Source organism: Mesorhizobium sp. M0029, assembly GCF_040323735.1.
Lineage (GTDB): Bacteria > Pseudomonadota > Alphaproteobacteria > Rhizobiales > Rhizobiaceae > Mesorhizobium.
The window spans coordinates 222,964-279,599 of sequence record NZ_JAMYVF010000006.1 but is presented as its reverse complement, the minus strand read 5'-3'; the positions used below and the strand labels follow the sequence as shown (position 1 = coordinate 279,599).

Here is a 56,636-nt window from a genome sequence, read left to right as displayed (position 1 = left end):
GCCTGGCCGGCGGGCGCAACCCGGATGCCTCAGTGGAAGTCCTGCGACAGGTGCTTTATGACGGCGCCGACAGCAATTTCCTGTCGGGCTTCGCCGCCTATCTGTTCACGCACAATGTCCAGGTGGCGATCCTGGCCTTCGCGCTGGGCTTTGCCTTCGCGGTGCCGAGCGTGCTCTTGATCCTGATGAATGGCTGCCTGCTTGGCGCGATGTTCCAGATCTACGTCGCCAAGGGGCTCGGCCTGGAGTTGGGCGGATGGCTGTCCATCCATGGCACCACCGAGATCTTCGCGATCGCCTTGGCGGGCGCCGCCGGCATGCGCATCGGCACGCGCATCGCCTTCCCCGGCGAACTGACGCGGATGACGGCTGCTGCCTATGCCGGGCGCGTGGCCGCCACCACCATGGTCGGGGTGACGATCATGCTTTTGTTCGCCGGCCTGCTCGAAGGCATCGGCAGGCAGGTGATCACCAGCGACGTGACACGCTATGCCATTGGCGGCGTCATGCTGACGCTGTGGCTTTGCTATTTCTATGTGTTCAGGGTGGTGCGGCATGGCAACCGCTAGGCGTGCTGCCGTCTCGACAATACGGCCGCTGGTCACGCCGGAAGGCGTCGATCTCCGGATCAAGCTCGCCGATGCCGGCACCCGCGCCGCCGCCTTCCTGCTCGACTTTGTCATCATCATCGTCACGGCGATCGTGATCTCGATCGTTGCACTGTTCGGGCTGGCCGGTCTCAAAGGCGAAGGCGCGCAGCCGCTGTTCATCGTCTGGATCATCCTGATCTTCTTCCTGCGCAACGCCTATTTCATCGTCTTCGAAGCCGGCCGCCGCGCCGCCACACCCGGCAAACGGATGCTCGGCATCCGGGTGGCATCGCGCAGCGGCGCCGGCCTGTCGGTCGATCAGGTCATTGCCCGCAACCTGATGCGCGAGATCGAGATCTTCCTGCCGCTATCGATCATCCTGGGCCGCGGCGAGATGGGGCTCGCCGACACGCTGACGACGATCTTCGGACTGGTGTGGACGCTGCTGTTTGCGCTCTTCCCGCTGTTCAACCGCGACCGCATGCGCATCGGCGACCTTTTGGCCGGAACGTGGGTTGTCGAGGCGCCGAAACTGGCGCTGGTCGAAGACCTGTCGCAACGCCAGGATACCACCACCCGCGCCTTCCGCTTCACCCAGGCGCAGCTCGATGCCTATGGCATCGCCGAACTGCACAAGCTGGAAGAGGTGCTGCGCCGCGACGACTATTTCGCCCTGAAAGCCGTGGCCGAGACGATCGGGCGCAAAATCGGCATGACAATCGAGCCGGTCGATTCCAGGGCCTTCCTCACCGCCTATTATGGCGAGCTGCGGGCACAGCTCGAACGCAAGCTTTTGCTGGGAACACGCAAGGCGGATAAGTACCAGCGGTAGATCGGAGTTCGGGATGCCGGCTCAAGTTAGCGAAGCGGAAAAAGCCAGAATAGAACGCGCCATTCAGGCGGCAGTCTCCGGATCCTGGAAGGAATTTGCAGAACTCACCGACGAACCGTTTCCAAACGATGCATCGATGAGGGAGCAATTCGGAGATACTTCTTCCCGACTTCAGCAAGCCGACGGAAATTGGGAAATGACCTCAGGCATAGGTATCGTGCCTGACGGCAGCGCGCGCCTGATCACAGTCTTGATCAAGGCGCCGCCCACCGTGGATATTGTCCTGACGCTGCACAGCACGAGCGATCGGGATGACAGCACGATCAGCATCTGGACGTTCTTTCAGCAGGTGAATTGGGGCGATTAGGCATCGCCTACCCCACCCACTTCTCATAGTCGGACACCAAAAGGTGCACCGGCGCGACATCCTCGTCGATGTTGGAGAAGCGGCCGATCGGCTCGCGGAAGACGTTGTCGGTGAGATCGTCATTGACGGTCGAGACCTCGCCGATCAGCACATCCTTGCCCTCGGCCCAGAAGGCGTGCCAGACGCCGGGCAGCAGCGTCACGCTCTGGCCCGGGTCGAGCTTCAGGAGCCCGCCTGCCGGCAGCCTGTGGATGGTGCCGTCGACCGGCACCGTCACTTCGGCCTTCGGATCGATGCCGCCGTCGCGATCGTGCATGAACAGTTCAAGCACGAGCTTACCGCCGCCGCGGTTGATGATGTCCTCGGCCTTGATGTTGTGGCGGTGCATCGGTGACAGCTGATCCTTGCGCGAGATCATGATCTTCTCGGCATAAAGCATGCCCATGCCCTTCTTCATGTCGGCATAGACGCCGTTGCGAACGGTGAACAGGAACAGGCCGAGTTCGTCGAATTTTTCCTGGCCGTAATCGGTGATGTCCCAACCGAGCCGCGAGGTGAAAATGGCGGCGGAGTCGGCCTTGCGCGCCTTCATCTCTTCCGGGCTCCAGTAGGCGAAGGGCGGCATGATGTAGCCGAACGAGCGGATGAAGGCGTCTGCATCGCGGATGATGTCGTTGACGGTGGAGCGTTTCATGATCGTGATCCCTTCGCGTCGCGTTCCCTGGAGTTATCTGAAGCGCATAGCCGAACAGCGCTGCGGTGTCGACGCAAACTGCGTGCTGGCCCCATGACATCCGTGCGGATCGGGGCCATAAGTCAGCCAGATTTCCCAGGGTGATATTTCATGCAAGGCATAGACGACCTCGACACGCCGGCGATCCTCATCGACGCAGCCCGCGCCGAAGCCAACATCACACGAGCGCAGGCGCATGCCGACCGCCACGGGCTGAAACTCAGGCCGCACATCAAGACGCACAAACTGCCTTATTGGGCGAAGAAGCAGATGGCGGCCGGCGCGGTCGGCATCACCTGCCAGAAGATCGGCGAGGCCGAAGTGATGGCCGATGCCGGGCTGACCGATATTTTCCTGCCCTACAACATCCTTGGCCGCGCCAAACTGGAGCGCCTCAAGGCGCTGCATGGCCGCGTGACACTGTCAGTGACGGCCGACAGCCGCGAAACACTGGAGGGGCTCGCCGCCACCTTCACCGATGCAGGGCACCCCCTGCCCGTCCTGGTCGAATGCGATACCGGCATGGGCCGTTGTGGTGTGCAAAGCGCCGCCGAGGCGCTGGCACTGGCGAAGTTGATCGACCAAGCCAAGGGGCTCACCTTCGGCGGGCTGATGACCTACCCCGCGGCCGGCCGCGCCGCCGAGGCTGAATCCTGGCTGGCCGGCGCCAAACAAACGCTCGCGGCCTCGGGTCTCGCCTGTGATCGCATCTCCAGCGGCGGCACGCCTGACATGTGGCGCTCGGGCGAGGACAGCGTGGTGACCGAATACCGCCCCGGCACCTACATCTACCTCGACCGGTATCAGGTCGCCAAAGGCGTCGGCACGCTCGACGATTGTGCGCTGACGGTGCTCGCCACCGTGGTCAGCCATCCGACGCCGGCCCGCGCCATCCTCGACAGCGGCAGCAAGGCGCTGTCCAGCGACACGCTGGGGCTCGCCGATTTTGGCGAGCTGCTCGGCATGCCCGGCGCCCGCGTCACCAGCTTGAGCGAGGAACATGGCACGGTCACGCTTGCGAATGGCGCGAGCCTGCGCATCGGCGAACGCGTTCGCGTGGTGCCTGATCATTGCTGCGTCGTGACCAACCTGTTCGACCAGGTGCATCTGATCGACGGTGACAAGGTGCTGGAAACGCTGAAGGTGGAAGCGCGTGGGCGGATGGGGTGAGGCTTTTCGTTTTGGAGGCTCGCCCTATTTCGACATTGACGAATTGTAATTTATAACTTACTAGTCCCCATGGCAATCCTGAAGCAGACAGCCACCTTTCGGAGGTGGCACCAAAAGCTGAAAGACGGAAGAGCCAAGGCGGCAATTGCCGTTCGGATGCAACGTTTGATTGTAGGAAATCCCGGCGACGTGGCCCCAGTGGGTGAAGGCATCAGTGAATTGCGCATTCACTATGGGCCCGGCTATCGCGTTTATTTCACAAGCGCGGTGAAACGGTCATCCTGCTCCTGTGCGGCGGGGATAAAAGTTCACAAGAAACCGACATACGGACAGCAAAGCGCCTGGCGTAGAATGGAGTGACGACAATGGTTGAAAAAATCTATGATTTCGATCCCGCCGAAATGCTCGATTCCGATACGGCAATCGAGGCGTTTCTGGCAGAGGCAATGGAAACCGGAGACGCCAAATTCGTCGCGTCCGCCCTCGGTGTCGTTGCCCGCGCCAAGGGGATGAGCAACATTGCCAGAAAGACCGGCTTGGCTCGCGAGCATCTTTATACCTCGCTCAGCGAAAACGGTAATCCTACGCTGGAAACCACACTGGCGGTCATGAAAGCATTCGGCTTTCATTTGGCCCCAAAGCACGATGCAACTCAGGTCTAATCTACGCCAGCGCGCGTCGAGCGCGAGGTTGTTCGGGCCAACTGAAATCAGGACTGATAAACCGGACCCAGCGCCGCCTTCAGCGGATCCAGCGCGTCGCCATACAGCTTCCAGCGCTCGACCGAGGATGAATAGATCGGCTGGCGCACCTGCCAGCGGCTCGGCGTCCGCACGGTGCGCTCGGTCTCGTTGAAACGCAGGCAGGCATCGTCCCACTCAACGCCGAGGAATCCGATCAATCCACGGGCGCGATTTTCGAAATCGGCGACCGTTTCTTCGTAGGGCATGTCGTGGATATTCAGCGGGATGACCTTGGTCCAATGGCGCATCAGGCGGTCATACTGCCGGTAATACTGCCCAAGCTTGGTCAGATCAGCATTATAGCCGTGCGCCTCGGAAAAATTATGCATGAAACAGGACGCGCAATTGTCCATCGGGTCACGCCGGCAATGGATGATGCGGGCATTCGGCAAGATCAGGCTGATGAAGGCCAGCAGCTCGAAATTATGCGGCATCTTGTCGACGACAAGCCGCGCCTTGGTGTTGCGTCTGTTGAGATCGTCGAGATATTTCGATCCAAGCTCCTTGGCCTTGGCCGCAGTGAGCGCCGCCATGCCCTTGGTGAAAATGGCTGGGTCGAGCTTGTCGAACCCAAGTTCGCCGGCAAGTGAACGAATGGTCGACAACTCCCCGGCGCCATGGATATCGCGATGACTGGCGCATATCTGCTCGGTCAGCGTCGTTCCCGACCGTGGCATGCCGACGATGAAGACCGGGCGTCTGGATGGATTTCCCAAATTGGCTCGCGCCTCGAAGAAGCCGGCGTCGAAAGTGTCGATGAAGCTGTCGTAAAGCTGGGTGTGCCGGTCGATGTCGAAATCATTGCCGGAAATCGCCTTGGCCCTCGCGAAATGGCGGATTGCCGGGCGATACTCGCGCTGATCGTTGAGCATCTTGCCGGCGGCATGGTGCAGCACCACCCGCTCGCGATCGGTGGTCGTCGGCAATTCCAGACGAGCCCGTATTAGAGGCAGCGTCGGATCATCCTTGACCGCCCGGCGCGCCAGCGCCATTCCGGCCAGCGCTTCGACATGGCCCGGGTCGATGGCAAGGGCCTTGCTGAAGCATTCGACCGCCTCGGCCGGCCGGCCAATGTCGGTGAGCAAATCGCCCATACCGGCAAGTGCCATCACCGACTGGCCGTCGATAGCCAGCGCCTGACGATAGAACCCTTCGGCAATGTCGCCCTCGAGCTGGCTGCGGTAGGAGCGGCCGAGATTGCACAGCGCTTCGATGAGCCCTCCGTCGAGCTCGATCGCCTTTCTCAGATGTCTGCGCGCCTTGTCGACGTTGCCGGTGACATTGTAGGCATTGCCGAGATTGTTGCGGAAGATGGCGTTGTCCGGTTCGAGCTTGACCGCCCTTTCCATATAGGCAATGGCGGCGTCATGATGCTCGGCCTCGATGGCGAGCGTGCCCATCAGGTTCAGCGCCATGGCATTTTTGGGCTGCGTGCGAAGCACCGTCTGGTAGCAGAACTCGGCCTCGCGAAAACGCTTGCGCCGTTGCAGGTCGATGCCGCGCTGCAATGTCTTTTCCGCCGGCTCACCGGCGGTCGGCAGCGAGGCTGGGATCATTGCCGGCAGGCCCAGGGGTTGCCGGCGTGGCAAGAGCGGCATCCGTCAAATCCCGGTCGCGGCCTGCGACGAACCAATCAGAACTTCAGGGTAACGCCAAGCTGGAGATTGTGGGAGTACAATTTGGCGTTCTCGTATGTGCCGCCGCCATCATTGTCGTCTAGATCCACGCTTGTCACGGCCTTAAAGCGGTAACCGAAATCGAGGTCGACATTCTGCGTTACCGCGTAGGTAACACCGGCGCCCACCTGGCCGGCGAAACCCCAGCCGCCAGGCCCGTATCCAAAGGCGTGGCCATCAAAGTGAGTATCGGCGGTAACATAGGCCGCGCCGACACCGCCGCCGACATAGAGTTTGGCATCACCAAAATGCGCAACATCGGCCCAGACGTTGGCGAGAAGATAGGTGGCCGACAGATTGCCGGAAGCCGGATAGTTGCCGACGCCCGTGTAGCTGTATTCGCTTGCCTTGTAGCGCGCGTAGGACAGTTCGCCTTCGACACGAAACACATCGTTGATGCGCCGACCGACAGCGCCGCCGATTACGAACCCGGTATCAAGATCGACTGAATAGCCAGTACCATTGTAGTCCGTTTTCACATGGTTCGGGAAACTGGCGCCGCCGAAGAGCGTGACGTACCAGAGATCCTCCGCCCTCGGAACGTCGACAATCGCGTCGGCGGCGTAGGCCGAACTCCAACCAAGCACCAATGCCGTTGTCGACACACCAGCGAGTAGAAGCAGTTTCATCGTCGATTCCCTCGTGGCCTTCCAGCTACTTGCTCGCCTGGGTTGGAGCTGTCAATAAGCAGACGCAGTCAGGGCACTCTTTCAGCAATCCTCGTTGCTATACAGCAACATAGCAGCATATTCTAATTTAGACGGAGACAGGCAAAGGCTGCTGTTCGGTTGTCATTCGAGTGGCCGGAAAAGAGAACCGCCTAGTCGCGTTGCTCTGCCTGCCGCGCCGCGATGCGCCGCATGGCGATCACTCGCCGACGGCGGATCTCGGTGCGCATCGCCGTCAGGTGCAGCGCGAAGAACAGCACGGTGAAGCCGAGCGCCATCACCAGCAGCGGCCATAGCAGGCTGGGATCGATCGTCGGCCCGCCGAGCCGGAACACCGAGGCCGGCTGGTGCAGCGTGTTCCACCAGTCGACCGAGAATTTGATGATCGGGATGTTGATGAAGCCGACCAGCGTGATGATGGCGGCAGCCCAGGCGGCGCGGCTGGCGTCATCCAGCGCGCGCGTCAGCGCGATGATGCCGAGATACATAAGAAAGAGGATGAAGACCGAGGTCAGACGCGCGTCCCAGACCCACCAGGTGCCCCACATCGGCTTGCCCCAGATGGAGCCGGTGACCAGCGCAAGCGCGGTGAAGGTGGCGCCGATCGGGGCTGCCGATTTCAGGGCGACATCGGCCAAGGGATGGCGCCAGACCAGCGTGCCGAGCGCGGCGACCGCCATCACCGTGTAGCACATCATGGCGAGCCAGGCGAAAGGCACGTGGATATACATGATGCGCACCGTGATGCCTTGCTGGAAATCCTCAGGCGCGGCAAAGCTCATATAGAGACCGGTGGCTAGCAGGATCGCGGCGATCGACGCCAGCCACGGCACCAGCCTGTCGGCCAGCCCGACAAAGCGCGTCGGGTTGGCGAGGTCGGTCCAGCCGGCGAGGCGTGAGGAGGTGTCGCTCATAAGGTCTAGATAGACCGGCGGCGCGTTCGGGGCAATTGAGCGGTTGTCGCAGTGCTTACCCTCCCCCTTGTGGGGAGGTCGCTGCAAAGCAGCGGGGTGGGGTGGTGGGGCACCACCCCCACCCGGACCCTACGGGTCCGACCTCCCCACAAGGGGGAGGTAAAAAGCTTACGCCGCTTCGATATTCACGGTGCGGCTGAGGCGGCGGACTTCCTCGTCGTTGAGCAGGCCGCCGGCGCGCAGCAGGCTGGCGAAACGGCCATTGCGCAGCGACAGTTCGGCGAAGCCGCCCATCTCGACCACCTTGCCCTTGTCCATGAACACGACCAGGTCGGCGTCGCGGACGGTGGTCAGGCGGTGGGCGATGATGAAGGTGGTGCGGTTGCGCCTCAGTTCGTCGATGGCTTCCTTGACGCGGTCCTCGGTCTCGACATCGAGCGCGCTCGTTGCCTCGTCGAGCACCAGGATCGGTGCGTCCTTGAGCACGGCGCGGGCAATGGCGATGCGCTGACGCTCGCCGCCCGAAAGCTGGCCGCCGCGCTCGCCGACGACGGTGTCGTAACCGGCGCTCTTGGCAAGGATGAAATCCTGCGCGGCAGCCGCGTTGGCGGCGGCGTGAACCTCGTCATAAGTCGCCTCGGCACGACCGACGCGGATGTTGTCCTCGATCGAGCGGTTGAGCAGGCCGGCATCCTGGAAGACGGTGGCGATCGAATGACGCAGCGACTTGCGGGTCACCGTGCGGGTGTCGATGCCGTCGATCAGGATACGGCCATGAGACGGCGAGAAGACGCGCTGCAAGAGGTTGATCAGCGTCGTCTTGCCGGCGCCGGTCGGGCCGACGATGGCAACCGTCTGCCCGGCCTGGACCTCGAAGGAGACGTCGTCGACGCCCTGCCGCGAATTGGCAAACTCGAAGCCGACATTCTCGAAGCGGACATGGCCGGTGACGTTGGTGAGGTCGCGCAAGCCGTCCGGCTCGGCGGAGTCGGCGGCCGAATCCTCGAGGTGATAGAAATCCTCGAGCTTGGCGCGGGCTTCGGAAATCTGGTTGGCGAAAGCCGACATCTGGTCGAGGCGGGCAATCAGCAGCGTGGCAAAGCCGGTGAAGGCGATGACGTCGCCGATCTTGAGCTGGCCATGGGTGACCAGATAGGCGCCAATCAAAAGCACAACCATCATCGAAATGGTCGACGACAGGCGGTGCAGCGCATTGGCCATCGCCCACCAGTCGAGCACCGGGTTCTGCGCGTCGAGCAGGTTCTTGACATAGCGGCGCAGCGTATCGGCCTCGTGGCCGAGACGGTTGTAGCTCTGCAGCACGGCGACATTGCTGACCGAGTCGGTCACATGCGCGAACACCTGATGGTAGTGGCGCTCGACCGCGGCCTGGCCCGCCTTGGTGCGCTTCATCACAAGCCGGCCGATGCCGACATAGAGAACGCCCAGCGCCATCAGCACTAGCGACATGCGAAGATCCATGCTTATAGCGGTCGGAATCAGCAGAGCCAGCGCAACAGCCGTCGACAGATGCTGGCGCATGAATTCAAGCCACAGGCTGAACAGCGTCTCGACGGCGCGCAGCAGCGTGTGCAGCGCGTTGGAGGTGCCGCGCTGGTGGTGCCAGGCGAGCGGCATGGTGATCACGCGCTCGAACGACTGGCACAGCACCTCGCTGCGCCGCTTGTGGGCAAAACGGTCGGCGCCGCGCGCCACCAGCACGAAGGCGACGATGTTAAAGGCGCCGAGACCGGCCCAAAGCGCCAGCGTCGAAAACACCGAACCCTTATCGGAGATGGCGTCGATCACCCGGCCGAACATGATCGGCTCGAGGATGGCGATAATGGCGAGCGCGACATTCGCACCGCAGATAAACGCAACGCGCTTCCTGTCGGCTGCGAGATACCCCAGCGCTCTCCAGTAGATTTGCAGAAGCGACACTTCAGCTACTCCGCCCAAAACATTATTGTGCACCGCACCATTTCTTGACACGTACCGGTTAACGGGTCGCAAAACAATGCCCGTCTACCTCTTCCGTTCCCATTCTGCGAACAAAAGATGACGACGTTGCGAAATCTGCCGTGATCACCTAACGGTTTGAGATAAAAGGTGAAATGTCAGTCTTGCGGCAAAATCGTGGCAGGATCTAGCGCTGCCACATTTTTAGTCACTGCACGCTTGGACCGCCGGTATCCGGGAACGCACGCCGTTCTGCGCCAGGAGCATGCCGAAGTAGAAAACGCGCGCCTCGAAAGGCGCGCGTCAATAATCTGAAGCCTTTGATTTTACGCGGGTATCTTGACGACCACCTCGATCTTGTCGCCGGCTTTCGGCTGAAAACCTGAAGACTTTGTCTTGGTTCCATTCACTTCGAGCGAGATGGATTTGGCCTTTTTGTCGCGGATGACGCGAACCTTGATCTCCGCCCCCAGCATCTTGAGCGTGGCAGAATAGCCGTCCCAATGGCTGGGCAGTTTCGGCCGGAACGTGATCTGCTTGCCCCGCCGCTCGATGCCCAGAATGCCTTCGACCGCAGCACGGTAGAGCCATCCCGCTGAGCCCGTATACCAGGTCCAGCCGCCGCGACCACCCTTGCCCTCACCGGAATAGATGTCGGCTGCGACGACGTACGGCTCGACGCGGTAATGCTCGGCCGATGCATCGTCGAGCGCATGGTTGACCGGGTTCAGCATCGAGAAGCAGCGATAGGCATCGTCGGTGCGGCCCATTTCGGCGAGCGCGATGACGAACCAGGTCGCCGCATGGGTGTACTGGCCGCCGTTCTCGCGCACGCCCGGCGGATAACTCTTGATGTAACCAGGGTCCTTTCTCGTGTTCTGGAAGGCCGGGGTAAACAGTTTGACGATCTTGAGCTTGTCGTCGACCAGCAGGTTCGTCGCCTGCTGCATCGCCGTGGTCGAGCGCGCGGGGTCGCCCTCGCCGGAGAGCACGCTCCACGACTGCGCGATGGAGTCGATCTTGCACTCGTCCGAATTGTGCGAGCCAAGCGGCGAGCCGTCGTCGTAGCTGCCGCGGCGATACCACTGGCCGTCCCAGGCGGTGCTTTCCAGCGCCCGCTTCAGCACATCGGCATGTTTTGTCCAGGCCTGCGCCCGCTTGGTGTCGCCCTGCCCCTTGGCCACGGTGGTAAAGTCGCCCAGCGTCTTCAAAAGGAACCAGCCGAGCCAGACACTCTCCCCCTTGCCGGCTTCGCCGACGCGGTTCATGCCGTCATTCCAGTCGCCGCCGAGGATCAGCGGCAGCCCGGCCGGGCTGCTGCGCTTGACCGCAAGGTCGAGCGCGCGCGCGCAATGGTCGTAGAGCGAAGCGTTCGTCTTGGAGATTTCCGGCGTGAAGAAGGCGTCGTGCTCGCCCTCGCCCAGCACCTGCCCGTCGATGAAAGGCAGCTGCTCCTTCAGGATCCCTGTATCGCCGGTCACCTCGATGTAGCGATTGGTGGCATGCGCCAGCCAGACCACATCGTCGGAGATCATGGTGCGCACGCCGGCGTCGGTGCGCGGCAACCACCAATGCTGGACATCGCCTTCGGGGAACTGCCGGCGCGCCGCATTGAGGATCTGGTCGCGCGCCAGTTTCGGATCATGCGCAAGCAGGGCCAGCGTGTCCTGCAGCTGGTCGCGGAAGCCGAAGGCGCCGCTTGCCTGATAAAAGGCCGAGCGGGCGCGGATGCGGCAGGCCAGGCTCTGATAGGGCAGCCAGTGATTGACCATGGCGTCGAGCGCCTTGTCGGGCGTCTCGACCTGGATGGTGTCGAGGAAGCCGCGCCAGACGCGTTCATTGTCGGCCAGCCGCTGGTCGAAATCCTTGCCCGAATGGGTCTGCACCAACGCGCTCGCCTCGGCTGATGTGGCGGCGTCGCCAAGCAGCCAGACCAGCGTGACGTCGCCGCCGGCGGGGATGTCGATGTCGCTGGCGACAGCTGCGCACGGATCGTCGCCGGCCTCGACGCGGCCCGACAGGCCGGCGCCGCTGACGACGGCGTGCGGGAAGGCGCTGGTGCCATGCCTGCCGATGAACTCGCCGCGATCGGCTGTCACCGAATGCACCGGACCAGTGGCGGCCAGGAAGGCCACCCGGTCGCCGAAATCGAGACCGTAGGGGTTTTGCGCCAGAAGCGCGCCAGTCGCTGGATCCCTGGACGGGATGATGGTCGCAGCAGTGCTCGAGCGATGGCTGCCTAGGACCCATTCGGCATAGGCATAGACGCGCAGCCGCGCCGGCGCCGAGCCTGAGTTCTGGATGCGCAGCCGCGTGATCTTCACTGGATCGACGGGATCGACGACGTGCGTCAGATCCATCGACAGCGGGCCGCGTTTGGACCGGAAGGTGGAGAAGCCCTGGCCGTGCCATGTCTCATAGGTCATCGAGGGATCGCGGACCACGGCAGCCAGCGGCGAGAATGCCTTGCCGCTGGCCTGGTCGTAGATGTAGATGCCCTCGCCCGGCCGGTTGGTGACCGGATCGTTCGACCATGGCGTCAGCTGGTAATCGCGGCTGTTGCGGCTCCAGGTGAAGGCAGCGCCTTCGGCCGAGACATGGAAGCCGAACGAGGCGTTCGAGACGACGTTGATCCAGGGCTGCGGCGTCGAGCGCCGGCCGGCAAGGCGGGTGACATAGTGGCGGCCGTCGCCCTCGAAACCGCCAAAGCCGTTCCATTGGCTGAGGCCGCTGCCGTCGGCGCTGCTGTCGGACGCGGCATGGTATGCAGGCGCCGCCGGCACCGGCAGAGACGGCTCGCGCAGTGACGCGGGGGGCGCCGGCTGCAGGCCATCGCGTGCTTGCAAGGCTGCCGCCTCGGCGCGTTCGATCTGGTCGAAGATGGTGCCGTTGCGCGTGTGCAGAACCACGCGGGCAACCGCCAGCAGCGTCTTGTAGGTCGCCTCGTCCATCAGGTCGCGTCGCACGGCGAAGATGTGCTGGCGCGGCCCGAGTTCCTTGCCGCGCAGGCGGCTGTTTTCGCACAGTGTTTCGACCGCGCGCTGCAGGTCCTGGACATAGGACGATGCCTGCTCGTTGACGACCACGAAGTCGATCATCATGCCGCGGGCGCGCATATACTCCTGGAAGCGCAGCGCCTGGGCGACAATTTCGAGGTCGGCCACGTCGCCGATGCGGACCAGGAAGATCGGGAAATCGCCCGAAATGCTGGTCGGCCACAGGCTGGACTGCTTGCTCAGCCCCGAAGCGATGGATTCGCCGGGCAGGCGCAGGAACGGATCGGGATAGATCAGGAAGCGCGCCAGCTTCTGCACGTTGGCGGCGTCGGTCAGGCTCAGACCAAGATGGCGGGTCTGCACCTGCGAACGCGTCCAGGCAAGCATCGCCTGGCGGGCAAAACTTTCGGGATGGTCGAGCCTGGCGATGGCCTCGTCCAGTTCGGCGCGGTTGGCGCCGACGGCGGTCCAGAAGGTCAGCGATATCTTCTTGTTGGCCGGCACCCGCACCTGGCGGCGCAGGGCCGCTACCGGATCGAGGGTGAAGCCGTGGTGACCGCCAAGCTTGGCGCCGGGATCGAAGGCCGCCGCTTCCGCGATGGTACGGCCACGGCCGATGAAGGCACGGCGGTCGGTTTCGGCCTCGGCATCGCGCGCCGACCCGGACGGATCGGTGACGAAATGCACCATGGTGACGTCAGGCTCGTGCTTGTCGCGCTTGCGCCTGGTGGCAAAGATGGCGCCGTTATTGGCAGCGATCTCGGTCTCGATAAACATTTTCGAGAACGCAGGATGGGCATTGTCGGAGGCTTCGTTGCCCAGCACCAGCTCGGCAAAGGAGGTCACCTCGATATGCCGGTCAGTGGCGCCGTCATTGTAGAGCGTGACGCGCCGTCCCTCGCCATTGCCTTCCGAGATGACGATGCATTCGACCTCCGAACGCAGCGAGCCCACTGTTTTGACGAAGCTCGCCTTGTCGTCGGAAAACAGCGTTTGCACTCTCTCGCCGGTCGCCTGCTTCGGCTCTGCGGTGGCCGACCACCAGTCGCCGCTGCCGGCGTCGCGCAGGAAGATGTAGGAGCCGAGCCGGTCTTCGGTCGGGTCGGGCTGCCAACGGGTGACGGCGAGTTCGCCCCAGCGGCTGTAACCGGAACCGGTGGCCGAGACCATGACGGAGTAGCGGCCATTGGACATGACGCTGGTGGCGCGCAACGCCCTCAGCGGGTCGAGGATAATGCGCGAGTCCGGGCTCTCGACCTCGGTCTCGTCCTTCGAACGCTCGTCGGCTTCGGTCCTGACCGTGGCGGTCGGGATGTCGCGCGGCGCCCTCTCCTGCAGCAGGAGTTCGGCAGACTCGATCACCGGATCGCTGTGGAAGCGGTCGCGTAGCCGGCCCTCGAAGATGGCGTCGGCAACGGCGGCGATCGACATGCCGGAGTGGTGCGCCATGTAGTTCAGGACAACAGCGTGGTCGGTGCCTTCTGGCACGCGCTGCGGCGTGAAGTCGACGGCGTCGTAAAAGCCATGCCGGCCGAGAGCGCCGATGGAGCGCAGCCTGGCCAGATTCTGGACGGATTCGCGCGGTGTGAACTGCGCCGCGAGGATCGTGGCGTAAGGGGCGATCACCGTGTTCTGGCCAAGGCCGCGCTTGAGGCCAAGTCCGGGCACGCCGAAATTGGTATACTGGTAGGTCAGTTCGCGGTCGCGGGCATTGTAGGCCGCTTCCGAAATGCCCCAGGGCACGTTCTTCGAACGCGCGTACTGCATCTGGCGCTTGATGATCAGCTTGCTGGTCTGGTTGAGGATCGACCCCTGCGGCTCCTTCATTACCAAAGGCGGCATCAGATACTCGAACATCGAGCCCGACCAGGACATCAGCGCACCCTGGAAGCCGATCTCGACAATCGGCCTTCCAAGCCGGAACCAATGCTCCGTGGGCAGGTCACCCTTGGCGATGGCGAACAGGCTGGTCAGCCGCGCCTCGGAGGCGAGCAGATCGTAGCAGCTCTCGTCCAGCTGGTGCTCCTCGACCCGGTAGCCGATCGACAGCAGTTTGCGCTCCTGACGCATCAGGAAAGAGAAATCCATCTCGAAGGCATAGCGGCGGCAGCGTTCGCGCAGCGCCAGCAGCTTGGCGCGCAAGGCTTCGACGGCGTTTTCGTCGCTGTGCGAGTCATGCACATGCGCCTCGCAGGTCGCTTCCAGCCGTGCCGCCCAGTCGGCGATAATGTCGCTCCGCTGCGATCCGGCCTCGGTGTGGATGGCGGTGGCGAGCTTGCGGATCTCGCCGGCAAGCACGGCCAGGTTGATCGTGCGGATCGAGGCCATCTCCGGCTGCGCCTTGATGGTCATGACGGCGCGCCGCATGCCGTCGAGGCGGTCGGCCAGACGCTGGCGCAACGGCCGCAGTTGCCGGCGGTCGTCAGGCAATTCCTCGAGGCTCTCGTCGAGGATGCTCACCGTGTCGAGGACGCCTTCGAAATCCCCCTGCAGGTGAACGGACGGGGCTTCCGCCCATTCGGCGCAGGCAGCCGCCACCGCGACCAGATGTCCGGCGAGATTGCCGCTGTCGACGGCCGAGATGTAAAGCGGATAGAGCGGCTTGAGCGTCGTGGTGTCGTACCAGTTGAAGAGGTGGCCGCGGTTGCGCGGCATGCTCTCGATGGTCGTCATCGTGGCGTCGATGCGGGTGATGGCATCGGAGAGCGCAATCCAGCCGAAATCGCGTGCCGACACCACCGACAGCAGGTAGACGCCGATATTGGTCGGCGACGTCCGCGGCGCCACAACCGGCGCCGGGCTTTCCTGGAAATTGTCGGGCGGCAGATTGTGGTGCTCGGCCGTGACGAAGGTTTCGAAATAATGCCAGGTGCGGCGCGCCACGGTGCGTAGCGCGTGGATGTCGGCCTGCGATATGCGCAGGCGGTCCTCGGTCTCGGCCGAGCGGCTGATCCAGCAGGCAACCGCCGGCGAACCGATCCAGAACAGAGCGAAGAAGAAGGCGACGAAGGCACCGGTGGAATCGGCCAGCACGGGGATGGCGAGACCGACGACGCCGATGATCACGGCGCCATACATCATGCTGTAATAGGAGCCGAGATCGTTGTCGCCGCCCTTGTGCGCCTGCGATGCGGTGCGCCATTCCAGCAGGTTCTGGCGGCTGACGAACAGGCGGTAGAGCGTGCGCACGATGGCGTCGCCCATCATCCAGGCATTGTGCGCCATCAACAGCACTTTCAGCGCCACAAGGGCCGTGCCGAAGACGGTGTCGTGGGCCAGCGCGGAGAAATGGCCGCGCGGCGTCTGGTCGCCGCTCTTGGGCAGGATGGCGTTGACGACATCGAAGGTCGGCGCCATGAACAGCGACAGGATCAGCAGCGCCTGCCACTGCGCGGCCTGCGTGAAGGGCAGCAGCGTCCAGCCGGCAATCGCCGCCATCACCCAGAAGATCGGGGTCAGCGAGCGGCGCAGATTGTCGACCATCTTCCAGCGCGACAGCGCCGGCACGCCGGAACGCGGCGAGACGATGAAGCGCAGCAGCTGCCAGTCGCCGCGCGCCCAGCGGTGGTGGCGCGAGGCGTCGACCGAGTAGCGGGTAGGATAGTCCTCGACCAGTTCGACATCGGTGACAAGTGCTGCGCGCGCCAACGCACCTTCGAGCAGATCGTGGCTGAGGACGGTGTTTTCCTCGATGCGGCCCTGCAGCGCCGCCTCGAAAGCGTCGACGTGATAAAGGCCCTTGCCGGTGAAAGAGCCGTCGCTGAAGACGTCCTGGTAGAGATCCGAGACGGCAAAGACGTAAGGATCGAGACCGCTGTTGGACGAAAAGACGCGCTGGAAGAAAGAAGCGTCGTCGCCGCTGGTGAGCGAGGCTGTGATGCGCGGCTGCAGAATGGTGTAGCCGGCGGTAACGACGCGCTTTGTCGCGTCGAAATGCGGGCGGTTGAGCGGATGGGCGAGCTTGCCGACCAGTGACGACACGGCGTCGCGCGTGGTGCGCGTGTCGGCGTCGAGCGTCATGACATAGACGACCTTTTCCGGCAGCGGCACGTCGAGCGGCAGGAAGGTGGTGTCGCTGTCGCCGCGCAAGAGAAGGTTCAGCTCATGCAGCTTGCCGCGCTTGCGCTCCCAGCCCATCCAGGCGCCCTGCGCCTGGTTGTAGAGCCGGCGGCGATGCAGGATATAGAAACGCGGCGCGCCTTCCGAGGGATAACGGGCATTGAGCCTGGCGATCTCGTCGCGCGCATATTGCAGGATCTCGATGTCGGCGGCGTCGATCTCGGTCTTGGAATCCGGCCAGTCGGACAGCAGCGCGAAATGGATTTCTTCGGCCGTGTTGGCGAGGTGATGCACCTCGATGTTGCGGATGTTTTCCTCGACATCATCGCGCGAGCCGATCAGCGACGGCACCACGACCAAGGTGCGTGATGCCGCTGGAATGCCGTGCTTGTAATCATAGCCGACGAGCCGCGTCGGCTTCAGGAACAGTGAAACAACGGTGTTGAAGAAGGCGAGCGCGCCTTCGCTGGCAGGCACCGCAAACAGCGCCAGCATCAGCGTGATGGATTCCACCGACAGGCCGAGATGGGCAAGCGCATTGCCGGAGACAACCAGCAGCAGCACCGTCAGCAGGAAGACCGGCACAACGATGCCGAGCCAGCCCGTGGCGGTGAAGGCGCGCTTGAAGGTCACATGGAAGGGCGGCCGGTAGCCGATCGCCTTTTCCAGATCCGGCCGGCGCGGGCCGACCAGGAAGAAGCCGACATCGGTATGCATGGCCGGATCGGCTGATGCATCCGGCACGCCGGAGGCATCGGTGACCCCGGGAACATGGCTGGCCAGTTCGATGGCCTTTTCGGCGACACGGAATTCGGACAGGTCGGAGCGGCGCGCCAGTTGCTCGATCGACGTGCGGTACTGGTCGCGCGAAAAGAAATCGAGCGCGGCGAAATCGGTGCGCTCGCGCAACAGCGTGTCGATGCGGCTGACGCCCTCGAACCACACCGTCCAGTCGACGTCGTTGATGAGGCGCAGGCCGCGGATGATGTTGCCGGTGGTGACATTGCCGCTGGACAGCGTGCGATGCTCGGAAATGATGATTTCCTCGGCGTCGGAGCCGGTTTTCTCGAGCTCGACCTCCAGCCATTCCAGCGCCCTGCCGGCATTCTGCGAGCCGTCGCGCAGGCGGTAGAGCAACTGGGTGGCGAAGGTGGTGTCCTGCGCATGCGCGCCGTAGCCCGACAGGATCTTCCGGCGGTCTGCATTGTCGTCGGTCGCCAGCACGCGGTCGGCGACCTCGTTGGCGATATGGCGCATCTGCCTGGTGCGGTCGACGCGCACGGCGATGCGGCGCAGATTCTCGATCAAAACGAAGCGCAGCAGCGACGGCAGCGCCCAGAGCTCGCCGATCTTGAGCGGCTCGACCGACTGAAAACCCTCGACGATGGATTTGAACATGGTCGCCGAAACCGAACTGTCGGAATGGGCGACATAGCTCCAGGCCAGGGCCAGCGCGCGCGGCACCGCGGCGCGATCGGCCACTTCCAGGGTCGGCAACTGCCGGTAGAAACGGCGCGGCAGGTCGCGCTTGACCTGAAAAATGGTCTCCTCGACGAGATAATTGTTGTCGAGCAGCCATTGCGCGGCAGGCGTGATGGTTTCGCCCTTGGCCTGGGCGGCATTGGTCGAGCGGTAGACTTCGAGGATTTTCTTGGCGCTGTCGCGGATGCGGGCCTGGAAATCGAACGGCGTCAGGCCGAACAGGTCCTTGATGTCGCCCTTGGCAAGGCTTTCGCCCAGCGCGCGCAGCCGCTCTTCGGGCAGGAAATTGGAGCGTATCGGCTCTTCGGTGATGACCGGGAAGCCGGCGCTGGACTTTTCGATATGGGCAGGATTTGTCTGGATATTCATTGAAAATTCCGCATGGGGGACGCGATGCGGCGCCACCGCCACGGCAATGTCCCTAAAACCGATTCAAATGCAATTGGTTGCATGATTACACTGGCCGAAAGTTTTGCTTCGCACCACGCCAGAGGCGTTATCCCTTCGACATTTCAAGTGGGGCTTTCGACAACTCAAGGACGAGCACCCCTGCCCTCCCGTCCGCCTTGGAACGACGGAAGGATTCGGGCTTTTTCGTGATCCAGACAACAGCTTACGCCAGATTTCTCCGGCGTGCGATCATGTTTGGCAACAGGCGTTAATCGTTGTGCTGGCGGTGCGGCTGGCCCAGCCTGGCTATCCGGATGACGAACACGGTCGTCGGCCGCACCGGTTCAAGCCGCAGTATCGCGGCCTGCGGTCCGAGCAACAGCGTGTCGCGAGGTCCAAGGCGCGACGATGTCGCGCCGGTCACGCCGACCTCACCGTCGAACGGCAGGATCAGGGTCATAGCGCTGGTCGGCCGGATATCGGTCGGAACCGAAACTATCAGACGCTGGACCGAGTGCGTTGCCCGCCCGCGGCGGGTCATGACGTTGAGGTCGGTGATCGGACCGGAGATCAGCGCGGCCGTGGTCGGCACATCGGCCGGGAAGGACAGCGGGGCGGAAGCCGCCGTCACTTCGGCCGGCCGCCGGCCAGCAATGTCGAGGACGATGCCCTCGCCTTCCAGCACGGCCAGCGTGCGGTCGACGCCGGCAAAGCCCGAGAACGGCCCGCTATCCTCGACTCGCGCCATCGAAACGCGCCAGTCGAAATCGTCCAGCCCGGCGCCGTCCGGCGAGACGGCGATCTCGGTGGTCGTGCCGCCGCCATTCTTCCACGGCATGACCCGGTAGTCGGCGGCCCGTAGGATGCGCATCATTTAAGCCAATCAGCCTAAAATACCGGGCAGATTGAGCTGGTGCTCCTTCGCGCACTCGATGGCGATGTCGTAGCCGGCATCGGCGTGGCGCATGACGCCTGTCGCCGGATCGTTCCACAACACGCGCTGCAGGCGCCTTGCGGCGTCCGGCGTGCCGTCGGCGACGATGACCATGCCGGCATGCTGCGAGAAGCCCATGCCGACGCCACCGCCATGATGCAGCGACACCCAGGTTGCGCCCGACGCGGTGTTGAGCAACGCATTGAGCAGCGGCCAGTCGGAGACGGCGTCGGAGCCGTCCTTCATCGCTTCCGTCTCGCGGTTGGGCGAAGCCACCGAGCCGGAATCGAGGTGGTCGCGGCCGATGACGACGGGCGCCTTGAGTTCGCCCCTGGCCACCATCTCGTTGAAGGCGAGCCCCAGCCTGTGGCGGTCGCCGAGGCCGACCCAGCAGATGCGCGCCGGCAGGCCCTGAAAGGCGATGCGCTCACGTGCCATGTCCAGCCAGTTGTGCAGATGGGTGTTGCCGGGGGTGAGTTCGCGCACCTTGGCGTCCGTCTTGTAGATATCCTCGGGATCGCCCGAAAGAGCAGCCCAGCGGAACGGGCCGATGCCACGGCAGAACAGCGGCCTTATATAGGCCGGCACGAAACCCGGGAAAGCAAAGGCGTTCTCGAAGCCTTCGTCCTTGGCGACCTGGCGGATGTTGTTGCCATAGTCGAGCGTCGGCACGCCGGCATTCCAGAACGCGACCATCGCCTCGACATGCTCGCGCATTGAGGCGCGGGCGGCCTTCTCGACAGCCTTGGGATCGGAGACGCGCTTCTCGCGCCACTCAGCCATCGTCCAGCCCTTGGGCAGATAGCCGTTAATCGGGTCATGCGCCGAGGTCTGGTCGGTGACCATGTCGGGGCGGATGCCCCGCTTGAACATTTCCGGCACGATGTCGGCCGCATTGCCGAGCAGGCCGACCGACTTCGCCTCGCCGGCCTTGGTCCAGCGCTCGATCATTTCCATCGCTTCGTCGAGCGTCTCGGCCTTCTCGTCGACATAGCGGGTGCGCAGCCGGAAATCGATCGAGTCCGGATTGCATTCGATGGCGAGGCAGCAGGCGCCGGCCATGACGGCGGCAAGCGGCTGGGCGCCGCCCATGCCGCCGAGGCCGCCGGTCAGGATCCATTTGCCCGTAAGGTTGCCATTGTAGTGCTGGCGGCCGGCCTCGACGAAGGTCTCGTAGGTGCCCTGCACGATGCCTTGCGTGCCGATATAGATCCAGGAGCCGGCCGTCATCTGGCCGTACATCATCAGGCCTTTTTTATCGAGTTCGTTGAATTTGTCCCAGGTCGCCCAATGCGGCACGATGTTGGAGTTGGCGATCAGCACGCGCGGCGCATCGGTGTGCGTCCGGAAGACGCCGACCGGCTTGCCGGACTGGACCAGCAGCGTCTCGTCTTCATTGAGGGTCTTCAACGAGGCGACGATGCTGTCGAAATCGTTCCAGGTGCGCGCGGCCCGGCCGATGCCGCCATAGACGACGAGCTCATTGGGGTTTTCGGCGACATCGGGATCGAGGTTGTTCATCAGCATGCGCAGCGGCGCTTCGGTCGTCCAGTATTTGGCGTTGAGCTTGTCGCCGCGGGGCGCGCGCACTTCGCGGATGTTGTGGCGAGGATTGTTCATCATTGTCCCTTTGGAGTAAGGCGGCGTCTCAGCGCCCGGCCCAGTCAATGGCGGATTGGAGGATTTTCGTCAGTGTGGCGCGCATCGGCGCGGCGAACTCGGCATCATAAGGCACCGGCCAATTGTCCGGTTCGCCCTTGCCCTCGGGCTCGCGCAAATAGCCGCGATCGGCAAGTTCCATCTGCAGCGCATGGTAGCCGGCTTGCGGATTGCCGAAATAGCGGGTGATCCAGCCGCCCTTGAAACGACCGTTGATGACATTGCTTTCACCGCTTTCGGCCATGATCTGGCCGACCAGCGCCTGAAGCATTGGGTCCGCGGTCTGGCCGTCATTGGTGCCGAGATTGAACACCGGCAGCGTGCCATAGAACAGCCGCGGCAGCACCGAACGGATCGAGTGGCAATCGTAAATGACGACCTTCTCATGCAGGCCGCGCAGCCTGACGGCCTGGGCCGCCAGCATTTCATGGTAGGGCACGAAATACGCTATGCGGCGCTGGTCTATCTCCGACGGCGTCGGTTCCGCGCCGGGCAGATACAGCGGATCGCCGTCGAAGGTCTCGGTCGGGCATAGCGTCGTTGTCGTCTGCCCGGGATAGAGCGAGGCGCCGGAGGGATCGCGGTTGACGTCGATGACGGTGCGCGAGATCGACGTGTGCACGACAGTCGCGCCAAGGCCGGCGGCAAAATCGTAGAGATTGTCGATCCACCAGTCGCAATCGCGGCGGCCGAGCCAGGGCGAGACCAGCCGATTGTCGATGCCGGCGAGATCGATACCCGTGTGCGGGATGGACACCAACAGGGGTGCCGTGCCTTCCGTCACTGTCAGCCAGTCGGCCATGTCAGACTCCCGAAATCGAAGGCAGTGTCACCGCGCCGGCAGCCTTGATGGCAGCGCCGCTGCGCACCATGGCGATGGCCTTTTCCATATCGGGATGGAAATGTCGGTCGTTGTCGAGATGCGGCACTTCTGCGCGGACCAGTTTGCGCACGGCTTCAAGGGCCGCGCTCGACGCCAGCGGTGCATGGAAATCGCAGCCCTGCGCGGCGGCCAAGATTTCGATGCCGATGACGGCTGTCGCATTCTCGACCATGCCGATCAGCCGGCGCGCGCCATGTGCGGCCATCGAGACGTGGTCTTCCTGGTTGGCCGAGGTCGGGATGGAATCGACGCTCGCGGGATAGGCCTTCTGCTTGTTTTCGGAAACGAGTGCCGCCGCCGTCACCTGCGGGATCATGAAGCCGGAGTTCAGGCCGGGCTTCGGCGTCAGGAATGCCGGCATGCCGGACAGCGCCGGGTCCACCAGCATGGCGATGCGGCGTTCCGACAGCGAGCCGATCTCGCAGACGGCGAGCGCGATCATGTCGGCGGCGAAAGCCACCGGCTCGGCGTGGAAATTGCCGCCTGAAAGCGCAGTATCGTCCTCGGCGAAGATCAGCGGATTGTCGGTGACGCCATTGGCCTCGGTGCCGAGCGTATCGGCAGCCTGGCGCAGCACGCTGAGTGCAGCACCCATCACCTGCGGCTGGCAGCGCAGGCAGTACGGATCCTGCACGCGCTCATCGCCGACGCGGTGCGATTCACGGATGGCGCTGCCGGACATCAGATTGCGCAGCGCTGCCGCCGTCTCGATCTGGCCCGGGTGTTTTCTGAGGAGATGGATGCGCGGATCGAAGGGTGCATCCGAGCCCTTGGCGGCGTCGGTCGACAGCGCCCCGGCGACCAGCGCCGACTGGTAAAGCACTTCGGCCTCGAAGAGAGCGGCCAACGCGTAGGCGGTGGAGAACTGCGTGCCGTTGAGCAGCGCCAGGCCTTCCTTGGCGCCAAGCGTCACCGGCTCCAGGCCGTGCGAGACGAAAGCGACCTTGGCCGGGAAGCGGCCATGCGGTGTAAAGCATTCGCCGACGCCGATCATCACCGCCGTCATGTGCGACAGCGGCGCGAGATCGCCGGAGGCGCCGACCGAGCCCTGCGCCGGCACGACGGGGATGACGTCGTTGGCCAGCATCGCTTCCAGCAACTCGATGGTTTGCGGCCGCACGCCCGACGCGCCCTGCGCAAGGCTGGCGAGTTTTAGCGCCATCATCAGCCGGACAATCGAAACCGACATCGGCTCGCCGACACCGGCGGCATGCGATAGCACGATGTTGCGCTGCAAGGTCTCAAGATCCTCGGCCGGAATGCGGACGCTGGCCAGTTTGCCGAAGCCGGTGTTGATGCCGTAAACCGGCTCACCCTTGGCGACGATCCGCGCCACTGCCTCGGCGCTGGCCTTGATTTTTGGCCGGCAGGAGGCGTCGAGCTTCGGCACGGCGCCGCGATAGAGAGCGCGCCAGTCGGCCAGCGACGCATTGCCGGGCTTCAGGTTAAGTTCGGTCATTGTCCTCTCCAGATGCGGGCATGGAGCGGGTTGAAGCCCATGCGGTAGACGAGTTCGGCCGGACGCTCGATGTCCCAGATCGCCAGGTCGGCGGATTTCCCTGCTTCAAGCGTGCCGGTCTGGCCGAGCAATCCCAGCGCACGGGCAGCCTCGCGAGTGGTGCCGGCCAGGCACTCCTCGACGGTCAGGCCGAAAAGCGTCGCGGCCATGTTCATGGTCAGAAGCAGCGAGGTCAGCGGCGACGTCCCGGGATTGTTGTCGGTGGCGACCGCCATCTTGACGCCGTGCTGGCGAAACAGGCCGATCGGCGGCTTCCTGGTTTCGCGGATGAAATAGTAGGCGCCGGGTAGGATCGTCGCCACGGTGCCGGCCTTGGCCATCGCTGCGGCACCTGCTTCATCGGTGTATTCGAGATGGTCGGCCGACAGCGCGCCATAGCGGGCGGCGAGTTCGGCGCCATGCAGGTTCGACAGCTGGTCGGCATGGAGCTTTACCGGCAGGCCAAGCGCCTTGGCCTTGTCGAACACGCGGGCAATCTGTTCCGGCGAAAAGGCAATGCCCTCGCAAAAGCCGTCTACGGCGTCAGCCAGGCCCTCGGCGGCGATTGCGGGGAGGATGGTGTTGGCGACGAGATCGACAAAAGCGTCCTTGTCGCCTTTTGCTTCCGGCGGCAGCGCATGCGCGCCGAGGAAGGTGGTGCGGACCGTGACCGGGCGTTGCTTGTCCAGTTGCCGCGCGGCGCGAAGCGACTTCCGTTCATTTCCGAGATCGAGCCCGTAACCCGACTTTACCTCTACCGTGGTGACGCCCTCGGCCATCAGCGCGTCAAGGCGCGGGAGAGTCTGCGCAACCAGTTCGTCTTCGCTCGCGGCACGCAGGGATTTGACCGAGGAGACGATGCCGCCGCCGGCGCGGGCGACTTCTTCATAGCTGGCGCCGGCCAGCCGCATCTCGAACTCGTTGGCGCGGTTGCCGGCATGGACGAGATGGGTGTGGCAGTCGATCAGGCCGGGCGTAATCCAGCGGCCTTCGCAATCGGTAGTCTCGCCGCCCTGAGCCAACGCTGACGGCATCTCGGCTTCCGGACCGGCATAGACGATGACGCCGTCACGGGCGATGATCGCGCCCTTGTCGACAATGCCCAGTCCGGCAACGCCTTCGGCCATGGTCGCCAGGCGCGCATTACGCCAAAGCTGAAGGCCCCCTGCCCGGCTTTTGTCTTGTGCCGCCATCATCTTTTTCCGTTGCTTGGATGGCGATTATGTATATACATATTGAAAAGCGCTGCAAGTGCAATTGTTCAGGGAATGCGGAGAAAAACGTGACGGCGATCTTTGCGGAACAGGCGCTGCTGCCCAATGGCTGGCACGACAAGGTGCGGATCTCGCTGAGCGGCGGTCAGATCACGAAGGTGGAGCCAGGTTCTTCGCCGCGGAGCGGTGACGAACGCCACGCCATCCTGGTGCCCGGCATGCCGAACCTGCACAGCCACGCCTTCCAGCGCGGCATGGCCGGGCTTGCCGAACTGCGCGGTCCCTCCGCCGACAGCTTCTGGAGCTGGCGCGAGGTGATGTACCGCTTCGCGCTGTCGATGACGCCGGACCAGGTCGAGGCGGTCGCCGCCCAGCTTTATGTCGAAATGCTGGAGGCCGGATTCTCGCGCGTCGGCGAATTTCATTATCTCCACCACGATCGCGACGGAAAACCCTATGCCAACCTTGCCGAGATGGCCGAACGTATTGCCGCGGCCGCCGGCGAAACCGGGATCGGCCTGACGCTGCTGCCGGTGTTTTATGCCCATTCGTCGTTGAGCGGCGCTGCGCCCAACGAAGGCCAGCGGCGATTCATCAACGATGTGAATCGATTCGAACGCTTGCTTGAGAAAAGCCGCGAATCGGTTCGTGCGTTGAATCAGGCTGTCGTTGGCGTCGCCCCGCACAGCCTGCGCGCCGCGACGCCGGAGGAACTCAGCGCTGTTGCCGCCATTGCGCCGGACGGACCGATCCACATCCACGTCGCCGAGCAGGTGAAGGAGGTCGAGGATTGCCTGGCGTGGTCGGGTGCGCGACCGGTCGAATGGCTGCTCGCCAATGCCGGGATCGACAAGCGTTGGTGCCTGATCCACGCCACCCACATGACCGAGGATGAGACAACCGGCATGGCCAGAAGCGGCGCCATTGCCGGGCTTTGCCCGATCACCGAGGCCAATCTCGGCGACGGCACCTTTTCAGCACCTCTGTTCATCGAACATGGCGGCCGCTTCGGCGTCGGCTCGGATTCCAACGTGCTGATCGGCCTGCCGGATGAATTGCGCCAGCTCGAATATTCGCAGCGCCTCGCACACCGCGCCCGCAATGTGCTGGCGGTGGCCGGCGGCTCGACCGGGCGGGCTCTGTTCGACGCGGCCCGCGATGGCGGCAGCACTGCACTCGGCGCCGGCCCGTCGCGGATCGCCGCCGGTGCCGCAGCCGATTTCGTCTCACTCGACGAAAACCATCCTTCGCTGGCCGGAAAAAGTGGCGATGCGATCCTCGACGCCTGGATCTTTGCCAATGGCGGCAAGGTCGATTGCGTCTGGGTGCACGGAAAAAAACAAGTCAGCGGCGGCCGGCATGCAGCGCGTGAGACGATCGCCGAGCGCTTTCGCCATGTGATGACGGCGCTTTCGGCATGAGCATATCAGAGACAGCGGCGGTGGAAGGCGGCGGTTCGCTGCACCAGCGCATCCTGTCCGACATCAGCGAGAAAATAATGTCCGGCGCCTGGGCGCCGGGTCACCGCATCCCGTTCGAGCACGAGTTGACGGCCGAATACAATTGCTCGCGCATGACAGTGAACAAGGCGCTGTCGCAACTGGCCAAGGCCGGGCTGATAGAGCGCCGCCGCCGTTCGGGCAGCTTTGTCCGCCAGCCGCAGTCGCAGGCCGCGGTGCTGGAAATCCACGACATCAGGATCGAGGTTGAGTCGCTTGGCCTGGCTTATCGTTACGAGCGCTTGGCGCGGCAGAAAAGGCGCAGCAGCGCCGAGGATCGCGCCTTGCTGGAACTGGACGCAGCCGGACAGGTGCTGGCGCTTGAATGCCGGCATTTCGCCGGCAAGCGGCCATTCGCGCACGAACAGCGGCTGATCAATCTCGCCGCCGTCGCGGAAGCCGCCGAGGAGGAGTTTCTCGACATCGCCCCCGGCCCTTGGCTGATCGGCCGCGTGCCATGGAGCGAGGCAGAGCACCGTATCCGCGCGGTCGCGGCCGACAGACATATTGCCGAAGCGCTCGACATCGCAACCGGCGCGCCCTGCCTGGTGGTCGAGCGCCGAACCTGGAGCGCCGAGCACCCGGTGACGCAGGTGAGGTTCACTTATGCCGCGGAGAGCCACACGCTGGTGGCGCGGTTCAGGCCTTCGCAGGGGTAGCTCCTTTACCCTCCCCCTTGTGGGGAGGGTCGCTGCGAAGCAGCGGGGTGGGGGTCGGCGCCAGCCCCCCGCCCGGACCTTCGGTCCGACCTCCCCACAAGGGGGAGGTAGAAGGCTGCACTTTAAATCGCCGCCGTAACGATAATCTCGACAGTGTATTCCGGCCCTGCAAGCTTGGCCTCACCCGTGGCGCGGGCGGGCGTGTTGCCTTGCGGGACCCACTTGTCCCATTCCTTGTTCATCTCGGCGAAGGTGCCCATATCGGCCAGCCAGATGATCGCCTGCAGGATCTTGGTCTTGTCGGTGCCGGCCTTGGCCAGCAGTTCGTCGATAGATGCGAGGATCGACCTGGTCTGTTCGCCAACGCTGGCGCCGGGCGTTCCGACCTGGCCGGCGAGATAGACGGTGTTGCCGTGGATGACGATCTGGCTCATGCGCGGGCCAACATCGATGCGACGAATGCTCATGGGATGGTTCCTTCGTTTGTCGGTGCGCCTGTTTAGAGTCGCTGCCGCCTCCGGGCAAGGCCAACAGCGCGAAACCTCTTGAGCCTGGGTTGGATCTGGGGCCGCAAATGTCTATCTGCGCCGAGGGATTTCTTTCCGGCGCGGATTGCCGACCTCGTGTGAGAGTGGCAAGACTTCGCGCCAAACCAGATTGCGAGGATGAGAGCCATGGAATATCGCGAAATCAGCGAGGACTATTCGGTCTCGGGCCAGATCCAGCCCGGAGATGCCGCCGCCATCAAGGAAGCCGGTTTCAAGAGCGTGATCTGCAACCGGCCGGATGACGAGCAGCCCGACCAGCCTTCGGCCGACAGCGTCAAGGCGGCGGTCGAAGCCGCGGGGCTGGCCTTCCGCTACATCCCGGTGATCAGCGGCCAGATCACGGCCGAGAATGTCGAGGACCAGGCCGAAGCGCTCGACGCGCTTGAGGGACCGGTGTTTGCTTATTGCCGGTCTGGAGCGCGCTGCACCAATCTCTACGGGCTGATTCAGCAGTCCAAGGGGTGATCATCCTGAGGCGCTGGCGATCCCTCACACCCCCCTCTGTCCTGCCGGACATCTCCCCCGCAAGGGGGGAGATCGGATGTCGCCTTCGCTCTTCGCCAATCGCCGACGTTGCAGGATGAGCGCTGGACAAAGCTGCTGATCTCCTCCTTGCGGGGGAGATGGCCGGCAGGCCAGAGAGGGGTGCTGTCCCGCCGACGTATCAACTGAAACTCTCTCAAACTAGATCGGCAGCGCGCCGGTCTCCTTCAGCGTCTCCAACACGATCGCCGTCTTCACATGCTGCACGGAGTCGTGCGGCAGGAGCACACCGTTGACGAATTCCGACAATGATTTCAGATCGGGCGTCACCACCTTCAAGATATAATCCATCTCGCCGGTCAGCGCGTGCGCCTCCTGCACCTCCGGCAGCCGCGCCAGCAGCTCGCCGAAGCGCCTGGCATTGTCGCGGTTATGGGTGGCGAGCGTCACCGAGATGACGTTGACCAGCGAGAAGCCGAGCTTGTCGCGGTCGAGCACGGCGCGATAGCCCTTGATGTAGCCGTCTTCCTCCAGCCGCTGGCGGCGGCGTGAGCATTGCGATGCCGACAGGTTCACGCGCTCCGAGAGATCGTTGTTGGTGAGCCGCGCGTCGCCCTGCAAGAGAGCCATTATCTTGCGGTCAAATTGATCGATGCGCGCTTCATTCATCGATTCATCTCCAATCATGCATGAATTACGCACGAGATGATCATTTCAAGCGTTTGAATGCAAGCACCGTGCGGTCGCTTCGCACTATCATGCGTCATCTCGTGGTCCGATGCGGCCACCATCCGTTTGGAGGAATGCCATGGGTCCCTTCCCGCACGACGCCCCGCCCGCAAAGATCAGCAAGGAAAACCCCGCCGGCACCGACGGTTTCGAGTTCGTCGAGTTCGCGCATGCGGAGCCGCAGAAGCTAGCCGAACTGTTCACCCGCATGGGCTATGTCGCGGTGGCCAAGCACCGCACGAAGGACATCACCGTCTGGCGCCAGGGCGACATCAACTATGTCGTCAATGCCGAGCCGGGTTCGCATGCGATGAAATTCGTCGACAAGCACGGCCCCTGCGCCGCCTCGATGGCCTGGCGCGTGGTCGATGCAAAGCATGCGTTCGAGCATGCGGTATCGAAAGGCGCCACGCCCTACGACGGCAACGACAAGGCGCTCGACGTGCCGGCCATTGTCGGCATTGGCGGCTCACTGCTCTATTTCATCGAAGCCTATGGCAAGAAGGGCTCGGCCTATGATGCCGAGTTCGAGTGGCTGGGCGAACGCGACCCGCGGCCCCAAGGCGTCGGCTTCTATTTCCTCGACCACCTCACCCACAATGTCTATCGCGGCCAGATGGACAAATGGTGGGACTTTTATCGCGAATTGTTCGGCTTCAAGCAAATCCATTTCTTCGACATCGACGGCAAGATCACCGGCCTCGTCAGCCGCGCCATCACCTCGCCCTGCGGCAAGATCCGTATCCCGCTGAACGAGTCCAAGGACGACACCAGCCAGATCGCCGAGTATCTGAAGAAGTACAATGGCGAAGGCATCCAGCATATCGCTGTCGGCACCGACGACATCTACACCGCCACCGACAAGCTTGCCGACAACGGGCTGAAGTTCATGCCCGGTCCGCCGGAGACCTACTACGACATGTCGTACAACAGGGTGAACGGGCATGAAGAGCCGATCGAGCGGATGAAGAAGCACGGCATCCTGATCGACGGCGAAGGCGTGGTCGACGGCGGCATGACCAAGATCCTGCTGCAGATATTCTCCAAAACCGTGATCGGCCCGATCTTCTTCGAATTCATCCAGAGGAAGGGCGACGAAGGTTTTGGCGAAGGCAATTTCCGCGCGCTGTTCGAGTCGATCGAGCAGGACCAGATCAAGCGCGGCGTGATCAAGGTCGATGGCAAGGCGGCGTGAAAACCGTAAGCTCGTTTGCGGCTCGATCGGCTTTGATCTAAGTTCCGATCACAAGAGGTCGAGCCGTGAACGTCTCCATAACCGAAGCAAAGGCCAAACTATCGGAACTCGTCGGCCGCGCGGAAGCCGGCGAGGAGATAGTCATCACTCGTCACGGCAAGATCGCGGCGCGGCTCGTGGCACCAGTTCGAGAAGACTTGTTGTCGCGCATAGGTGCCCTGAAGGGCAAGATTTGGATTTCTGACGATTTCGACAAACTCGGCCCTGAATGGAACGAGTACACCAGATAAAGGTCAGAGGCCCAGCCGCTCGACCTCTTCCTTCCTCACCTTCAAATCATAATCGAGCAAAAACTCGTCCAGCTGCGGCGGCGCGACCGAGCTGCCCGAGAGCATCGCGTGAACCTGGCCGCGATGGTGGATGTCGTGGAGGAAGACATGGGCGAGAATGTCGCCGATCTTTTCGGGGATCATGCCGTCCTCGCGCCGGTCCGTGATGACCTGACGGTCGAGATCCGCCTCCGACAGCTTCTCGCAAAAGGCGATTAGGCGTCGATCTGCTGCGACCTGGGCGGCAAACAGCGCCTGCGGCACATCGAACGGCACGTAGTCGTCATAAGCGGCCGCACCGACGCCGCCTTCTTCGAGAAAATCGAGATAGAGTTGATCGACCGCGAGGATGTGGTTGAGCGTCGCCTTGATCGACGGGAAGAAGCTTGTGCGCTCGGCTTCGAATTCGCCGGGCTTTAGCTGCAGCACGGCGCGATAGAGCCGGTCGTTCGACCAGAGATTGTTGCCGGCCATGCGGCTGAAATGCTCGAGCAGGGTCACGCGTTCATTCGTCTGATCAGGCCAATGCCAGCCGCCATCACCGCGAAGCCGGCGACAACGATCAGCAGCAGCCGGTTCATGCGCCGCCGCATCGCCTGCGTCTCCTCGTCCCGCGCCACATTGGTGTTGGTGATGGTGCGGAACATCATCGCCTTGCGCGGGTAGCCACTGCGGTTGGTCAGATCGGGCGAGCGCGCCTCGATGCGGTAGCTCAGCCGGATCGCCTGGATGAAGACCACCAGAATGGCCAGCGCCCAGACGCCGGCCAGCAGGTAGAACGCCTCTCCCGTCACTATTGCCCCCTCTTATGCCTGGGACTTCTCGACCTTCTGCTCGATGGCGCCGAAGATCGAGTTTCCGCTTTTATTCTTCATCTCGATACGCACCGTATCGCCAAAGCGCAGGAACGGCGTCTTGGGCTCGCCAGACTCAATGGTCTCGATCATGCGCAGTTCAGCGATGCAGGAATAGCCGGCGCCGCCTGAAGACACCGGTTTGCCCGGCCCGCCATCCAGCTTGTTGGAGACGGTGCCGGAACCGATGATGGTGCCGGCAACCAGCGGCCGTGTCTTTGCGGCATGGGCAATCAGCGCCGGGAAGTCGAAGGTCATGTCGACGCCGGCATTGGCACGGCCGAACGGCTTGCCGTTGACGTCGGCGAGCAGAGGCAGGTTGACCTTGCCGCCATCCCAGGCGTCGCCGAGTTCGTCCGGCGTCACCGCCACCGGCGAAAAAGCCGAGGACGGCTTCGACTGGAAGAAGCCAAACCCCTTGGCGAGCTCGGGGCCGGTGAGCGCGCGCAGCGTCACATCATTGACCAGCATGACCAGCCGGATGGCGGCGCGCGCCTGGTCGAGGCTGGCGCCCATCGGCACATCGTCGACGATGACGGCGACCTCCGCCTCCATGTCGATGCCGAAGGCTTCGTCCGCCGCGCGGATCGGCTCGCGCGGCGCGATAAAGGAATCCGAGCCACCCTGATAGATCAGCGGATCGGTCCAGAAGCTTGCCGGCATCTCGGCGCCGCGGGCTTTGCGCACCAGCTCGACATGGTTCACGTAGGCCGAACCATCGGCCCATTGATAGGCGCGTGGCAGCGGCGAATGGGCATCATGCTCATGGAAGCGTGCCGACGGCACCGCATTGTTCTCCAGCGATTCGGCGATGGTCGCCAGATGCGGCGAAATCCGTTGCCAGTCGTCGAGCGCGGCCTGCAGCGTGCGCGCCAGGAACGAGGCGTCGGTGAAGCGCGTCAGGTCGCGCGAGACGACGACGAGTTTTCCGTCGCGCGTCCCGTCCTTCAATGTGGCAAGCTTCATGCATCCTCCCAATGGTTATTCGTAATATTTGCCGGCGTAGATAATTCTCGCAGCGGCCTTCCAAGGATTTTCATCAGCCAGGAATGCCGGATCGCCACCCTGATTGTCTTCAGTCCAAGCGACAGCCCGCTCGAGAAAGGCGCTGATCGAGCCGTTTTCCCATCCATTCCAACCTGAAGAATAGGGTCCCGCCGGTTTCAATGCTTCTTTGCGGTCCGCATCCTCGCTATCTCGCCTCAGACCGTCGATGAACCCGATGAAAGACTGCAAATCCTGAACATCGTCGAGAAGCAATCGAAGGCTTTCCGAGGACCGCGCCTCGGATGCCCGCAGATCCTCCCAGTGTTGTTCATCCGTCACGTCTTTGCCTCCAGCCCCACAACAAAGCCGTCGCGGGCAATCGTCAAGTCACCTACCCACGATTTCCTGACAGCAACCTCCCAGTCGGCCCCACCGATCTCGGGATCATCGGCCGGAATAAGGTGGTTGAGCACCAGCCTCTTCACCCCGGCATCGGTGGCGATGCGGCCGGCTTCCTCGGCAAATGAGTGGCTGGCGAGCAGATGCTCCTTCAGCCGCGCCCCGTTGCCGGTCCTGGCGACCAGCCTCTCGATGCCCTCGTCCAGCATGGCTTCATGGACGAGGATGTCGGCATTTTTGGCGAAGCCGGCGAGCGGCGGGAAGAAGGCGGTGTCGGATGAGAAGACGACGCTTTTACCGCCTTGCTCGAACCGCAGCGCGAAACAGTCGGTTACCGGTGGATGGTCGACGCGCAGTGCCGAGACCTTCAGGCCGCGTTGTGCGAAAACCTGGCCTTCGCCGAATTCAACGATCGAAACCAGTTCGCGGATGTCCGGCCTGCCTTCGTCGACGATTCGGATCTCGATGTCGAACTCCATCGCCTGGCAGAAGCGCCGCCAGTAATGCCCGGTGCCGGGCGGTCCGAACAACGTCACCGGATTGGCCAGACCGGCGGTCCAGGCGGTGTGGAGCAGCGCCCCCAGTTCCAGCACATGATCGGAATGCAGATGGGTGACGAAGATCAGGTCGAGCGCCTTCAGGCTGACGCCGGCATCGACCAGGCCACGCGTGACACCCAGCCCGCAATCGACGACGATGGTCCGCCCGCCAAGCTCCAGCAGCGACGAACTCGGCCACGGCCCGCCCGACCGCAATGCCGGGCCGCCTTTCGAGCCGAGAAGCACCAGCCGGTCGCTCATCGAGCTGATCTCAAGACCAGTCGCCCTCCGGCGTGCCGTTGAAGCGCTTCTTCAGGTCGGTCCAGCAGTCAATGTAATTGTCCTGCCTTGTTTCAAGCTCGGCGCCGTAGCGGGTCAGCATTTGCGGGAATCGGGTCTCGAACATGAAGGCCATCGTGTTGTCGAGCTTGACCGGTTTCAGCTCGGAGCGCGAGGCCTTTTCGAAGCCAGGTGCGTCGGGGCCGTGGGCCAGCATCAGATTGTGCAGGCTGATGCCGCCGGGCACGAAGCCTTCTTCCTTGGCGTCGTACTGGCCATGGATCAGGCCCATGAACTCGCTCATGATGTTGCGGTGGTACCAGGGCGGCCGGAACGTGTCTTCCGCCACCAGCCAGCGCGGCGGGAAGATGACGAAGTCGATATTGGCGGTGCCCTCCTCGCCGCTCGGCGCCGTCAGCACGGTGAAGATCGACGGATCGGGATGGTCGAACAGGATGGCGCCGACCGGCGAAAACGTCACCAGATCATATTTGTAGGGCGCATAGTTGCCGTGCCAGGCGACGACGTCGAGCGGCGAATGGCCGATCTCGGTGACGTTGAAATTGCCGCACCATTTCACCGTCAGCCGGCACGGCGTCTCCTTCTCCTCGAACCAGGCGCTGGGCGTCTTGAAGTCGCGTGGGTTGGCCAGGCAGTTGGCGCCAATCGGGCCGCGGTCGGGCAGCGTCAGCTTGGCGCCGTAATTCTCGCAGACATAGCCGCGCACTTCCTTGTCGGCGAGCTCGACCTTGAACACCAGACCGCGCGGCAGCACGGCGATCTCGCCGGGCCGAAGCTCGATGACGCCCATCTCGGTGACAAAGCGCAAGGCACCGACCTGGGGGACAATCAGCAACTCGCCGTCGGCGTTGAAGAAATGGTCGTCGACCATCGAGCGGTTGGCGACATAGATATGCGCCGCCATGCCGCTTTGGCCCAGCACGTCGCCGGCGGTGGTGATGGTGCGCATCCCTTGAATGAAATCGGTCGGCTCCTTCGGCATCGGCACCGGGTTCCAGCGGTACTGGCCGAGCGCCAGCTCGTGGTCGCCGACATTGGGAGCGGTCTTCCACAGGGGATAGCTCGCCGCCTTGAAGCGGCCGGTGTGTTTTACGCTCGGCCGGATGCGGTAGAGCCAGGAGCGCTCATTGGTGCCGCGCGGGGCGGTGAAGGGCGAGCCCGAGAGCTGCTCGGCATAAAGTCCGTAAGCCGGCCGCTGCGGGGAATTGCGCCCTTGCGGCAGCGAGCCGGGCAGCGTTTCGGTCTCAAAATCATTGCCGAAGCCCGGCATGTAGGAAAATTCCATCCGATCCTCCCTGATCCCGACCGCCGCGAAGCGCGGCCTGCCGGCGATGTTGACCAAACTGGTTTCATTTGTAACCATCGAAAATGTAACTATCAACGGCTGATGCCGCATCCATGGTGCAGATGGAAATCCTCGAACTCGAAAGCTTCCTGCCCTACCGGCTTTACCGGCTGGCCGACGCTGTCAGCCGAGAATTTTCAAAAATCTACCGCGACCGTCACGGTCTGACGCGGCCGGAATGGCGCACACTCTCTGGGCTCGGACAGCGCGGCACGATGACCGCGACGGCGCTCGGCGAGCAGTCGGCCATGCACAAGACCAAGGTTTCGCGGGCGGTGGCGGAGCTTGAGCGGCGGCGCTGGCTGACGCGCACGCCGGACGAGAATGATCGGCGTGTGGAGCATTTGGCACTGACCAAGGCGGGGCTGGCGGCCTATGGCGAAATGGTGCCGCTGGCGAAGGCGTTTGAACGGGAGTTGCTGGAGAGGCTGAGCACAGAGGAGCGGACAGCGATTGTGAGCGGCGTGGCGGCGCTGGAGGGAGCGTTGGGTGAATAAAGAATCTGCTCCGCCGTGATCCTTCACACCCCCTCTGTCCTGCCGGACATCTCCCCCCGCAAGGGGGAGATCAGATGTCGCGAAGGCTTTCGCCAATCTCCAATGTTGCAGAGGTTGGCGAGCCGTCAAAGCTGCCAATCTCCCTCCTTGCGGGGGAGATGGCCGGCAGGCCAGAGGGGGGTGCTGTCCCGCCGGCTTCTCCAGCTAGAACGTGCCTCTGCGCCTACCAATCCATCACCACCTTACCCGAACTGCCGCTCCTCATCGCATCGAACCCTGTCTGGAAATCATCGATACCGATCCGATGCGTGATGAGCCCGCCGACATCCAGCGGGCCTTGCACCAGGGCGATCATCTTGTACCAGGTCTCGAACATTTCGCGGCCGTAGATGCCCTTCAAGTGCAGCATCTTGAAGATGACCTTGTTCCAGTCGATTTCGAAGCCGGTCGGCGCGATGCCCAGAATGGCGATCTTGCCGCCATTGTTCATGGTGTCGATCATGTCGCGAAAGGCGGGCGCGGCGCCCGACATTTCGAGGCCGACGTCAAAACCCTCGGTCATGCCCAGCGCCGGCATAACGTCGCGCAGTTTTTCCTTCGAGGCATCGACGACATGCTGGACGCCGAGCTTCTTGGCCAGCGCCAGCCGCACCGGGTTGATGTCGGTGATGACGACTTTTCGCGCCCCCACACATTGGGCAACGAGCGCGCCCATGATGCCGATCGGCCCGGCGCCGGTGACCAGAACGTCTTCACCGACCAGGTCGAAGGACAGAGCGGTGTGGACGGCATTGCCCAGGGGATCGAAGATCGCGGCGATCTCGTCGGGCACATCGTCGGGGATCGGCACGACATTGTGCTGCGGGATCGCCAGATATTCGCCGAAGGCGCCGGGGCGGTTGACGCCGACGCCGAGCGTGTTACGGCAGAGATGCCCCCTGCCGGCGCGGCAATTGCGGCAATGGCCGCAGACGATGTGACCTTCGCCGGAGACACGCTGGCCGACCTTGTATTCGGTGACCGCAGCGCCGAAATCGGCCACCGTGCCGACGAATTCATGGCCGGTCACCATCGGCACCGGCACGGTCTTCTGCGCCCACTGGTCCCAATTGTAGATGTGGACGTCGGTGCCGCAGATCGCCGTCTTCTTGACCTTGATCAGCACGTCGTTAGGGCCGATCTCCGGCACCGGCACCTCTTCCATCCAGATGCCCGGTTCGGCCTTGGCCTTCACCAGCGCCTTCATCATGTTCGACATGCTTTTGCCCCTTGAATCCCTTGATCCGGAATCGCTTTTGGCGATCAGGAAATGACGCCCAGTTCCTTGCCGACCGCCGCGAATGCTGCCACGGCGCGGTCGATGTCGGCGGTGGAATGCGCCGCCGACATCTGGGTGCGGATGCGCGCCTGGCCTTTCGGCACCACCGGGAAGGAAAAGCCGATAACATAAATGCCGCGCTTCAGCATACGCGCCGCCATTTCCTGCGCCAGGCTGGCATCGCCCAGCATCACCGGGATGATCGGGTGATCGGCGCCGGCCAACGTGAAGCCGAGCTTGCCCATCTCGGACCGGAAGCGCGCCGCATTGGCATAGAGGCGCTGGCGCAGGGCGTCGCCATTTCGGATCAGCTCGAACACCTTGATGGAAGCGCCGGCAATCGCCGGCATCAGCGTGTTGGAGAAGAGATAAGGCCGCGAACGCTGGCGCAGCCAGTCGACGACCTGGCTTTTGCCGGAGGTGTAGCCGCCGGAGGCGCCGCCGAGCGCCTTGCCGAGCGTGCCGGTGATGATATCCACCCTGCCCTCGACGCCGCAATGCTCGGCCGAGCCGCGGCCGTTCTTGCCGACGAAGCCGACGGCATGGCTGTCGTCGACCATCACCATGGCGCCGTACTTTTCCGCGAGGTCGCAGACGCCTTTCAGATTGGCGATGATGCCGTCCATGGAGAACACGCCGTCGGTGGCGATCAGGCGGAAGCGGCAGTCTTTCGCCTCTTTCAGCCGCGCTTCGAGGTCGGCCATGTCGTTGTTGGCATAGCGGAAACGCTTGGCCTTCGACAGCCGCACGCCGTCGATGATCGAGGCATGGTTCAGCGCATCGGAGATGATCGCATCCTCCTCGCCGAGCAGCGTTTCGAACAGGCCGCCATTGGCGTCGAAGCAGGAGCCATAAAGGATGGTGTCGTCCAGGCCGAGGAAGGATGAAATCGTTGATTCAAGCTGCTTGTGCTCTTCCTGCGTGCCGCAGATGAAGCGCACCGAGGCCATGCCGTAGCCGTAGCGGTCCAGCGCGCCTTTGGCTGCATCGCGCAATTCTGAGCTGTCGGCGAGGCCGAGATAGTTGTTAGCGCAGAAATTCAGCACCTTGTCGCCGCCGACTTCGATCTCAGCCGACTGGGTCGAGGTGATCACCCGCTCGGATTTGTAGAGCCCGGCGGATTTCAGCCCTTGCAGTTCGTTGTCGATATGGGAGAGGAATGCCGCGCTCATGGATCAGGTCCTGTTGAGATTGGCGCGACTGTCGCGCTACGCGCACTAAAAATCCATCGCAAAAGCGACCGTTTCGGTGGCACGGCGGGCTCAACCCTGGCGCGACCCGATCGCATGGCCCGCGTGCTGGAGTAGCAGGCACGCGAATACGGCTATGCCGCGAAAGAACATGATAACCATCTCGGCAGCTTTCGTTTACTGCCGAAGCAACAGTTCCGCCGGCTTCCAGACCTGTTAACCCTTTCAAGCCAATGGTCTTCTCGCCACGAATCGGTGGCAGAATCAGTTCGACCGAGGGGTCACCTAGAATATGTCGCAGCAGCCGGCGCAAACCGTCTCGGGCAAACTCATCCTGCTGATCAAGAGCGGCTATTGGCTGGCGCTGCTGATCATCGCCGCCATGGTGATGGCCTCCTTCATCCTGCTGCAGCAGATGATGGCGGCGCAACAGCACAACCATACTCTGCTCGACATCGTCAGCACCCAGAAGGCGCTGTCGCAGCGCATCGTCTTTTTGACCAGCGCAACCGGCTCCGCCGCGCGTGACAAGCAGCCGGCCCTGGTTGCCGCGCTGAAACAGGCGACCGCCGAGTTCGAGACGAACTACGACCTGCTCCTCAAACAGACGGGAGCCGACCCGCTGTCGCCGGCATTGTCCGACCCAAGGTCGATCGAGAGCGTGCTCTACGGCAAGCCGTTCCACCTCGACTATTTCTCGGTCGGGCTGGTCGCCAATGGCGAAAGGCTGATCTCGTCCTTCGAATCCCAGCTCTCCGGCAATGCCGCCTACAAGGGCGGCGGCGAGCGCGTCAATCTCGATGCTTCCGTCGCCAATGCGACGCTGTCGGGTTATGCCGCGCTCGGCCAACGCATCGCCGCATTCGCCGACGAGCGGTCGGAAAAGCTCCTCGATCTCCACCGCACCTTGTTCTACGCCACCATCGGCGTCATCGTGCTGGTGGCGCTTTTCATCTTCCGGCCGATGTCGAAGGCGATCCTGCGCAAGACCCATGAGCTTGTCGATGCCCGCAACTCGATGGCCTTCATCGCCATACATGACGGGCTGACCGGCCTGCACAACCGCACCTTCCTGACCGATCACTTCGAAACGCTGATCAAGGGCGCGCATCGCCGGCGTGAGAGGCTGGCGGTGATCCAGCTCGACCTCGACCGGTTCAAGCAGATCAACGACACGCTCGGCCACGCCGCAGGCGACTATGTTCTGGTCGTCACCGCGCAGCGCATGCGTGATTCCTGCCGCGCGTCGGATCTGTGCGCGCGCCTTGGCGGCGACGAATTCGTGATGATCCTCAATGGCGCCGGCGGCCCCGAGGACATCAACATGCTGGCCCGTCGCATCCTGGAGGAGATCAACGAGCCGATTACCTTCCAGGGCACGACCATCCTTCCGGGGGCCAGCGCCGGCATTGCCGTCTATCCCATCGACGCCGACAATGCCGAGGATCTGCTCGTCCACGCCGACCTCGCGCTCTATTCCGCCAAGAAGCTCGGCGGCGGCAGCTTCTCGTTCTTCTCCGAGGAACTCAGGCGCGAACTCGACTACCGCAAGCAGCTCGAGCACGACATCAAGGTCGCCATTTCGGAGAACGCCTTCCAGGTCTATTTCCAGCCGCAGGTGTCGCTGAGCAACGGCGCCATCAGCGGCATCGAGGCGCTGGTGCGCTGGAAGCATGCCGAGCGCGGCATGATTGCGCCGGGCGAGTTCATTCCGGTCGCCGAAAAATGCGGCTTCATGCCCGAGATCGGCCGCATAGTCTTTACGAAGGCGATCGAGCAAGCAGCCGAATGGGATCGCGCCGGCATTGCCTTCGGCCGGCTCGCCGTCAACGTGTCCGGCACCGAGCTGCGCGAACCCGACTTCGACCGCTTCCTGTTCGCGACGCTGGAAAAGGCCGGCCTGGCGCCGCAGAAACTGTCGCTTGAAATCGTCGAATCCGTCATTCTCGACGACGAGAAGACGGGCATCGCGGCGAAGCTGCGCCACATCCGCGCTGCTGGCGTCCATCTTGAGCTCGACGATTTCGGCACCGGCTATGCCTCGCTCAGCCACGTCAATCCCAACGAGATCGACCGGCTGAAGATCGACCGCCGCTTCGTCCAGAACATCAACGAGAATGGCGACAACACCAAGATCGTGCGCGCCATCACCGAGCTGGCGCGCGGTCTCGGCATTTCGATCGTCGCCGAGGGCGCGGAAACCGAAGCCGAGCTCGATTCGCTGATGGCAATCGGCTGCGACCAGGTGCAGGGCTATTCCATCGCCTTCCCGATGCCGCAGGACAAAGCGCGCGAATGGCTGCTGGCGCGCAGCCCGAAGAAAGCCAAGCTGAAGGTGCTTCAGGGCAATTTAGCCTAGACTATTGCCCACCGGTGCCGGTCATTTGGCCGGCGCGACATTCGCCCGCAATGCCGCCAGCACCTCGGCGAACTCCGCCAGCCTGTCGTCCGGCAATCCCGCGCGCAGCCGCTTGTCGAAGATGAGAGCCGCCGCCCGCAGCTTCAGGAACATCGTTTCGCCCGCCTGCGTCAGCTCGACCAGATGAACCCGGCGGTTGTCCGGATCGCGGCGGCGCGTCAGCAAGCCTTGCGCCTCCATGGCGTTGAGATGGTGGGTGAGCGTGGCGCCCTGGATGCCGATCATGCCGGCAAGTTCGCGCTGGTTGGCAAGCTCGCTCGACTTGACCGAAAGCAAGGTCAGCCACACCGGCAGCGTGCCGCCGGCCTCGACCAAAGCGGCGTCAAAGGCCTGCGCCACCAGCTTGGAGGTGCGCGCGAGATTCATGCCGATTGGCGGACGGTCAAAGGGAGTCATGCGCCGACAGTAGAACAAGGCGCCGAGCGATGGAACGCGGCATTATACATTGACATCGAACCATTTGATACCTAACTATCATGCGTGTCGATCTACCGAGTTCGTATTATCCCGCATTCGACAGGGATCCGAGGACGGGCGGCGGGCAAGGAGGAAGCGGTCATGCAATATGTCTACATCGTCGTTATCGGCCTTCACGTCATGGCCGGTGTGTTCTGGGCCGGCACCACCATCACGCTTGCCCGCGACCCCGAGATCAGGGCGGAGCGCTTTATTGGACCGCAAATGGGCTCGGCCGGTATGGTGTTCGTGACCGGCGCCCTGCTCTGGTATTTCTTCCACGGCGCCTATTTCGGCTCGATGGAAATGGTGCTGGCGCTAGGCATCCTGGCCGCCTTCGCCGCTGCCGGCGTTCTCAGCGTCGTCGTCCGCAAGACCAGCCGGCAGCTTGCCGGCGCGGACGTCGCAACGGAAGCGGCGCTGCGCACCAAAATGGCCCGCGGCGAGCGCATCGCCGCCTGGCTTCTGGTACTCACCGTACTTTGCATGGCGACGGCCAGGATGATTTGAGCCCTGCCGCGCGTTGCCTCCCGGTTGAAAAGCATTCCGCATCGTGCGTCGCCTGGCTCTCGGCTGGTGGCGTACGCGGCGCGCAGTTCGGACGGATGTGCAAGGTGGCTCTCCGCACAGAGGTTTGGCTGCGCGCCACCCATCACTTTGATCGATCGAGTTGCGCCCGCCGGAAGGGTGAGATCGAGCTTTGGAACAAGCCGTAGGCCGGCTTGTAGGCTCAAACCCGCAAGCCGAACCTGATGCCGTCATAGATGGCGGCATGGATGTTGCGCGAGGCGACTGCATCGCCGATGCGCAACAGCACGAAGCCGCCTTCGGGATTGCGTGAAGGAAAAATATCGCCGCCGCCGACCAGCCGCTCATAGTCGACCGCGCCACCATTCTTCGACAGCGGTTTCAGCTGGAGATAGAGATCGTCGAGCGGCGCCGTGCCGTGCTCGACCACCACCTGGTCGACCCGCCTCTCGCCGCGCCAGCCGTCGGCAAAGTCGGAGGCGAGTTCGGCGACCAGCTGGTTGCCCTCGTGCCGTACCGAGCGCAGCCTGGTGTTGATGGTGATGGTGACGCCCTTCTCCTGGAAGGCGCGCATATAGGGCACGTGGTTCATGCCGCCCATTTCGGGGGCGAAGAAGCGCTCCGGCGAAACCAGCTCCAGCTTCGAACCGGCATTGGCGATCAGCTCCGCCGCGCCCATGCCCTGATGGCCGCCATTGTCGTCGAAGAGCAGCACGTTCTCCGCCGGCTTGACGCTGCCGGCCATGATGTCCCAGCTCGACGTGACGAGATTGTCGCCTGATGTCAGCGGTGGGTTCTGCGGCAGGCCGCCGGTGGCGATCACCACCACATCGGGCGACAGCGCCAGCACATCGTCCTGCTCGGCCCATGTATCGTAGCGGATCCCGACGCCGAGCCGGTCGAGTTCGGCCAGCCGCCAGTCGATGATGCCGATCAGTTCCTTGCGGCGCGGGTTCTGCGTCGCGAGCCGGACCTGGCCGCCGGCCTGACCGGAGGCTTCAAGCACCGTGACATGATGGCCACGTTCGGCCATGACGCGAGCTGCCTCGAGCCCGCCAGCGCCAGCGCCAACGACGACGACGTTCCGCCTAGGCCCCTCCGTCTTCACGATGATATGCGGAATCTCGGCCTCGCGGCCGGTCGCGGCATTGTGGACACAGAGCGCTTCGCCGCCTTCATAGATACGATCGAGGCAATAGGTGGCGCCGACGCAAGGCCGGATCTCGTGCTCGCGACCTTCCATGACCTTCTTGATGATGTGCGGGTCGGCGATATGGGCGCGGGTCATGCCGACCATGTCGAGCTTGCCGGTCGCGATGGCGTGGCGCGCCGTGGCCACATCGGAAATCCGCGCCGCATGGAAGGTCGGAAATTTCGTTGCCGCCCTCACCTCGCCGGCGAAATCGAGATGCGGGGAAGAGCGCATGCCGGTCACCGGGATAACCTTGGTGAGCGCCGCGTCGCTTTCGATCGAGCCGCGGATGATGTTCAGGAAATCGACCTTGCCGGAATTGGCGAGCCGTCTGGCGATCTCGACGCCCTCCTCCTTCGACAGGCCTTTGTCAAAATCCTCATCGGCGACCATACGGATGCCGACGACGAATTTTTCGCCGACCGCCGCCCGCACGGCATCCAGCACCATGTCGGTGAAGCGCAGCCGGTTGTCGAGCGAACCGCCGAACTCGTCGTCGCGATGGTTTGTGGCGGGCGACCAGAAGCCGTCCATCAGATGGCCGTAGGATTCGAACTCGATGCCGTCGAGGCCGGCGGCCTGGCAGCGCTGCGCAGCCGACGCATAGTCGGCGACGATGCGCTCGATGTCCCAGTCCTCGATGGTTTTGGGGAACGCGCGGTGCGCCGGCTCACGCACCGGCGAAGCCGACAGCACCGGCAGCCAGTCGGCCTTGTTCCAGCCGGTGCGGCGACCAAGATGGGTGATCTGGATCATCACCTTGCAGTCATACTCGTGGCAGGCGTCCGCCAGTTCGGCCAGCCACGGCACGATGCGGTCGTCATAGACATGCAGATTGCCAAAGGCGGCCGGGCTGTCGCGCGAGACGATCGCCGAGCCCGCCGTCATGGTCAGCGCCATGCCGCCCTTGGCCTTTTCTGCGTGGTAGAGCCGGTAGCGCTGTTTCGGCATGCCGTCCTCTGAATAGGCCGGCTCGTGGCTGGTCGACATCACCCTGTTCTTCAGCGTCAGGTGTTTGAGCTGGTAAGGCTGGAGAAGCGGGTCGTTGCTGGTCATCATCTTCCTGCCATTCCAGTTTGTGTCGGAGCAGCGCGCGCTGCTCCAGTTCTTGTCTTGAGCATCGAATTTATCCGAAAATCGCTGCACACTTTTTGATCCGATGCTAATGAGCGCGGAAAATCCCCAGGAAAACCACGATGATCGATACCAAAACCCTCACCCAGCTCGGCGCCCACGTCGAGACGCCACAGAGCCCGGAGACCGCGGTCCTGGAGACCGTGCCGTTCCAGCGCGGCGACGGACCGCCGGCGATCGTGCGCTTCACCTGCCCGGAATTCACCTCGCTCTGCCCGGTAACCGGACAGCCGGATTTCGCTCATATCGTCATCGACTACGCACCCGATACCACGCTCGTGGAATCGAAGTCGCTCAAACTGTTCATGACCTCGTTTCGCAACCATGGCGCTTTCCATGAAGACTGCACGGTGATGATCGGCCGCCGCATTGTGGCGGCAACGAAGCCGCTGTGGTTGCGCATAGGCGGCTATTGGTATCCGCGCGGCGGCATTCCGATCGATGTCTTCTGGCAGACCGGCGCTCCGCCCGAAGGCGCCTGGTTGCCCGACACCGGCGTTGCCCCCTATCGCGGAAGGGGCTGAAGCTATTTTGCGGACCTTTAGCGGGACAGCGCCCCCCTCTGTCCTGCCGGACATCTCCCGCACACGGGGGGAGATTGGCCGCCACATAGGCTTTCGCTAATCTCAAATCTTGCGAAGCGGGCGAGACGCTGGAACTGCTGATCTCCCCACCCGGGGGAGATGTCCGGCAGGACAGAGAGGGGCGCGAAGGATCGCAGGCGCTGACCCTCAATCAACATTATTCGCACTGATACTGGCTGAGCCCCCATTCACCGGTCACCGAAAGCAGATCGGATATCTTCCAGTCGCCGTCGACTTTCCTGAATTTCCATTCAAGGCGATGCGGGTTGCCGGCGACGACGAAGGCGACAATGACCTTGGCCTGGTCGCCATTGATCGCTTCGAGTGTCTTCAGGCTCTTATCAATCTCGGCCTTGTCATAGGCGGCATTGTCGAGCGCCATGTTGGGGTCGAGGCATTCGCCCTGCCCGGATTTGCGCAACGCGTCGCTCTTGTCGAGTACGGTCTTGGCCGGGTCGACGAAGTTCTTGCGCTGGGTCGGATCGAGCTCCAGTCCCACCTGATCGTAAAATGGCCGCACCACCGCCGTCGGGGATCCCGGCAGAATGGGTGCGGCCGGTGGGGCGTCGGCCGGCGGCCACCCAACCGGCGGTGTCGCCGGTTCCACCGCTGTCCCGGGTGGATTTGCGGGCGGTGCTGCGCCGGCCGGTGCCGTCACGGCCGGCGCATTGGCTGGCGGCGGGCCCAACAGGCCTTGTGCTGCGGCTGCGCTCATACCCACCGCCAGCACGCACATGGGCGACAGCGCCAGGGCAAGACGGCGGAGCACGGGATCACTCCGGCGCTTTGTCGGGCATGCATTCCAGCGCGCTCAGCGTCCAGCTGCTGGTCTTGGAGGTGATGTCGGCTACCTTCCATTTGCCGTCGATTTTCTTCAGCGACCACAGCATTTCGCGTTTGGAATCATCGCCTTCCGCAAAAAGGCTGAAGGTGGCGGTGACTTCGGCCGTATCGCCATTGACGGTCTCGGCCAGCTTCAATGTCTTGGCAATCGACGTCTGGTCGAAATCCTGGGCGTCGAGGCCGGGATCGAAGTCGAGGCAGGCGACTTCGTCGGGCTTGTTCTTCGTTGCCTGGTCGTTGAGATCGAACAGCTTGGTCACCGGCTCGGTGAAGCGGTCGCGGTACTTTGCATCTCCCTCGAATTTCACCTCGGGCACATAAAAGAACTTCACCGCGTTGGAAGCCGGCCCGGCCAGCACCGTCGCTGGCAAGGCAATCGAAAAGACAGCGGCAAGCACTATCGGTTTCATGCAGGATCTCCGGACGGTTCGGCGGCAAGGCGGCAATACCAGACATCCTGCATATCGGCTTTTTTGCGGCTCATGAAGCCCCGGCTTGCACCCTCTCAGCCATCCAGCCAGACGTTCTGCAGGTCCATCTCGAAGGTCTGGTGGACGCCGTAGTTCTTCACCTTCTTGTTCATGTGGCTGTAGAGCTTCTGCCAGAAGGGTTGAATGATGACGCCGGAATCCTGCAGGATCTGCTCGACATCCTTCATCACCTCACGCCGCTTCTCCACATCGATCAGCGACAGCGCCTGCTTCAGCTTGGCGTCGAAGTCCGGGTTGGAATAGGCCGATTCATTCCAGGCCTCGCCGGTGCGATAACCAAGCGCCAGGACCTGGACGCCAAGCGGGCGCATGTACCAGATGGTCATCGAATAGGGATACTTCGTCCAGTCGTTCCAGAAGGTCGAGCCCGGCAGCACCGTGCGCTTGACCTTGATGCCGGCGTCGCGCAGTTGGCCGGCAATCGCGTCGCCGGTGTTCTTCTGCCAATCGTCCTCGACGGTGATCAGCTCGTGCTCGAAATCGGCCTGCCCAGCGTCGGCCATCAGTTTCTTGGCGCCGGCCGCGTCGCGCGTCTTCTTGGGCAGCGCGAAATATTCAGGATGGATAGGGCTGACATGGTGGTTTTCACCGACCGTCCCTCGCCCGGCATAGCCGAGTTCCAGCACCGCATTGTTGTCGACCGCCATCTGCAGCGCGTTGCGCACCCGCTGGTCGTCATAGGGCTTGTGGGTAACGTTCGTGCGGGCAACCAGCGTGGTTGCCGTCGCAACCTCGGACTTCTCCAGCCCCATCTTATCCAGGATGTCGATGAAGTCGGCCGGCGTCTCGAAATTGAGGTCTATCTCGCCGGATTCGAAGGCGTTGATCGAAGCGTTGAAGTCGGTGCCGTAGTCGATGAACTCGACGCTGTCGAGCGGCGCTTCACCACCCCACCACTTGCCGTTTTCACGACGCTTGACCACCGCCTTCTGGCCGACATCGTAGGAGACCAGTTCGAACGGGCCCGTGCCGATCGGCTTCTTGACCGGGTCGGCGCCTTCGGCGTCGAAATTGCGGTGGACGACGAGCGCGGGATAATCGGTGAGGTTCGGGATCAGCGAAATGTCGGGCGCGCTGAGCGTCAGCTTGACCGTATTGTCGTCGACCTTGGCGATCGCGCCTTCCCTGGCCTTGCCCGACTTTTCGTCGATCAGCCCGCCGACGCGAGCGGCCATGGAGTTGCCGGCGACCTTCTTCTCGCACCAGCGGGTAACATTGAAGACCACGTCATCGGCGTTGAAAGCATCGCCATTGTTCCAGGTGATGCCCTTGCGCACATGCAACGTGTATTCAGTGGCGTCGTCATTGATGTCCCAGCTTTCGAGCAGCACTGGCTCGAAGGTGAATTCCCTGGTGTAGCGGACCAGCGGCTCCAGCCAGCAGCGCGAGATGTTGGCGAGTTCCACCCAGTCATAGGTGCGCGGATCTTTTTGGGCCTTGACCGACATCGATATGTGCAGCGTGCCGCCCTTCTTCGGCTCCTCGGCAAAAGCCTGTCCCGGCGCGGCAAGGCCGATCATGCCGTAGGCCAGCGCCGTCGATGCGCCGAACGCACTTGCCAATGCAAGAAACTCGCGCCGGTCCATACGGCCAGCACGCGTCTCTTGCGCCATCGCCTCGATGGCCGTTGGCACGCGATCGCCATTGCTTTTGAAAAGTGTCATGTCTTTCTCCCTTGCGGTTCCCATCGGGTCTTCGCCCGTTATCAACTCATTCGTCGTTCTCTTAGCTAACGCTGTCGGGCAGCCTCTCCTCGCGCTGCGCGATAAAGTCCCTGAGGCCCTCGGCAATGCCCTCATCGAGTTTCGGCTCTTCATAGTCGGCCAGCATGTTGCGGGCTTTCTCGCGGCCGCGCGTGTCGTGGTCCTTCGCCCCTCCAGCCTTCCATTGTTCGTAGGAGTTGAAATCCATGATGGTGGGCATGAAGAATGCCGACTCGTAGTGATCGAGCGTGTGCTGGGTGCCGAGGAAATGGCCCTGCGGCCCGACTTCGCGGATCGCCGCCATGGCCTCCTTGAAGTCGTCGAACGACAGGCCGCCGGCATATTTGTACCAGCCGACAAGCTGCTCGCAGTCGGTGGCGAATTTCGAATAGCCGCAGGTGAGCCCGGCCTCGAGCCAGCCGGCGGAGTGCCAGATGTAATTGGCGCCGGCGAGGATGGCGGCATGCATCAGCATGTTGGATTCATAGCCGGCCTGGGCGTCGTTGAGCTTGGAGCCGACATGGAAGCCGGAGGTTCGCCAGGGCAGTTTGTATTTCCGCGCCAACGCGCCCATCAGATACATCATCTGCGCAGCCTCCGGCGTGCCGCCCATCGGCGCGCCGGTCTTCATGTCGACCGTCACCATGAACTGGCCGTAGATCTGGGGCGAACCCGGGCGCAGCAGTTGGGTGAAAGCGACCCCGGCCAATGCTTCGGCATTGACCTGCGCCACCGCGCCGACGGCCGAGGCCGAAGTCGATGCGCCGCACAGCGCAAAGGGCGCCAGGATCAGCGGCTGATTGCTGCGGGCATAGACCTTCATCGCGTCCAGCATGGTGGCGTCCCACACCAGCGGCGAGTTGCAGTTGGTAATCGACACCAGCACCGGATTGTCGCGAACGAAATCTTCGCCAAAGACGATGCCCGCCATCGCCATCGTGTCTTCGGCGCGGTCTTTGGAAGTAACGATGCCCATGAACGGCTTGTCGGAATGCTTCAGCGCCGAATGGATGATGTGGAGATGCCGTTTCGGCACCGCGATCTCCATCGGCTCGCAGATGATCGAACTCGACGAATGCAGCGCCGGGGCCATGTAGGCGAGCTTGTGAAAATTGTTGAGGTCTTCAAGCGTGCCATAACGCCGGTTGTTGTCGAGGTCGCGCACGTAAGGCGCGCCATACATCGGCGCGAAGATGGAGTTCTTGCCGCCGACGCGCACGGTGCGCTCGGGATTACGCGCATTGAGGGTGAATTCGGACGGAACCTTCGCGACCAGTTCCATCAGCAGGCCGCGGTCGATGCGGACGCGTGTCTCGGACACGTCGGCGCCCGCCGCCTTCCACATGGCGATCGCCTCGTCGTCGCGGAACTCGCAACCGACCTCTTCGAGGATGGCGAGTGACTCCTGGTGGATCAGTTCCACCGCCTCGTCCGGGACCATCTGGTAGGTGGGGATCTCGCGGACCAGCGTTGGGAACGAGGTGACGGGGGCGCTCCTCAGCGCCTTGCGTCCGAGGCGACCGCCGCCGCGGCGGTGGGTTTGCTCGGTCAGTTCAGTGGCCGGTGCGTTCATGGAGCCTCCTCATTCCGTCCAACCAAGTTAGCGAGAGGAAATATGGATGTGATGCTGGAAAATCCTGATCTCTTGTATAAGCTCAGCTTATGCGAAGCCTGCGCCACCTCCTGCCCTCGGCCGGCAGCCTGATCGTCTTCGAGGCGGCGGGCCGGCTGTCGAGCTTCACCGCTGCCGGGCGCGAGCTCGGCATGACGCAGGCCGCCGTCTCCTATGCGGTGCGCGGGTTGGAGGAACAGCTTGGCGCCCAGCTGTTCCAGCGCCGCCACCGCCAGGTCGTCCTGACAGAAGCGGGCGAACGCTTCCATGCCGACGTCTCACTCGGCCTGTCGCATATCCGCAAATCGGCGGAGGATCTGCGCCTGCAGGCGACCGGCGGTCATGTCACGCTGGCGGCGTCGACCGCCTTCGGCTCGTTCTGGATGATGCCGCGGCTGCAGCAGTTCCGCGACGAACTGCCGGGCATCGACTTGCGCATCCAGACCGCCGACCGCGATCTCGACATCATCGCCGAGGGCATCCCGCTCGCCGTGCGCGGCGGCGAGCCGCGCGACTGGGCCGACTATCATTCGCTGCCGCTGGCCGACGAGGAGATTTTTCCAGTCGTAGGCGCCAGCTATCTCGCGAAATTCGGCATGCCAAGGAGCGTCGCGGAGCTGGCGACGCATCGCCTGATCCACCTCGAGGAGCCCTACCGCGAGGCGGCTAGCTGGGACGAATGGTTCCAGTCGGCGGGCGGCAGCCTCGACAACACCGCGCGCGGCCTGCGCATCAACGATTACGGCCTCGTGATCCAGGGCGTCATGGAGGGCCAGGGCATCGCGCTCGGCTGGCGGCATCTGGCCGAACGGCTCCTGGCTTCGGGGCTGCTGGTGCCGGTGACCGACCATGTGCTGAGAACCGGCAAGGCGTTCTACGTGGTTTGGCCTAAGAATCGTGAGCTGAGCGAGAATGCGCGGAAAGTCAGGGACTGGCTGGCGGCGCAGGCTTGAAATCGGTTGCAGCGTAGTCACTATCGCGGAGTTCCTTCACACCCCCCTCTGTCCTGCCGGACATCTCCCCCGCAAGGGGGGAGATTGGCAGTTCATATTCGCGTCACCCTTCAAGCATTGAAGATTGGCGAAAGCCGTCGTGACATCTGATCTCCCTCCTTGCGGGGGAGATGGCCGGCAGGCCAGAGGGGGGTGCTGTCCCGCTGGCGTCCAATGTCCGGCATTCATTGAAGCCTTCCGCACACCCTTCGAATCCGCCTATAATACCCCCATGCCCATTCGCCAGCTTTCCGAAACGATGATCAACCAGATCGCCGCCGGCGAAGTCATCGAGCGTCCGGCGAGCGTGGTGAAGGAACTGGTCGAAAACGCGCTCGACGCCGGCGCCTCCCGCGTCGAGGTCGTCACTGCCGGCGGCGGGCTGAACCTGATCCGCGTCACCGATGACGGCTCCGGTATCCCCGAACAGGAACTGGCGCTGGCCATTGCGCGCCACTGCACCTCGAAACTTGCCGACAACATTCACGATATCCGCTCGCTCGGGTTCCGTGGCGAGGCATTGCCGTCAATTGGTTCGGTGTCGCGACTGTCGGTTCGCTCGCGCACGGCCGCAGGCGACGCTGCAGCCGAGATCGCCATCGAAGGCGGCCGCGTTTCGGCGGTCAAACCGGCGGCGGCCAACCGCGGCACCACGGTCGAGGTGCGCGACCTGTTCTTCGCCACGCCGGCGCGGCTCAAATTCATGAAGGGCGAGCGCGCCGAAAGCTCCGCCACCAGCGACGTGCTCAAGCGCATCGCCATCGCCTTCCCCGCCGTGCGCTTCACGCTGGCCGGCTCGGACCGCTCGACGCTGGAATTGCCGGCTACCGATGACAGTACCGAGGGCAGCCTGCGCCGCGTCGCTCAGGTGATGGGCGCCGAGTTTCCCGACAATTCCATCGCTATCGACGCCAGCCGGGACGGCGTGCACCTGACCGGCCACGTCTCGATCCCGTCCTTCACCCGCGCCAACGCGCTGCAGCAATATGCCTATGTCAACGGCCGGCCAGTGCGCGACAAGCTGATTGCCGGCGCCATTCGCGGCGCTTTCGCCGATGTGCTGCCGCGCGACCGGCACGCGGTGACCGTGCTGTTCCTGACGCTCGATCCGGCGACCGTCGACGTCAACGTCCACCCAGCCAAGGCCGATGTGCGCTTTCGCGACCCCGGCCTGGTGCGCGGGCTGATCGTCGGCGCCATTCGCGAGGCGCTGGCCAATGCCGGCATCCGCGCCGCCACCAGCGGGGCCGCCGGGATGGTGGCGGCGTTCCGGCCGGGAGCCGCCTCCTACGCCCATGCGGGTCCTGCCAACGGTCATCGCAGTTATGACGCGGCCTACCGGGCCTCGGGCTTTTCGGGCTTTGACCGCTCGCCACAGCGGCCGCTGGATATGGGATTTGACGGCGCCGGCTTCCGCGAAAACGACCAGGCTGCATTCGACGCCGGTCCGCTCGCCAGCGCCGATGCGCGTGCCGGCTTAGCCGAGCCGGCCGAGACGCCGCTCGGCACCGCGCTGGGCGCCGCCCGCGCGCAGGTCCACGAGAACTACATCGTCGCCCAGACCAGGGATTCGCTTGTCATCGTCGACCAGCACGCGGCGCATGAGCGGCTGGTCTACGAGGCGCTGAAGAATGCCCTGCACTCGCGCGCGGTGCCCTCGCAGATGCTGCTTCTGCCGGAGATCGTCGACCTGCCGGAGGAGGACGCCGAGCGGCTGGCCATGCATTCCGAAACGCTGGCCCGGTTCGGCCTCGCCATTGAGCGTTTCGGTCCCGGCGCGGTGGCGGTGCGCGAGACGCCGTCGATGCTCGGCGAAACCAATGTCCAGCAATTGGTGCGTGATCTTGCCGACGAGATCGCCGACAACGACACGATCGAGACGCTGAAGGAACGACTGGACAAGATCGCCGCGACTATGGCCTGCCACGGCTCGGTCCGCTCCGGCCGCCTGCTCAAGCCTGAGGAGATGAACGCGCTGCTGCGCCAGATGGAAGCAACGCCGGGCTCCGGCACCTGCAACCACGGCCGCCCGACCTATATCGAACTCAAGCTCGCCGACATAGAGCGGCTGTTTGGGCGGCGGTGAGCACAAGCCAGGTCAGGCCACACGCTCAATTCACCAACAGGCGATAATCCTTGAACCTATGAGAGAAAACGTAATCCCGTGAGTAACCGGCGCTACCGCCGCGAAAATTCACGGAGATTGTCTCGAAGCTTCTCCCAACCTGTTTTTGAACATTCATGTAGATGGGAGTCATCAGCATGCCGGCATCGCAATCGTCGTCATCGAAAGCGATCTCCTGAACGACCTTCTTTTTCTTCTTATCGATGACCCGCAGCTTATTCATGCAGACGAGAAAGCCCGCTTTCTCGTAGACCCCGGCAAATCTGTGGGTTGCTGTCTGCGCCCAGAAGGGAATCTCGACGGTGCCGTCAACCTTCGCCTACGGTATCGTCGAGGCTTGCGACCTTCTTCAGCGTGATCGGGAACTTGTCCGAGCCCTTGCTCCAAGTCCCTGTTGCGCCGCTTTCGCCAAGGTCGAGAGAAAACGGACATCCGGTGGTGCCAACGGGCGTTTTCGATCCCATGACCAGCACCCGGTCGAACTCCCTGTCGTCCGCAATCTCGCAAAGGAAGACGCTGGTGCCACTGATCTTGCCGTACACCGCTATCGGGCTTTGCTTCGCGTCGTGGAAATAGCTCCCCTCGACCGTAATCCCGCTGCCGAAACTGTCATATCTCTGCAGCGATAGGTGGACGGGGTTAGGTCCGATGGAGCCTTCGTAGTTTTCGACCTGATACCAGCCCGCGGCGGCTTTCCCGGTCAGCAGCAAAACGCAAAAAATTGCCGATATGAACAGTCTTCCCATTCGTCCCCCAGTGAAGGCAGCGTACCATAGCTGTCCTTCCTCTGGGTGTCTGCATTCTGATGGAAGCGGTTCCCGGTTTGAGTCCGAAAACAGCTCAACTCATTTGTTTTAACGCTTTAAATTCACCACGATCACGCCGCCCAGCGCCAGTGCGCCGCCGAGGATACCAAGTAGCGTCGGCACTTCGCCCAGCCAGAAGAAGCCGATCAGGGCTGACATGGGCGAGACCAGATAGAGGAAGTTCGAGGCGCGCGCTGCCGGAAGACGCGACAGTGCGGTTGCCCAGGCGGCATAGGCGATCAGGCTGGGCACGATGCCAAGAAAGATCACGGCGCCGATACCGGCCGTGTTGGCGACCGCGGCCTGCGCAAAGCCGCTCGGCAGAAAGGGTGCCAGGCAAAGCGCGCCAAGGATCATGTTCGAGGCCGAAATGGTCAGCGGGTGATGGCGGGCAAAGAGCGGCTTCTGGACGATCGTGTTGACGGCCGAGCACAGCGCGGAGCCAAGAACCAGCAGCGCGCCGGTGTCGAAACTCAAGCCATTGCCGTCAGCCACAGCGATGATGCCGATGCCGGCGAAAGAAATCGCCGTGCCGAACCAGGCCCAGCTTGAGAAGCGCTCGCCGAGCAATGCCATTGCCATAATGGCGGTGAAGATCGGGCTGACATTGATGATGAAACCGGCGGCACCCGCCGAAACCGTCAATTCGCCGAAATTGAGCATGACAGTGTAGAGCGCGACGAAGATGGCGCCGCCAAACACCAGGCGCCACACTTCGTCGAGCCTCGGCAGCGCCGGGCGCTTGCCGGCAAGAAAGATCGCCGCCGGCACCGCGGCAATGGCAAAGCGCAGCGCACCGAGTTCCAGCGGCCCGAAAGCGGCGAGGCCGGCACGGATCGCGGGAAAGGCCGAGGCCCAGCCAACCACCGTCAAGGCCACGGCGATGGCCGCCGTGGTGTCCATCCGCTGTGTCGGATTCGACGTGCTGGTCGTTGCGCTCATCTGCCTGTCCTCGGGTTCTCAGAGTGTTGAAAGGCAGAAAGCGCCTTTTCGGCGCCGTTGACAAACGATCAAATCGAGGATCACCTGTGACTATGGATCACAGCTCAGACACAATGGTGCCGCTCGAGACCCTGCGCGCCTTCGATGCGGCGGCGCGAACGGGGAGCTTTTCGGCCGCGGCCGAGAAGCTCAACATCACCCACGGCGCCGTCAGCCGGCAGATCGCCAAGCTGGAGGACTGGCTGGGCTTGAAAGTGTTCGACCGCGGCGCGCGCGGCGTCTCGCTGACCATCGAGGGCAACCGCCTGCATCTGCGCACGGCGGAAGCCTTTGCGCTGATCTCCAGCCATTCCGACCGCTGGGTCGAGCCGCGCGGCACCGCCGTGGTGCGGCTGACCTCGATACCCTCCGTCAGCGGGCTGTGGCTGATGCCACGCATGGCGGCGCTGGAGAACAATCCCACCAAGCTGCGCATCGTCCTCGACGTCGACATCCGCCAGGCCGACCTTGCCGATGAAGGCATCGACCTGTCGGTCCGCTGCGGCCGCGGCGGCATTCCGGGCCGCATCTCGGTGAAGCTGTTCGAGGAACATGTCTTTCCCGTCGCCGCGCCCGGCCTTGCCCGCGAGATCGGCCGCGGCGACCCGGCCCGGCTGCTGAGGTTTCCACTGATCAACGATTCCGACGCCTCCGGCTGGCGTGCCTGGTTTGCCGCGCAAGGGATGGACTACCGCCCGCGCCCGCAGGATCGCCGCTTCGAGGACTACAATCTGGTGCTCGACGCCGCAGCTTACGGGCTCGGCATCGCGCTGGCGCGGCCACCGCTGACCGGACACCAGTTGGAGGCAGGCCGCATCGTCGCCGTTGACGAGCGCACGGCGCTGAACCCGGTGTCGTACTGGCTCGACCGACCGCTGGGGCGGCCACGCACGGCTGCCGCCGAACTTTCACGCCGTATCGCTGTCGAGGCGGGGCTGGCGATGGACAAGATGGAAGCATTCCTCGAAGCCGAGCGATAGCGGCGATCGTTCGGTGCTCAGCGAAGCACCAGCAGGGCTAGCCCGACAATGGCGACGGCCAGAAACCCGGTTGCCAGCGCCATCAGACCGACACGCGTCTGCTTTCGGCCTTGCGGCTGGGCCGCGTCATTCGGCCCAGACGTCGCCTGCTCCCGCTTCATTGGCATATCGGTGGTGGCAGCGCGGCGCTGCGGCGAAACCACGGGTGCGAGAAGCGCAAACCAGGGCAGTCCTGCGGGCTTTGCGGCAGCGCCATCTTCGGCCCTTGCCGGCGGCAGCGGCAGACCGCGCTGTGCATCGTCGTTGGCTGGCGTCGCCTTGCCTATCGCAGCGGTTGTCGGCCCGGTATCGTCGGGCGTGGCGTCACTAGGCTCGGCAAGGGCCAGATAGGCTTGCAGGACCTCGGCAGAACCCGTCTGCTGCCCCTTTGCGGTGGCTGCGGACAACAGCGCCTGCAGCGCCGGCGCCGCTGCCTGCTGCAAAGGCGCGCCGGACGGCGTCGGCGGCTGCACCAGCGCCTTTATAAGTGCTGCTTTCGCCGGATCGGCCTTCGCCGACGGCAACGCTGCCAACATCATGGCCTCACGCAGCAGCGCGGTCAGGCGGGCGGATGAAATGTCCATACCGGTCCCATAAGAATGGTTTGGAGCGACAATAGCGCCTCAGCATTGCGTCAAGCTTGACCTTGCCGGCAATTTATGGCGATGAAATCAGCATGAACCTTGGCACCACTCCATGATGAACCGCTTCGAAGGCCCCGGCGGCAAGGAAGCCCGTATCCGCTATCTCGACGGCGACTTCCAGGTCACCAGCCCCGGCGCCTTCGTGCGCTGCGCGGTGACCGGCGAGAGCATTCCGCTGGACGAGCTCAAATATTGGAGCGTCGCCAGGCAGGAGCCCTATGTCAGCGCCGCCGCCTCGCTGCGCCGCGAGATCGAGATGCATCCGGACCTGCGCAGCCGGGGTTAAAGGCGCGCACAGAGCCGTTGGTCGCGTTCCTTCACACCCCCCTCTGTCCTGCCGGACATCTCCCCCGCAACGGGGGAGATTGGATGATCATCTTTGCTTTCGCCAAATCAACAGCGTTGCAGAATGAGCGCCATTGGCAAAGCTGCTGATCTCCCTCCTTGCGGGGGAGATGGCCGGCAGGCCAGAGGGGGGTGCTGTCCCGCCAGCATCTCCGCGTGACGCTGCACGCCCTACCCTCGCAGCTTCCGCTGTCTCCAGGCATCCAGCGTCTCGTCGATGATGCGCTCCGGCACAGTGTCGAGTTCGAACGTGGCGTCGATCTCCAGCACGGCGAGTTCAGCGAGGAAATCGGCCGGGGCAGCGCCGTGGCGCAGCCGGGCTGCGTCCTTGGCGGTGGTCACGAGGCCCAGTCCCTCACGGCGCGCGGTTGCCGCCAGTTCGGCGAGTTCGTCGGGGGCATAAAAATGATGGTCCGGAAACGACCGGCTCAGCGCCACTTCCGCGCCCGTGCCGCGCAGCGTCTCGAAGAATTTTTCGGGGTGACCGATGCCGGCAAAGGCGAGGAACCGCCGGCCGGCGAACCGCTCCTTGGCGGCGGGCTCGGCATGCGCCTCGAAGATCGGCCGGCCGGCGCGCGCCGCCTGGCGCACGACCTTGTCGGCGGCAGCGCCCTCGCCCATCTTCAACAGCCCATCGGTGAACACCAGTTGGTCGACGATGTTGGCTCTCAGCGGTCCACCCGGAATGACGCGGCCGTTGCCGATGCCGTAGCGGGCGTCGACGACGACCAGCGCATAGTCAATATGGATGCGCGCGCTCTGAAAACCGTCATCCATGATCAGGAAATCGCAACCATGGGCTTCCAGGAGCAGCTTGGCGCCGGCAGCGCGGTTGGGGCTCACCGCAACCGGCGCGTGCTCGGCCAAAAGCAGCGGCTCGTCGCCGACATGCTTTGCAGCGTCGTGACTGGCATCGACGACATGCGGCTGCGCGAACGAGCCGCCATGGCCGCGCGACAGGAATCCGGGATTGAGCTGCATGCGCCGGGCCTGCTTGGCCAGCGCGATGGCGACCGGCGTCTTGCCGCTGCCGCCGACGGTGAAGTTGCCGACGCAAAGCACTGGCGCGTCGATCTTTTCACGTATCGCCCGATGCATATGGCGGCCGGCGACCATGCCATAGA

50 protein-coding genes and 1 pseudogene (2 of these 51 only partly in view) are annotated in these 56,636 nt (G+C 63.4%); 19 read left to right on the top strand and 32 right to left on the bottom strand.

Annotated elements, in window-relative coordinates; genetic code table 11:
• The 3 genes in view from NKJ76_RS13570 to NKJ76_RS13560 are tightly spaced (at most 13 nt apart) and all read left to right on the top strand, a layout consistent with a single transcriptional unit that may run on beyond the window.
• Positions 1-569 carry the 3' portion of a stage II sporulation protein M gene (locus NKJ76_RS13570; protein WP_352537638.1) on the top strand. Its footprint begins 451 nt before the window's first position, so only the last 569 of its 1,020 coding nucleotides appear in the window; its start codon lies off the left edge, out of view; the stop codon is at positions 567-569.
• Positions 556-1,422 carry an RDD family protein gene (locus tag NKJ76_RS13565; protein ID WP_352537637.1) on the top strand — a complete coding sequence of 289 codons (867 nt, stop codon included), beginning with the start codon at positions 556-558 and terminating at the stop codon, positions 1,420-1,422. Before NKJ76_RS13570 ends, NKJ76_RS13565 begins: the two co-directional genes overlap by 14 nt.
• A 13-nt stretch (positions 1,423-1,435) precedes the next feature.
• Positions 1,436-1,789 (top strand): hypothetical protein, encoded by a 354-nt coding sequence (locus tag NKJ76_RS13560; protein ID WP_023702292.1) that lies wholly within the window; start codon positions 1,436-1,438, stop codon positions 1,787-1,789.
• Positions 1,790-1,796: 7 nt separating this feature from the next.
• Here NKJ76_RS13560 and NKJ76_RS13555 read toward each other — a convergent pair whose 3' ends face one another.
• On the bottom strand, positions 1,797-2,483 hold the full coding sequence (locus tag NKJ76_RS13555) for a D-lyxose/D-mannose family sugar isomerase (protein ID WP_023694398.1): 687 nt from the start codon (positions 2,481-2,483) through the stop codon (positions 1,797-1,799).
• 150 nt (positions 2,484-2,633) lie between these two features.
• Here NKJ76_RS13555 and NKJ76_RS13550 point away from each other — a divergent pair, with 150 nt between their 5' ends.
• The 3 genes and pseudogenes from NKJ76_RS13550 to NKJ76_RS13540 all read left to right on the top strand — a co-directional run bounded on the left by NKJ76_RS13550 (position 2,634) and on the right by NKJ76_RS13540 (position 4,354).
• Positions 2,634-3,692 carry a D-TA family PLP-dependent enzyme gene (locus tag NKJ76_RS13550; protein ID WP_352537636.1) on the top strand — a complete coding sequence of 353 codons (1,059 nt, stop codon included), beginning with the start codon at positions 2,634-2,636 and terminating at the stop codon, positions 3,690-3,692.
• 69 nt (positions 3,693-3,761) lie between these two features.
• Positions 3,762-4,065 (top strand): annotated as a pseudogene (locus NKJ76_RS13545) (type II toxin-antitoxin system RelE/ParE family toxin).
• Positions 4,058-4,354: an addiction module antidote protein gene (locus tag NKJ76_RS13540; RefSeq protein ID WP_023672893.1), complete on the top strand. Its 297-nt coding sequence runs from the start codon at positions 4,058-4,060 to the stop codon at positions 4,352-4,354. Before NKJ76_RS13545 ends, NKJ76_RS13540 begins: the two are co-directional and overlap by 8 nt.
• 47 nt (positions 4,355-4,401) lie before the next feature.
• Here NKJ76_RS13540 and NKJ76_RS13535 read toward each other — a convergent pair whose 3' ends face one another.
• From NKJ76_RS13535 to hutI, 10 genes are all read right to left on the bottom strand, one after another.
• A complete protein-coding gene (locus NKJ76_RS13535) occupies positions 4,402-6,033 on the bottom strand; it encodes a tetratricopeptide repeat-containing sulfotransferase family protein (protein WP_352537635.1) in 1,632 nt (543 codons plus the stop codon).
• A gap of 35 nt (positions 6,034-6,068) precedes the next feature.
• Positions 6,069-6,740, bottom strand: coding sequence for an outer membrane protein (locus NKJ76_RS13530; RefSeq protein ID WP_023816258.1), 672 nt, complete (start codon positions 6,738-6,740; stop codon positions 6,069-6,071).
• A 191-nt stretch (positions 6,741-6,931) separates the two neighbouring features.
• Positions 6,932-7,693 (bottom strand): heme ABC transporter permease, encoded by a 762-nt coding sequence (locus NKJ76_RS13525; RefSeq protein WP_352537634.1) that lies wholly within the window; start codon positions 7,691-7,693, stop codon positions 6,932-6,934.
• 168 nt (positions 7,694-7,861) lie between these two features.
• Complete coding sequence (locus tag NKJ76_RS13520; RefSeq protein ID WP_023672897.1) at positions 7,862-9,634, bottom strand: glucan ABC transporter ATP-binding protein/ permease; 1,773 nt, start codon at positions 9,632-9,634, stop codon at positions 7,862-7,864.
• Positions 9,635-9,978: 344 nt separating this feature from the next.
• Positions 9,979-18,558 carry a glycoside hydrolase family 94 protein gene (locus NKJ76_RS13515; RefSeq protein WP_352537633.1) on the bottom strand — a complete coding sequence of 2,860 codons (8,580 nt, stop codon included), beginning with the start codon at positions 18,556-18,558 and terminating at the stop codon, positions 9,979-9,981.
• Between the two features lie 289 nt (positions 18,559-18,847).
• Positions 18,848-19,450 carry a HutD/Ves family protein gene (locus NKJ76_RS13510; protein WP_352537664.1) on the bottom strand — a complete coding sequence of 201 codons (603 nt, stop codon included), beginning with the start codon at positions 19,448-19,450 and terminating at the stop codon, positions 18,848-18,850.
• A 12-nt stretch (positions 19,451-19,462) separates the two neighbouring features.
• Positions 19,463-21,133 (bottom strand): urocanate hydratase, encoded by a 1,671-nt coding sequence (gene hutU, locus NKJ76_RS13505; RefSeq protein WP_023705777.1) that lies wholly within the window; start codon positions 21,131-21,133, stop codon positions 19,463-19,465.
• 28 nt (positions 21,134-21,161) lie between these two features.
• Complete coding sequence (gene hutG, locus NKJ76_RS13500) at positions 21,162-21,974, bottom strand: N-formylglutamate deformylase (protein ID WP_023743653.1); 813 nt, start codon at positions 21,972-21,974, stop codon at positions 21,162-21,164.
• A 1-nt stretch (position 21,975) separates the two neighbouring features.
• A complete protein-coding gene (gene hutH, locus NKJ76_RS13495; protein WP_352537632.1) occupies positions 21,976-23,514 on the bottom strand; it encodes a histidine ammonia-lyase in 1,539 nt (512 codons plus the stop codon).
• Positions 23,511-24,746, bottom strand: a complete 1,236-nt coding sequence (hutI, locus tag NKJ76_RS13490) for an imidazolonepropionase (RefSeq protein ID WP_352537631.1) — start codon at positions 24,744-24,746, stop codon at positions 23,511-23,513. Before hutI ends, hutH begins: the two co-directional genes overlap by 4 nt.
• Positions 24,747-24,835: 89 nt before the next feature.
• Between hutI and NKJ76_RS13485 the strand changes: the two genes are divergently transcribed.
• Both NKJ76_RS13485 and hutC read left to right on the top strand, forming a co-directional pair.
• A complete protein-coding gene (locus NKJ76_RS13485) occupies positions 24,836-26,188 on the top strand; it encodes a formimidoylglutamate deiminase (protein ID WP_352537630.1) in 1,353 nt (450 codons plus the stop codon).
• Positions 26,185-26,925 (top strand): histidine utilization transcriptional repressor HutC, encoded by a 741-nt coding sequence (gene hutC, locus NKJ76_RS13480; RefSeq protein ID WP_023724862.1) that lies wholly within the window; start codon positions 26,185-26,187, stop codon positions 26,923-26,925. The genes NKJ76_RS13485 and hutC overlap by 4 nt, the downstream gene beginning before the upstream one ends.
• A gap of 122 nt (positions 26,926-27,047) precedes the next feature.
• On the opposite strand, the gene NKJ76_RS13475 is transcribed toward hutC, so the two are convergent.
• Entirely contained in the window at positions 27,048-27,392 is a 345-nt protein-coding gene (locus NKJ76_RS13475) for a RidA family protein (protein WP_023672906.1), read from the bottom strand.
• Between the two features lie 207 nt (positions 27,393-27,599).
• Between NKJ76_RS13475 and NKJ76_RS13470 the strand changes: the two genes are divergently transcribed.
• Entirely contained in the window at positions 27,600-27,938 is a 339-nt protein-coding gene (locus NKJ76_RS13470; protein WP_352537629.1) for a protein tyrosine phosphatase family protein, read from the top strand.
• 219 nt (positions 27,939-28,157) lie between these two features.
• On the opposite strand, the gene NKJ76_RS13465 is transcribed toward NKJ76_RS13470, so the two are convergent.
• A complete protein-coding gene (locus tag NKJ76_RS13465) occupies positions 28,158-28,625 on the bottom strand; it encodes an Lrp/AsnC family transcriptional regulator (protein ID WP_023698021.1) in 468 nt (155 codons plus the stop codon).
• 139 nt (positions 28,626-28,764) lie between these two features.
• Here NKJ76_RS13465 and hppD point away from each other — a divergent pair, with 139 nt between their 5' ends.
• Positions 28,765-29,880, top strand: a complete 1,116-nt coding sequence (hppD, locus tag NKJ76_RS13460; RefSeq protein WP_352537628.1) for a 4-hydroxyphenylpyruvate dioxygenase — start codon at positions 28,765-28,767, stop codon at positions 29,878-29,880.
• 65 nt (positions 29,881-29,945) lie between these two features.
• The gene (locus NKJ76_RS13455; RefSeq protein ID WP_023702307.1) at positions 29,946-30,170 is read left to right on the top strand and encodes a type II toxin-antitoxin system Phd/YefM family antitoxin; all 225 of its coding nucleotides are present in this window, start codon (positions 29,946-29,948) and stop codon (positions 30,168-30,170) included.
• A gap of 3 nt (positions 30,171-30,173) precedes the next feature.
• Here NKJ76_RS13455 and NKJ76_RS13450 read toward each other — a convergent pair whose 3' ends face one another.
• From NKJ76_RS13450 to hmgA, 6 genes are read right to left on the bottom strand one after another with little or no spacing between them, the layout of a single operon-like run.
• A complete protein-coding gene (locus tag NKJ76_RS13450) occupies positions 30,174-30,710 on the bottom strand; it encodes a DinB family protein (protein WP_023821156.1) in 537 nt (178 codons plus the stop codon).
• Entirely contained in the window at positions 30,707-31,003 is a 297-nt protein-coding gene (locus NKJ76_RS13445; RefSeq protein ID WP_023821157.1) for a hypothetical protein, read from the bottom strand. Before NKJ76_RS13445 ends, NKJ76_RS13450 begins: the two co-directional genes overlap by 4 nt.
• Positions 31,004-31,015: 12 nt before the next feature.
• Positions 31,016-32,029 (bottom strand): fumarylacetoacetate hydrolase family protein, encoded by a 1,014-nt coding sequence (locus NKJ76_RS13440; protein WP_352537627.1) that lies wholly within the window; start codon positions 32,027-32,029, stop codon positions 31,016-31,018.
• Between the two features lie 15 nt (positions 32,030-32,044).
• Positions 32,045-32,389, bottom strand: a complete 345-nt coding sequence (locus NKJ76_RS13435; protein WP_023713593.1) for a DUF7660 family protein — start codon at positions 32,387-32,389, stop codon at positions 32,045-32,047.
• Positions 32,386-33,249 carry an MBL fold metallo-hydrolase gene (locus tag NKJ76_RS13430; RefSeq protein WP_023711620.1) on the bottom strand — a complete coding sequence of 288 codons (864 nt, stop codon included), beginning with the start codon at positions 33,247-33,249 and terminating at the stop codon, positions 32,386-32,388. The genes NKJ76_RS13435 and NKJ76_RS13430 overlap by 4 nt, the downstream gene beginning before the upstream one ends.
• A 10-nt stretch (positions 33,250-33,259) precedes the next feature.
• Positions 33,260-34,573 carry a homogentisate 1,2-dioxygenase gene (gene hmgA / locus NKJ76_RS13425; protein ID WP_352537626.1) on the bottom strand — a complete coding sequence of 438 codons (1,314 nt, stop codon included), beginning with the start codon at positions 34,571-34,573 and terminating at the stop codon, positions 33,260-33,262.
• A 122-nt stretch (positions 34,574-34,695) separates the two neighbouring features.
• Here hmgA and NKJ76_RS13420 point away from each other — a divergent pair, with 122 nt between their 5' ends.
• Positions 34,696-35,130, top strand: a complete 435-nt coding sequence (locus NKJ76_RS13420) for a MarR family winged helix-turn-helix transcriptional regulator (RefSeq protein ID WP_352537663.1) — start codon at positions 34,696-34,698, stop codon at positions 35,128-35,130.
• Positions 35,131-35,353: 223 nt separating this feature from the next.
• Here NKJ76_RS13420 and tdh read toward each other — a convergent pair whose 3' ends face one another.
• Entirely contained in the window at positions 35,354-36,388 is a 1,035-nt protein-coding gene (gene tdh, locus NKJ76_RS13415; RefSeq protein WP_023698011.1) for an L-threonine 3-dehydrogenase, read from the bottom strand.
• Positions 36,389-36,432: 44 nt separating this feature from the next.
• On the bottom strand, positions 36,433-37,620 hold the full coding sequence (locus NKJ76_RS13410; RefSeq protein WP_352537625.1) for a glycine C-acetyltransferase: 1,188 nt from the start codon (positions 37,618-37,620) through the stop codon (positions 36,433-36,435).
• Positions 37,621-37,930: 310 nt separating this feature from the next.
• On the opposite strand from NKJ76_RS13410, the gene NKJ76_RS13405 reads away from it, so the two are divergent.
• Positions 37,931-39,997: a putative bifunctional diguanylate cyclase/phosphodiesterase gene (locus tag NKJ76_RS13405; RefSeq protein WP_352537624.1), complete on the top strand. Its 2,067-nt coding sequence runs from the start codon at positions 37,931-37,933 to the stop codon at positions 39,995-39,997.
• 21 nt (positions 39,998-40,018) lie between these two features.
• Here the strand turns inward: NKJ76_RS13405 and NKJ76_RS13400 are convergent, their stop codons facing one another.
• Positions 40,019-40,423 carry a MarR family winged helix-turn-helix transcriptional regulator gene (locus NKJ76_RS13400; RefSeq protein ID WP_023672921.1) on the bottom strand — a complete coding sequence of 135 codons (405 nt, stop codon included), beginning with the start codon at positions 40,421-40,423 and terminating at the stop codon, positions 40,019-40,021.
• 192 nt (positions 40,424-40,615) lie between these two features.
• Here NKJ76_RS13400 and NKJ76_RS13395 point away from each other — a divergent pair, with 192 nt between their 5' ends.
• Complete coding sequence (locus NKJ76_RS13395; protein ID WP_023682929.1) at positions 40,616-41,023, top strand: hypothetical protein; 408 nt, start codon at positions 40,616-40,618, stop codon at positions 41,021-41,023.
• Positions 41,024-41,243: 220 nt separating this feature from the next.
• Here the strand turns inward: NKJ76_RS13395 and NKJ76_RS13390 are convergent, their stop codons facing one another.
• Positions 41,244-43,289, bottom strand: a complete 2,046-nt coding sequence (locus NKJ76_RS13390) for an oxidoreductase (RefSeq protein ID WP_352537623.1) — start codon at positions 43,287-43,289, stop codon at positions 41,244-41,246.
• 140 nt (positions 43,290-43,429) lie between these two features.
• Here NKJ76_RS13390 and queF point away from each other — a divergent pair, with 140 nt between their 5' ends.
• On the top strand, positions 43,430-43,891 hold the full coding sequence (gene queF, locus NKJ76_RS13385; protein WP_023672924.1) for a preQ(1) synthase: 462 nt from the start codon (positions 43,430-43,432) through the stop codon (positions 43,889-43,891).
• Positions 43,892-44,108: 217 nt separating this feature from the next.
• Here the strand turns inward: queF and NKJ76_RS13380 are convergent, their stop codons facing one another.
• The 4 genes from NKJ76_RS13380 to NKJ76_RS13365 form a co-directional block, all read right to left on the bottom strand.
• Complete coding sequence (locus NKJ76_RS13380) at positions 44,109-44,720, bottom strand: hypothetical protein (RefSeq protein ID WP_352537622.1); 612 nt, start codon at positions 44,718-44,720, stop codon at positions 44,109-44,111.
• A gap of 4 nt (positions 44,721-44,724) precedes the next feature.
• Positions 44,725-45,204 carry a DUF3828 domain-containing protein gene (locus NKJ76_RS13375; protein ID WP_352537621.1) on the bottom strand — a complete coding sequence of 160 codons (480 nt, stop codon included), beginning with the start codon at positions 45,202-45,204 and terminating at the stop codon, positions 44,725-44,727.
• A 95-nt stretch (positions 45,205-45,299) separates the two neighbouring features.
• Positions 45,300-46,949: an ABC transporter substrate-binding protein gene (locus NKJ76_RS13370; protein ID WP_023682934.1), complete on the bottom strand. Its 1,650-nt coding sequence runs from the start codon at positions 46,947-46,949 to the stop codon at positions 45,300-45,302.
• 61 nt (positions 46,950-47,010) lie between these two features.
• Positions 47,011-48,561, bottom strand: a complete 1,551-nt coding sequence (locus NKJ76_RS13365; protein ID WP_023753734.1) for a trimethylamine methyltransferase family protein — start codon at positions 48,559-48,561, stop codon at positions 47,011-47,013.
• A gap of 89 nt (positions 48,562-48,650) precedes the next feature.
• Between NKJ76_RS13365 and NKJ76_RS13360 the strand changes: the two genes are divergently transcribed.
• Both NKJ76_RS13360 and mutL read left to right on the top strand, forming a co-directional pair.
• A complete protein-coding gene (locus tag NKJ76_RS13360) occupies positions 48,651-49,553 on the top strand; it encodes a LysR substrate-binding domain-containing protein (RefSeq protein WP_023682936.1) in 903 nt (300 codons plus the stop codon).
• A gap of 271 nt (positions 49,554-49,824) precedes the next feature.
• Positions 49,825-51,678, top strand: a complete 1,854-nt coding sequence (mutL, locus tag NKJ76_RS13355) for a DNA mismatch repair endonuclease MutL (protein WP_352537620.1) — start codon at positions 49,825-49,827, stop codon at positions 51,676-51,678.
• A 25-nt stretch (positions 51,679-51,703) separates the two neighbouring features.
• Here the strand turns inward: mutL and NKJ76_RS13350 are convergent, their stop codons facing one another.
• The 3 genes from NKJ76_RS13350 to NKJ76_RS13340 form a co-directional block, all read right to left on the bottom strand.
• Complete coding sequence (locus tag NKJ76_RS13350) at positions 51,704-51,940, bottom strand: hypothetical protein (RefSeq protein WP_352537619.1); 237 nt, start codon at positions 51,938-51,940, stop codon at positions 51,704-51,706.
• Between the two features lie 85 nt (positions 51,941-52,025).
• Positions 52,026-52,463, bottom strand: a complete 438-nt coding sequence (locus NKJ76_RS13345; RefSeq protein WP_352537618.1) for a hypothetical protein — start codon at positions 52,461-52,463, stop codon at positions 52,026-52,028.
• Between the two features lie 108 nt (positions 52,464-52,571).
• Positions 52,572-53,465: a DMT family transporter gene (locus tag NKJ76_RS13340; protein ID WP_352537617.1), complete on the bottom strand. Its 894-nt coding sequence runs from the start codon at positions 53,463-53,465 to the stop codon at positions 52,572-52,574.
• Positions 53,466-53,557: 92 nt separating this feature from the next.
• Between NKJ76_RS13340 and NKJ76_RS13335 the strand changes: the two genes are divergently transcribed.
• Positions 53,558-54,484, top strand: coding sequence for a LysR substrate-binding domain-containing protein (locus tag NKJ76_RS13335; protein WP_023734233.1), 927 nt, complete (start codon positions 53,558-53,560; stop codon positions 54,482-54,484).
• Positions 54,485-54,501: 17 nt separating this feature from the next.
• Here NKJ76_RS13335 and NKJ76_RS13330 read toward each other — a convergent pair whose 3' ends face one another.
• A complete protein-coding gene (locus NKJ76_RS13330) occupies positions 54,502-55,107 on the bottom strand; it encodes a hypothetical protein (protein WP_023753738.1) in 606 nt (201 codons plus the stop codon).
• A 112-nt stretch (positions 55,108-55,219) separates the two neighbouring features.
• Here NKJ76_RS13330 and NKJ76_RS13325 point away from each other — a divergent pair, with 112 nt between their 5' ends.
• Positions 55,220-55,453 (top strand): DUF2093 domain-containing protein, encoded by a 234-nt coding sequence (locus NKJ76_RS13325; RefSeq protein ID WP_023694434.1) that lies wholly within the window; start codon positions 55,220-55,222, stop codon positions 55,451-55,453.
• Positions 55,454-55,683: 230 nt separating this feature from the next.
• On the opposite strand, the gene lpxK is transcribed toward NKJ76_RS13325, so the two are convergent.
• Positions 55,684-56,636 carry the 3' portion of a tetraacyldisaccharide 4'-kinase gene (gene lpxK, locus NKJ76_RS13320; protein ID WP_023753739.1) on the bottom strand. 76 nt of this gene lie beyond the right edge of the window, so 953 of the gene's 1,029 nt are visible here — the last part of the coding sequence; its start codon lies off the right edge, out of view; its stop codon occupies positions 55,684-55,686.

What these genes read in the sequence shown, in the direction of transcription:
- NKJ76_RS13565 (WP_352537637.1), top strand. Translation starts at nt 556, where the DNA reads ATGGCAACCGCTAGGCGTGCTGCCGTCTCGACAATACGGCCGCTGGTC.
- NKJ76_RS13560 (WP_023702292.1), top strand. Translation starts at nt 1,436, where the DNA reads ATGCCGGCTCAAGTTAGCGAAGCGGAAAAAGCCAGAATAGAACGCGCC.
- NKJ76_RS13555 (WP_023694398.1), bottom strand. Translation starts at nt 2,483, where the DNA reads ATGAAACGCTCCACCGTCAACGACATCATCCGCGATGCAGACGCCTTC.
- NKJ76_RS13550 (WP_352537636.1), top strand. Translation starts at nt 2,634, where the DNA reads ATGCAAGGCATAGACGACCTCGACACGCCGGCGATCCTCATCGACGCA.
- NKJ76_RS13540 (WP_023672893.1), top strand. Translation starts at nt 4,058, where the DNA reads ATGGTTGAAAAAATCTATGATTTCGATCCCGCCGAAATGCTCGATTCC.
- NKJ76_RS13535 (WP_352537635.1), bottom strand. Translation starts at nt 6,033, where the DNA reads ATGCCGCTCTTGCCACGCCGGCAACCCCTGGGCCTGCCGGCAATGATC.
- NKJ76_RS13530 (WP_023816258.1), bottom strand. Translation starts at nt 6,740, where the DNA reads ATGAAACTGCTTCTACTCGCTGGTGTGTCGACAACGGCATTGGTGCTT.
- NKJ76_RS13525 (WP_352537634.1), bottom strand. Translation starts at nt 7,693, where the DNA reads ATGAGCGACACCTCCTCACGCCTCGCCGGCTGGACCGACCTCGCCAAC.
- NKJ76_RS13515 (WP_352537633.1), bottom strand. Translation starts at nt 18,558, where the DNA reads ATGAATATCCAGACAAATCCTGCCCATATCGAAAAGTCCAGCGCCGGC.
- NKJ76_RS13510 (WP_352537664.1), bottom strand. Translation starts at nt 19,450, where the DNA reads ATGCGCATCCTACGGGCCGCCGACTACCGGGTCATGCCGTGGAAGAAT.
- hutU (WP_023705777.1), bottom strand. Translation starts at nt 21,133, where the DNA reads ATGAACAATCCTCGCCACAACATCCGCGAAGTGCGCGCGCCCCGCGGC.
- hutG (WP_023743653.1), bottom strand. Translation starts at nt 21,974, where the DNA reads ATGGCCGACTGGCTGACAGTGACGGAAGGCACGGCACCCCTGTTGGTG.
- hutH (WP_352537632.1), bottom strand. Translation starts at nt 23,514, where the DNA reads ATGACCGAACTTAACCTGAAGCCCGGCAATGCGTCGCTGGCCGACTGG.
- hutI (WP_352537631.1), bottom strand. Translation starts at nt 24,746, where the DNA reads ATGGCGGCACAAGACAAAAGCCGGGCAGGGGGCCTTCAGCTTTGGCGT.
- hutC (WP_023724862.1), top strand. Translation starts at nt 26,185, where the DNA reads ATGAGCATATCAGAGACAGCGGCGGTGGAAGGCGGCGGTTCGCTGCAC.
- NKJ76_RS13475 (WP_023672906.1), bottom strand. Translation starts at nt 27,392, where the DNA reads ATGAGCATTCGTCGCATCGATGTTGGCCCGCGCATGAGCCAGATCGTC.
- NKJ76_RS13470 (WP_352537629.1), top strand. Translation starts at nt 27,600, where the DNA reads ATGGAATATCGCGAAATCAGCGAGGACTATTCGGTCTCGGGCCAGATC.
- NKJ76_RS13465 (WP_023698021.1), bottom strand. Translation starts at nt 28,625, where the DNA reads ATGAATGAAGCGCGCATCGATCAATTTGACCGCAAGATAATGGCTCTC.
- hppD (WP_352537628.1), top strand. Translation starts at nt 28,765, where the DNA reads ATGGGTCCCTTCCCGCACGACGCCCCGCCCGCAAAGATCAGCAAGGAA.
- NKJ76_RS13440 (WP_352537627.1), bottom strand. Translation starts at nt 32,029, where the DNA reads ATGAAGCTTGCCACATTGAAGGACGGGACGCGCGACGGAAAACTCGTC.
- NKJ76_RS13430 (WP_023711620.1), bottom strand. Translation starts at nt 33,249, where the DNA reads ATGAGCGACCGGCTGGTGCTTCTCGGCTCGAAAGGCGGCCCGGCATTG.
- hmgA (WP_352537626.1), bottom strand. Translation starts at nt 34,573, where the DNA reads ATGGAATTTTCCTACATGCCGGGCTTCGGCAATGATTTTGAGACCGAA.
- NKJ76_RS13420 (WP_352537663.1), top strand. Translation starts at nt 34,696, where the DNA reads ATGGAAATCCTCGAACTCGAAAGCTTCCTGCCCTACCGGCTTTACCGG.
- tdh (WP_023698011.1), bottom strand. Translation starts at nt 36,388, where the DNA reads ATGTCGAACATGATGAAGGCGCTGGTGAAGGCCAAGGCCGAACCGGGC.
- NKJ76_RS13410 (WP_352537625.1), bottom strand. Translation starts at nt 37,620, where the DNA reads ATGAGCGCGGCATTCCTCTCCCATATCGACAACGAACTGCAAGGGCTG.
- NKJ76_RS13405 (WP_352537624.1), top strand. Translation starts at nt 37,931, where the DNA reads ATGTCGCAGCAGCCGGCGCAAACCGTCTCGGGCAAACTCATCCTGCTG.
- NKJ76_RS13400 (WP_023672921.1), bottom strand. Translation starts at nt 40,423, where the DNA reads ATGAATCTCGCGCGCACCTCCAAGCTGGTGGCGCAGGCCTTTGACGCC.
- NKJ76_RS13395 (WP_023682929.1), top strand. Translation starts at nt 40,616, where the DNA reads ATGCAATATGTCTACATCGTCGTTATCGGCCTTCACGTCATGGCCGGT.
- NKJ76_RS13390 (WP_352537623.1), bottom strand. Translation starts at nt 43,289, where the DNA reads ATGACCAGCAACGACCCGCTTCTCCAGCCTTACCAGCTCAAACACCTG.
- queF (WP_023672924.1), top strand. Translation starts at nt 43,430, where the DNA reads ATGATCGATACCAAAACCCTCACCCAGCTCGGCGCCCACGTCGAGACG.
- NKJ76_RS13375 (WP_352537621.1), bottom strand. Translation starts at nt 45,204, where the DNA reads ATGAAACCGATAGTGCTTGCCGCTGTCTTTTCGATTGCCTTGCCAGCG.
- NKJ76_RS13370 (WP_023682934.1), bottom strand. Translation starts at nt 46,949, where the DNA reads ATGACACTTTTCAAAAGCAATGGCGATCGCGTGCCAACGGCCATCGAG.
- NKJ76_RS13365 (WP_023753734.1), bottom strand. Translation starts at nt 48,561, where the DNA reads ATGAACGCACCGGCCACTGAACTGACCGAGCAAACCCACCGCCGCGGC.
- NKJ76_RS13360 (WP_023682936.1), top strand. Translation starts at nt 48,651, where the DNA reads ATGCGAAGCCTGCGCCACCTCCTGCCCTCGGCCGGCAGCCTGATCGTC.
- mutL (WP_352537620.1), top strand. Translation starts at nt 49,825, where the DNA reads ATGCCCATTCGCCAGCTTTCCGAAACGATGATCAACCAGATCGCCGCC.
- NKJ76_RS13350 (WP_352537619.1), bottom strand. Translation starts at nt 51,940, where the DNA reads ATGAATAAGCTGCGGGTCATCGATAAGAAGAAAAAGAAGGTCGTTCAG.
- NKJ76_RS13345 (WP_352537618.1), bottom strand. Translation starts at nt 52,463, where the DNA reads ATGGGAAGACTGTTCATATCGGCAATTTTTTGCGTTTTGCTGCTGACC.
- NKJ76_RS13340 (WP_352537617.1), bottom strand. Translation starts at nt 53,465, where the DNA reads ATGAGCGCAACGACCAGCACGTCGAATCCGACACAGCGGATGGACACC.
- NKJ76_RS13335 (WP_023734233.1), top strand. Translation starts at nt 53,558, where the DNA reads ATGGATCACAGCTCAGACACAATGGTGCCGCTCGAGACCCTGCGCGCC.
- NKJ76_RS13330 (WP_023753738.1), bottom strand. Translation starts at nt 55,107, where the DNA reads ATGGACATTTCATCCGCCCGCCTGACCGCGCTGCTGCGTGAGGCCATG.
- NKJ76_RS13325 (WP_023694434.1), top strand. Translation starts at nt 55,220, where the DNA reads ATGATGAACCGCTTCGAAGGCCCCGGCGGCAAGGAAGCCCGTATCCGC.